General features: G+C 74.1%; 46 protein-coding genes. 31 read left to right on the top strand and 15 right to left on the bottom strand.

The genetic code is table 11. The features are described from left to right. Positions 1 to 23: 23 nt before the first annotated feature. Complete coding sequence (locus KOV94_RS17095) at positions 24 to 2207, top strand: alpha-galactosidase (protein WP_124341930.1); 2184 nt, start codon at positions 24 to 26, stop codon at positions 2205 to 2207. A gap of 29 nt (positions 2208 to 2236) precedes the next feature. Here KOV94_RS17095 and KOV94_RS17090 read toward each other — a convergent pair whose 3' ends face one another. From KOV94_RS17090 to KOV94_RS17075, 4 genes are all read right to left on the bottom strand, one after another. Then, positions 2237 to 2845 (bottom strand): hypothetical protein, encoded by a 609-nt coding sequence (locus KOV94_RS17090; protein ID WP_218052709.1) that lies wholly within the window; start codon positions 2843 to 2845, stop codon positions 2237 to 2239. An 89-nt stretch (positions 2846 to 2934) separates the two neighbouring features. Beyond that, positions 2935 to 3759: a carbohydrate ABC transporter permease gene (locus tag KOV94_RS17085; protein ID WP_162351286.1), complete on the bottom strand. Its 825-nt coding sequence runs from the start codon at positions 3757 to 3759 to the stop codon at positions 2935 to 2937. Then, a complete protein-coding gene (locus tag KOV94_RS17080; protein ID WP_218052708.1) occupies positions 3756 to 4730 on the bottom strand; it encodes a carbohydrate ABC transporter permease in 975 nt (324 codons plus the stop codon). The genes KOV94_RS17085 and KOV94_RS17080 overlap by 4 nt, the downstream gene beginning before the upstream one ends. Before the next feature lie 11 nt (positions 4731 to 4741). After that, complete coding sequence (locus KOV94_RS17075; protein ID WP_218052707.1) at positions 4742 to 6067, bottom strand: ABC transporter substrate-binding protein; 1326 nt, start codon at positions 6065 to 6067, stop codon at positions 4742 to 4744. A gap of 207 nt (positions 6068 to 6274) precedes the next feature. On the opposite strand from KOV94_RS17075, the gene KOV94_RS17070 reads away from it, so the two are divergent. Beyond that, positions 6275 to 7513 (top strand): ROK family transcriptional regulator, encoded by a 1239-nt coding sequence (locus KOV94_RS17070; protein ID WP_124341926.1) that lies wholly within the window; start codon positions 6275 to 6277, stop codon positions 7511 to 7513. Between the two features lie 40 nt (positions 7514 to 7553). Here KOV94_RS17070 and KOV94_RS17065 read toward each other — a convergent pair whose 3' ends face one another. The 5 genes from KOV94_RS17065 to glgX form a co-directional block, all read right to left on the bottom strand. Beyond that, positions 7554 to 8906 carry a maltokinase N-terminal cap-like domain-containing protein gene (locus KOV94_RS17065; protein ID WP_218052706.1) on the bottom strand — a complete coding sequence of 451 codons (1353 nt, stop codon included), beginning with the start codon at positions 8904 to 8906 and terminating at the stop codon, positions 7554 to 7556. Further along, positions 8903 to 10684 carry a maltose alpha-D-glucosyltransferase gene (treS, locus tag KOV94_RS17060; RefSeq protein WP_225916897.1) on the bottom strand — a complete coding sequence of 594 codons (1782 nt, stop codon included), beginning with the start codon at positions 10682 to 10684 and terminating at the stop codon, positions 8903 to 8905. The genes KOV94_RS17065 and treS overlap by 4 nt, the downstream gene beginning before the upstream one ends. A gap of 62 nt (positions 10685 to 10746) precedes the next feature. Then, positions 10747 to 12732, bottom strand: a complete 1986-nt coding sequence (locus KOV94_RS17055) for an alpha-1,4-glucan--maltose-1-phosphate maltosyltransferase (RefSeq protein ID WP_308160620.1) — start codon at positions 12730 to 12732, stop codon at positions 10747 to 10749. Positions 12733 to 13292: 560 nt separating this feature from the next. Then, entirely contained in the window at positions 13293 to 14951 is a 1659-nt protein-coding gene (locus KOV94_RS17050; protein ID WP_218052704.1) for an FAD-binding dehydrogenase, read from the bottom strand. Positions 14952 to 14991: 40 nt separating this feature from the next. Further along, a complete protein-coding gene (gene glgX, locus KOV94_RS17045; RefSeq protein WP_218052703.1) occupies positions 14992 to 17208 on the bottom strand; it encodes a glycogen debranching protein GlgX in 2217 nt (738 codons plus the stop codon). 131 nt (positions 17209 to 17339) lie between these two features. On the opposite strand from glgX, the gene KOV94_RS17040 reads away from it, so the two are divergent. Together KOV94_RS17040 and KOV94_RS17035 are read left to right on the top strand one after the other, a co-directional pair. After that, the gene (locus KOV94_RS17040; protein ID WP_124341007.1) at positions 17340 to 18137 is read left to right on the top strand and encodes an electron transfer flavoprotein subunit beta/FixA family protein; all 798 of its coding nucleotides are present in this window, start codon (positions 17340 to 17342) and stop codon (positions 18135 to 18137) included. Between the two features lie 62 nt (positions 18138 to 18199). After that, positions 18200 to 19195, top strand: a complete 996-nt coding sequence (locus KOV94_RS17035; RefSeq protein WP_218052702.1) for an electron transfer flavoprotein subunit alpha/FixB family protein — start codon at positions 18200 to 18202, stop codon at positions 19193 to 19195. Positions 19196 to 19264: 69 nt separating this feature from the next. On the opposite strand, the gene KOV94_RS17030 is transcribed toward KOV94_RS17035, so the two are convergent. Further along, positions 19265 to 20260, bottom strand: a complete 996-nt coding sequence (locus tag KOV94_RS17030; protein WP_225916888.1) for a phosphotransferase family protein — start codon at positions 20258 to 20260, stop codon at positions 19265 to 19267. Positions 20261 to 20370: 110 nt separating this feature from the next. On the opposite strand from KOV94_RS17030, the gene KOV94_RS17025 reads away from it, so the two are divergent. From KOV94_RS17025 to KOV94_RS17000, 6 genes are read left to right on the top strand one after another with little or no spacing between them, the layout of a single operon-like run. After that, complete coding sequence (locus KOV94_RS17025) at positions 20371 to 21573, top strand: cysteine desulfurase family protein (RefSeq protein WP_124344254.1); 1203 nt, start codon at positions 20371 to 20373, stop codon at positions 21571 to 21573. Further along, positions 21573 to 22796 (top strand): tRNA 2-thiouridine(34) synthase MnmA, encoded by a 1224-nt coding sequence (gene mnmA / locus KOV94_RS17020; protein WP_218052700.1) that lies wholly within the window; start codon positions 21573 to 21575, stop codon positions 22794 to 22796. Before KOV94_RS17025 ends, mnmA begins: the two co-directional genes overlap by 1 nt. Then, positions 22793 to 23821, top strand: a complete 1029-nt coding sequence (locus KOV94_RS17015; RefSeq protein WP_218052699.1) for a uroporphyrinogen decarboxylase/cobalamine-independent methonine synthase family protein — start codon at positions 22793 to 22795, stop codon at positions 23819 to 23821. Before mnmA ends, KOV94_RS17015 begins: the two co-directional genes overlap by 4 nt. Beyond that, positions 23818 to 24243, top strand: a complete 426-nt coding sequence (locus KOV94_RS17010; RefSeq protein ID WP_124344109.1) for a hypothetical protein — start codon at positions 23818 to 23820, stop codon at positions 24241 to 24243. Before KOV94_RS17015 ends, KOV94_RS17010 begins: the two co-directional genes overlap by 4 nt. Before the next feature lie 45 nt (positions 24244 to 24288). After that, positions 24289 to 26718 carry an NAD-dependent DNA ligase LigA gene (gene ligA / locus KOV94_RS17005; protein WP_218052698.1) on the top strand — a complete coding sequence of 810 codons (2430 nt, stop codon included), beginning with the start codon at positions 24289 to 24291 and terminating at the stop codon, positions 26716 to 26718. Continuing rightward, positions 26715 to 28025, top strand: coding sequence for a GNAT family N-acetyltransferase (locus KOV94_RS17000; protein ID WP_218052697.1), 1311 nt, complete (start codon positions 26715 to 26717; stop codon positions 28023 to 28025). The genes ligA and KOV94_RS17000 overlap by 4 nt, the downstream gene beginning before the upstream one ends. 34 nt (positions 28026 to 28059) lie before the next feature. Here KOV94_RS17000 and KOV94_RS16995 read toward each other — a convergent pair whose 3' ends face one another. Further along, positions 28060 to 29241: an ROK family protein gene (locus tag KOV94_RS16995; RefSeq protein WP_124344106.1), complete on the bottom strand. Its 1182-nt coding sequence runs from the start codon at positions 29239 to 29241 to the stop codon at positions 28060 to 28062. A gap of 106 nt (positions 29242 to 29347) precedes the next feature. On the opposite strand from KOV94_RS16995, the gene KOV94_RS16990 reads away from it, so the two are divergent. From KOV94_RS16990 to KOV94_RS16940, 11 genes are all read left to right on the top strand, one after another. Next, positions 29348 to 30898, top strand: a complete 1551-nt coding sequence (locus KOV94_RS16990) for a sugar ABC transporter ATP-binding protein (RefSeq protein ID WP_225916887.1) — start codon at positions 29348 to 29350, stop codon at positions 30896 to 30898. Further along, positions 30895 to 31962 (top strand): ABC transporter permease, encoded by a 1068-nt coding sequence (locus KOV94_RS16985; protein ID WP_218052696.1) that lies wholly within the window; start codon positions 30895 to 30897, stop codon positions 31960 to 31962. The genes KOV94_RS16990 and KOV94_RS16985 overlap by 4 nt, the downstream gene beginning before the upstream one ends. 66 nt (positions 31963 to 32028) lie before the next feature. Next, entirely contained in the window at positions 32029 to 33078 is a 1050-nt protein-coding gene (locus KOV94_RS16980; protein ID WP_124344104.1) for a substrate-binding domain-containing protein, read from the top strand. A 104-nt stretch (positions 33079 to 33182) separates the two neighbouring features. Beyond that, positions 33183 to 34364: a Gfo/Idh/MocA family protein gene (locus KOV94_RS16975; RefSeq protein WP_218052714.1), complete on the top strand. Its 1182-nt coding sequence runs from the start codon at positions 33183 to 33185 to the stop codon at positions 34362 to 34364. 2 nt (positions 34365 to 34366) lie between these two features. Beyond that, positions 34367 to 35368, top strand: coding sequence for a sugar phosphate isomerase/epimerase family protein (locus KOV94_RS16970; RefSeq protein WP_124344103.1), 1002 nt, complete (start codon positions 34367 to 34369; stop codon positions 35366 to 35368). A gap of 131 nt (positions 35369 to 35499) precedes the next feature. Continuing rightward, a complete protein-coding gene (locus KOV94_RS16965) occupies positions 35500 to 37032 on the top strand; it encodes a hypothetical protein (RefSeq protein WP_218052695.1) in 1533 nt (510 codons plus the stop codon). A 61-nt stretch (positions 37033 to 37093) separates the two neighbouring features. Then, positions 37094 to 37516, top strand: coding sequence for a pilus assembly protein CpaE (locus KOV94_RS16960; protein WP_218052694.1), 423 nt, complete (start codon positions 37094 to 37096; stop codon positions 37514 to 37516). A gap of 48 nt (positions 37517 to 37564) precedes the next feature. After that, positions 37565 to 37864 carry an Asp-tRNA(Asn)/Glu-tRNA(Gln) amidotransferase subunit GatC gene (gatC, locus tag KOV94_RS16955; protein WP_124343015.1) on the top strand — a complete coding sequence of 100 codons (300 nt, stop codon included), beginning with the start codon at positions 37565 to 37567 and terminating at the stop codon, positions 37862 to 37864. Beyond that, positions 37861 to 39369, top strand: coding sequence for an Asp-tRNA(Asn)/Glu-tRNA(Gln) amidotransferase subunit GatA (gatA, locus tag KOV94_RS16950; RefSeq protein WP_218052693.1), 1509 nt, complete (start codon positions 37861 to 37863; stop codon positions 39367 to 39369). The genes gatC and gatA overlap by 4 nt, the downstream gene beginning before the upstream one ends. Beyond that, complete coding sequence (gene gatB / locus KOV94_RS16945; RefSeq protein WP_218052692.1) at positions 39366 to 40862, top strand: Asp-tRNA(Asn)/Glu-tRNA(Gln) amidotransferase subunit GatB; 1497 nt, start codon at positions 39366 to 39368, stop codon at positions 40860 to 40862. The genes gatA and gatB overlap by 4 nt, the downstream gene beginning before the upstream one ends. A gap of 223 nt (positions 40863 to 41085) precedes the next feature. Further along, the gene (locus KOV94_RS16940; RefSeq protein ID WP_124343018.1) at positions 41086 to 41634 is read left to right on the top strand and encodes a GNAT family N-acetyltransferase; all 549 of its coding nucleotides are present in this window, start codon (positions 41086 to 41088) and stop codon (positions 41632 to 41634) included. 22 nt (positions 41635 to 41656) lie between these two features. Here the strand turns inward: KOV94_RS16940 and KOV94_RS16935 are convergent, their stop codons facing one another. Then, positions 41657 to 42250 carry a TetR/AcrR family transcriptional regulator gene (locus KOV94_RS16935; protein ID WP_218052691.1) on the bottom strand — a complete coding sequence of 198 codons (594 nt, stop codon included), beginning with the start codon at positions 42248 to 42250 and terminating at the stop codon, positions 41657 to 41659. A gap of 95 nt (positions 42251 to 42345) precedes the next feature. Here KOV94_RS16935 and KOV94_RS16930 point away from each other — a divergent pair, with 95 nt between their 5' ends. From KOV94_RS16930 to KOV94_RS16920, 3 genes are all read left to right on the top strand, one after another. Next, positions 42346 to 43416 carry a hypothetical protein gene (locus tag KOV94_RS16930; protein ID WP_218052690.1) on the top strand — a complete coding sequence of 357 codons (1071 nt, stop codon included), beginning with the start codon at positions 42346 to 42348 and terminating at the stop codon, positions 43414 to 43416. Positions 43417 to 43484: 68 nt separating this feature from the next. Beyond that, entirely contained in the window at positions 43485 to 44357 is an 873-nt protein-coding gene (locus tag KOV94_RS16925; protein ID WP_218052689.1) for an aminoglycoside phosphotransferase family protein, read from the top strand. Between the two features lie 74 nt (positions 44358 to 44431). After that, a complete protein-coding gene (locus tag KOV94_RS16920) occupies positions 44432 to 45274 on the top strand; it encodes an endonuclease/exonuclease/phosphatase family protein (protein ID WP_218052688.1) in 843 nt (280 codons plus the stop codon). 49 nt (positions 45275 to 45323) lie between these two features. Here KOV94_RS16920 and KOV94_RS16915 read toward each other — a convergent pair whose 3' ends face one another. Then, on the bottom strand, positions 45324 to 46673 hold the full coding sequence (locus KOV94_RS16915) for a cryptochrome/photolyase family protein (RefSeq protein WP_218052687.1): 1350 nt from the start codon (positions 46671 to 46673) through the stop codon (positions 45324 to 45326). A 74-nt stretch (positions 46674 to 46747) separates the two neighbouring features. On the opposite strand from KOV94_RS16915, the gene KOV94_RS16910 reads away from it, so the two are divergent. Both KOV94_RS16910 and KOV94_RS16905 read left to right on the top strand, forming a co-directional pair. Then, positions 46748 to 48301: a peptide MFS transporter gene (locus tag KOV94_RS16910; protein WP_124342905.1), complete on the top strand. Its 1554-nt coding sequence runs from the start codon at positions 46748 to 46750 to the stop codon at positions 48299 to 48301. Positions 48302 to 48401: 100 nt separating this feature from the next. Continuing rightward, positions 48402 to 49070 (top strand): 4a-hydroxytetrahydrobiopterin dehydratase, encoded by a 669-nt coding sequence (locus KOV94_RS16905; protein WP_124342904.1) that lies wholly within the window; start codon positions 48402 to 48404, stop codon positions 49068 to 49070. Positions 49071 to 49157: 87 nt separating this feature from the next. On the opposite strand, the gene KOV94_RS16900 is transcribed toward KOV94_RS16905, so the two are convergent. Continuing rightward, positions 49158 to 49682, bottom strand: coding sequence for an SEL1-like repeat protein (locus tag KOV94_RS16900; protein WP_124342903.1), 525 nt, complete (start codon positions 49680 to 49682; stop codon positions 49158 to 49160). A 285-nt stretch (positions 49683 to 49967) separates the two neighbouring features. Between KOV94_RS16900 and KOV94_RS16895 the strand changes: the two genes are divergently transcribed. Then, positions 49968 to 50693, top strand: a complete 726-nt coding sequence (locus KOV94_RS16895) for a copper homeostasis protein CutC (RefSeq protein ID WP_124342902.1) — start codon at positions 49968 to 49970, stop codon at positions 50691 to 50693. 166 nt (positions 50694 to 50859) lie between these two features. Here KOV94_RS16895 and KOV94_RS16890 read toward each other — a convergent pair whose 3' ends face one another. After that, complete coding sequence (locus KOV94_RS16890; RefSeq protein WP_371852376.1) at positions 50860 to 51867, bottom strand: LacI family DNA-binding transcriptional regulator; 1008 nt, start codon at positions 51865 to 51867, stop codon at positions 50860 to 50862. Between the two features lie 119 nt (positions 51868 to 51986). On the opposite strand from KOV94_RS16890, the gene KOV94_RS16885 reads away from it, so the two are divergent. The 4 genes from KOV94_RS16885 to KOV94_RS16870 all read left to right on the top strand — a co-directional run. Then, the gene (locus KOV94_RS16885) at positions 51987 to 53285 is read left to right on the top strand and encodes an extracellular solute-binding protein (protein ID WP_162351320.1); all 1299 of its coding nucleotides are present in this window, start codon (positions 51987 to 51989) and stop codon (positions 53283 to 53285) included. A gap of 5 nt (positions 53286 to 53290) precedes the next feature. Next, positions 53291 to 54328 (top strand): carbohydrate ABC transporter permease, encoded by a 1038-nt coding sequence (locus KOV94_RS16880; protein WP_372449495.1) that lies wholly within the window; start codon positions 53291 to 53293, stop codon positions 54326 to 54328. Next, a complete protein-coding gene (locus tag KOV94_RS16875) occupies positions 54325 to 55221 on the top strand; it encodes a carbohydrate ABC transporter permease (RefSeq protein ID WP_218052686.1) in 897 nt (298 codons plus the stop codon). Before KOV94_RS16880 ends, KOV94_RS16875 begins: the two co-directional genes overlap by 4 nt. A 72-nt stretch (positions 55222 to 55293) precedes the next feature. Continuing rightward, positions 55294 to 57531 (top strand): beta-xylosidase/alpha-l-arabinosidase (locus KOV94_RS16870; RefSeq protein WP_504739665.1); only part of this gene is annotated, 2238 nt, incomplete at its 3' end.

The raw sequence follows: 57531 nt of genomic DNA, 5'->3' as shown, positions 1-57531 counted from the left end.
CAATCACATGCCAGACTGGTCGGGTGAGCACCGAGCAGCGGGACGCCGACGTCCCGGTCACCCGCCCGACCACCGACCTCCTCCACCTGCGCGCGGACGGCGTGAGCGTCGTCGTCGACCTCGCCGACGGCACGCTCCCGCGCGTGCTGCACTGGGGCGCGGACCTCGGCGACCTCGACGCGTCCGTGCTCGCCGACCTGCGGTTCGCGTCGCGCCCCCTGCCCATCGGCTTCCCGGTCGACGGCGAGGTGGCTGCCGCGGTCCTGCCCGAGCAGTCGGCCGGGCACCTCGGCACACCCGGGCTCACGGGGTCGCGCGACGGGCGGGACTTCTCGACGGCGTTCACCGTCACCGGGCACCGCGTGGACCGCACGGGCGACGGGACGCAGCGCCTCGTCGTGCAGGCAGCGGACGACGCGGCCGGGCTCGCGCTCGAGCTCGTCCTCGAGCTCACCGCGCACGGGCTCGTGCGGCAGCGCGGCACGCTGACCAACACCGCCGACGACGCGTACGCGGTCGACGGGCTGCTGCTCACGCTGCCCGTGCCCGCCGCCGCGACCGAGCTGCTCGACTTCACCGGACGTTGGGCGCGTGAGCGCAGCCCCCAGCGAACCGCGTTCACGCACGGCACGCGTCTGCGCGACAACCGCCGCGGACGGACCGGGTACGACACCGCGCTCGTGCTCGTCGCCGGGACGCCGTCGTTCGGGCACCGCAGCGGGCAGGTCTGGGGCGTGCACACCGCGTGGTCCGGCAACCACCGCACGCTCGCCGAGCGCAGCCACTACCACCCGGGCCTGCTCGGCGGAGGGGAGCTGCTGAGCCCGGGGGAGGTGCGGCTCGCCCCCGGGGAGTCGTACACGAGCCCGTGGGTCTACGGGTCCTGGGGCGTCGGGCTCGACGCGCTCGCGGGCCGGTTCCACCGCTGGCTGCGGGCGCGCCCGCAGCACCCGCGCTCGCCCCGGCCCGTCACGCTCAACACGTGGGAGGCCGTCTACTTCCAGCACGACCTCGGCCGGCTCACCGAGCTCGCCGACGCGGCCGCCGCGATCGGCGCGGAGCGGTACGTCCTCGACGACGGGTGGTTCGGGTCGCGGCGCGACGACACGCGCGGGCTGGGGGACTGGTACGTCTCCGCCGACGTCTGGCCGGACGGGCTGCACCCGCTCGTCGACCACGTGACCGGGCTGGGCCTGCAGTTCGGGCTGTGGGTCGAGCCGGAGATGGTCAACCCCGACTCGGACCTGGCCCGGGCGCACCCGGACTGGATCCTGCGCGTCCCGTCGCGCCTCCCGCGCCCGGCCCGGCACCAGCAGGTGCTCGACCTGGCGCACCCCGAGGCGTACGCCCACATCCTCGAACGGCTCGACGCGCTGCTCACCGAGTACGCGATCGGGTACCTCAAGTGGGACCACAACCGCGACCTCGTCGACGCGGGCCACGCCGGCGTCGCGGGCGTGCACGGGCAGACGCTCGCCGTCTACCGCCTGCTCGACGAGCTGCGCGCGCGGCACCCCGGCGTGGAGATCGAGTCGTGCTCGTCGGGCGGCGGGCGCGTCGACCTGGAGATCCTGGAGCGCACCGACCGGATCTGGGGGAGCGACTGCATCGACGCGCTCGAGCGGCAGCAGATCCAGCGCTGGACGAACCTGCTGGTCCCGCTCGAGCTGATCGGCGCGCACGTCGGGTCCGGCACCGCGCACAGCACCGGGCGGCGGCACGCCCTGTCGTTCCGCGCGGGCACGGCGCTGTTCGGGCACCTCGGGATCGAGTGGGACCTGCGCGAGGCCGACGACGCACAGCGGGCCGAGCTCGCGGCGTGGGTCGCCGCCTACAAGGACCTGCGTGGGCTGCTGCACACCGGCACGAGCGTGCACGCGGACGTCGCCGACCCGTCGCACCACGTGCACGGCGTCGTGGCGCCCGACGGCTCCGACGCGCTGTTCGCCGTCGTCGCGACCGCGACCTCCGACGCGCTGCCCACGGGGCGGCTCACGTTCCCCGGGCTGGACCCCGACGCGACGTACCACGTGCGGCCGCAGCCGCCCGGGGACGTCGTCGAGGGCCTCGGGAGCCACTGGCTGTCGCTGCCGTGGTGGACACCCGACGGCGTGCGGCTCACGGGTCGCGTGCTGGCGGAGGTCGGGCTGCAGGCGCCCGTGCTGTTCCCGGAGCACCTCGTGCTCGTGCGCGCGACACGGGCCTGAGGCGCGCGGGGACGGGCGATCGCGCCGGGTCAGGGCACCGTCGAGCAGTCGCGCAGGTACTCCGGGCGCTGGTGCGGGTAGACCTCGGTGACGTACCGCTCGACGAGCGCGTTCGCCTGCGAAGGCGTGGCGCCCATCCGCTGCGCCACCGCGGCGTCGAGCCGGACCGCGCGGCACTCCGCGATCCCCTCGTCGAACTCGCCCGCCACGTGCTGCGCCTCGTGCGACACGACGTGGACCGCGACCACCTGCGCGAGCGACGGCGCGTGCTTGAAGCTCCACAGCCACCCGCCGAGCTGGGCGCACGTCTCCGCCCGGAGCAACGACGTGTGCGGGTCGTCGTAGCGGACCATGCCGAGCGTGCCGGAGAGGTCCAGCCAGTCGGCACCGACGCGGCGGCACACGACCTGGGCGTCCGCGACGCCGGACGCGGCACGGGTGGCGTCCGTCGCGACGGCCTGCGCGTGGTGGTGGCGGACCTCGTGGAAGCCCGCGACGCAGGTGATCGCGATCCACAGCACCAGCGCGGTCGCGCCGAGCGCGGGGAACGACGCGCGCCCGCGGGCGAGACGGACGACGGCGCGCACCGTCATGGCCACCGCGCCGACGGTCACGACGGTGAGGGTGCCGACGTCCATGCAGGTGGTGTCGGCACGTGCGGCACCGGACTGGAGCGCCGCGGGACCCGACCGTCGAGCCGGCCGGGTCCCGCGTCGTCGTCGGGGCGCTACTTCGTGGCGCCCGAGGTGAAGCCGTTGTAGATCCAGCGCTGCAGGAACAGGAACAGCACGAGGATCGGGATGATCGTGATGACGACGCCCGCGGAGATGACCTCCCACTGCGCGCCGAACGGTCCCTTGAAGTCGAACAGGGTCGTCGAGATCGGGCGCAGCGACTTGGTCGGCAGGTAGAGGAACGGCAGGAAGAACTCGTTGTAGATGCCGATGCCCTTGATGATGACGACGGTCGCGATCGCCGGCTTGAGGTTGGGCAGGATGATCTGGAAGAAGATCCGAAGATGCCCGGCGCCCTCGATCATCGCGGCCTCGTCGAGCGAGCGGGGGATGGCGCGGACGAACTGCAGGAAGATGTAGATCGAGATGATGTCCGTGCCCATGAACAGCAGGATCAGCGCGAACTGCGAGTCGTAGAGGCCCAGGCCGTTGATGATCTGGAACGTCGCGACCTGCGTCGTGACGCCCGGGACGAGCGTCGCGAGCAGGAACAGCTTCAGCACCGACGACCGGCCGGTGAACCGGAAACGGTCGAGCGCGTAGGCCGTCGCCGCGCCGATGAGGATCGTGCCGACGATCGCCACCGCGAAGATGAAGACCGTGTTCCCGAACGCGCCGAGCATGTTGCCGCGCGTGAACGCGGTGACGTAGTTGTCGACGTTGAACCAGTCGGCCGGCGGGGTCATCGGACCCGTCGAGAGGAACTCCTGGTCGGTCTTGAAGGACCCGAACACGATGAGCCCCAGCGGCAGGAGCATCGCGATCGACGCCACGACGAGCGAGACGTACTTGGCGGTGCCGGTGACGGCGCGGATCATGCGAGATCCACCTCCTCGTCGGGGACGACCTTGCGCTGGATCCACGTGATGACCAGGACGATCAGCAGCAGCACCACGGCCATGGCCGAGGCCAGGCCGACCATGCTGCGCTCGAAGCCGGTCCAGATGGTGCGGATGACGAACGTCTCCGTGCCGTTCGCGCCGCCGGTCATGACGTAGGGGATCTCGAAGACGGACAGCGCGCCCGAGATCGCGAGGATGAACGACAGCCCGACGATGGGCCGGATGGACGGCAGGATGATGTGCCAGAACTGCTGCCAGCGGCTCGCGCCGTCGATCTCCGCGGCCTCGTAGATCTCCGAGTTGATCGACTGGATCGCGCCGAGGAACATCACGAAGTTCAGGCCCATGTACCGCCAGACGGACACCGCGGCGAGCGAGTAGTTGGCGACGTCGGGGTCGCCCGTCCACTGCTGGATGAGGCTCTCCAGGCCGGCGGCCATCAGCACCGTGTCGAGGCCGCCGCCCGGCTTGAGGAAGTTGAGGAAGATCAGGCCGATCGCGACGCCGTTGATGAGGTACGGGAAGAACAGGATGCCCTTCCACAGGTTCTTGAAGCGCACCTTGAACGACAGGATCGTCGCGAAGTACAGCGCGAGCGCCATCTGCACGAACGACCCGACGAAGTAGTACAGCGAGACGATGAACACCCGCACGTTCGCGGGCTCCGTGAACACGTCCACGAAGTTCTCGACGCCCACGAAGTTCTTCGTCTTGTCGAGGCCGTCCCAGTCCGTCAGCGAGTACCAGAACATGTTGAGGACCGGGACGTACGTGAGCAGAAGCAGGAGCCCGACGGGGACCAGCAGGAAGTAGTACGGCGTGAGCCGGCGGTACCACGCGGTGCCGCGGCCCGCACCGCCCCGGGGCTTCCGGGGGGTGCGGACCGCGTCGGACTGCTGCGCGGCCGCCGTCGCCGGGCCCGTGAGGCCCGAGGGAGCGGTCGTCATGGCAGGACCTCTCAGGCGACCGACGCCCGACCCTCGGCCCACTTGGCGTTGAGGTCGTCGAAGATCTGCTCGATGGTGCGCGCGCCCGAGCGGGCGTCGTCGATGGTCTGCTGACGGAACTTCGGGTCCGTGGTGACGATGCCCGACGCCTTGTCGATGTCGCCGAACAGCGCCTCCTTGCCCTCGGGGGCGGGGTTCAGCGTGATGAGCTCGACCTCGGACACGAAGCCCTCGAGGGCGGCCGGCACGGGGCCGTCGATGATCGGCGAGAGCCCGGCCTGCGACTCCGAGAAGCCCGACTCGTGGTTGAACCAGTCGATCCACGCGCGCGCGGTCGCCTTGTTCTTCGAGTGCACGTTGATGCCGAGGTTGTAGTCACCGCCGGCGACCGAGTGGAACTTGCCGTCGACCTTGACGGGCGTCGGGGCGTAGGCGATGTCCGCCGGGTCCTCGCCCGCCGCCTCGGCGGCCGCCTGCATCTGCGGGATCGCCCACGAGCCGAGCACCATCGTCGCGACCTGGCCGGTGCCGAGCAGACGCTTCGACTCCTCCCAGTTCGTCGTGGTCGGGTCGGCCTCGGTCAGGCCGTCCGCGACCGCCTGGTAGACGAGGCCGTCGACGACGCCGTAGTCGCTCTCCGGGGTCCACGGGGTGTCGGACTCGACGATCTTGTTCTTCCAGTCGGGGTCCGCCGTGACGGCGCCCAGCCAGCCGTCCCACTGCGACAGCGGCCAGCCGTCCTTGTAGTTGGTGTACAGCGGCGCGATCTCGACGCCGTTGTCCTTGATCTTCTGCAGCGCGTCGAGGAAGGCCTCAGGCGTGTCGGGGAACTCCGTGACGCCGGCCTCCTCCCACACGCGCTTGTTGTAGACGTAGCCCTGCACGTTGCCGACGACCGGGATGCCGTACGACTTGCCCTCGAAGGACTTGTCGTTGATCCACTGGTACTCCTTCGCCATCTCCTCCTGGTCGCCCAGGGGCTCGAAGAAGTCGGCGTACTGGTCGGGGGTCACCGAGCCGGGGATGGCGAGCACGTCACCGTAGTTGTCGGTGCTCATGCGCGTCTTCACCTCGCCCTCGTAGTCGGTGATGCCCTCGACCTTGACGTCGGTGACCTCGGGGTACGCGGCCTTGAACTTCTCGACGTAGTCGTCGAAGGTGCCGTCCTCGACGAGGTCCGTGCGCCAGGTCAGGACCGTGATCGCGCCCGAGGGGGTGCCGTCGTCGTTGGCCTCCTCGTCGCCGCCCCCGCCGCCCGAGCACGCAGCCGTGAGGGCGAGGACCGTGGTGGCGGCCGCGACCGCCAGGACGCGGGTGCGTCGCTTCTGAGGGAACATCCTTGATCCTCTCGTCGGGCCGGCACCTCCGCGTGCCGGCCGGTGTGGAGGGGCTTCGTCACCGTCGGGGTCATTCGCGAACCCTGCTCCGCGTGGCATTCTTAGGCAAGTGAACAAAGTTAGTCAACGTGCGTGTCGCCGCTGGGGCCCCTCGTGCCCGGATCGTTATGGTGAGCGCGCAGGGGACACGCGAGAGAGGGCGGTGCCGTGAGCAGCCTCCAGTCAGGCCTGGGCGCGGCGCACGCGAGCAGTCGCGCCGCGATCCTGGACCTCATCCGCGCGGCGGGGACCATCAGCCGCGTCGAGCTCACGCGCGCCACCGGGTTCACCGCCGCCACGATCTCGACCGTCGTGCGCCGGCTCATCGACGACGGGCTCGTCGTCGAGGTCGGGCGCGCCGAGTCCACGGGCGGCAAGCCGCGCATGCTGCTCGAGCTCGACCCGTACGCGCGCTTCGCCGTCGGCGTGCACCTCGACCACGCGGGCATCACCTACGTCATCGCCAACCTCGGCGGTGCGATCGTCGCGCGGTGGCGGCGGCCCGGAGCCGGGTCCGACGACCCGCGCGAGGTCGTCGCCCGCATCGCCGCCGAGATCCGCGCGACCGTCGCGCGCGTCGGCGTCGACCCCGAGCGCGTGCTCGGCCTCGGCGTCGTCTCGCCCGGGCCCATCACCGCGTCGACCGGCATGACCCTCACGCCGCCCGTCATGCAGGCCTGGACCGAGTTCCCGCTCGCGGCCGCGCTCGAGGACGCCGTCGGGCTGCCCGTGCTGCTCGACAACGACGCGACCGCCGCCGCGATCGGGGAGTACTGGTCCGGCGGCATCGCCGGGTCCGCCTTCGCCGCGCTCTACATGGGCACGGGCATCGGTGCCGGGATCATCGTCGACGGCACGGTCTTCCGCGGGGCCAGCTCCAACGCGGGGGAGGTCGGGCACATCTGCGTCGACCTCGACGGACCCGAGTGCTGGTGCGGGAGCCGCGGCTGCGTCGAGGCCCTCGCGGGCCCGGCCGCCGTCGTCGCCGCCGCGCGCGCCGCAGGCATCGAGCTCGCCGGGCGCACCGTCGCCGAGGACTTCGCGACGCTCGCCCGCGCCGCCAGCCGCGGGGAGGAGGAGCCGCTGCGGGTCATCGAGCGGTCCGCGCGCTACCTCGGCGTCGCCGCGCAGACCCTCGCGAACGTGCTCGACCTCGAGCTCGTCGTCCTCACCGGCCCCGCGTTCGCCATGGCCGGGTCGCTCTACGTGCCCGAGGTCGAGACCCGGCTCGCGCAGTCGTTCTTCGCGCGCGGGAACCACACCGTGCGCGTCGCCATCTCGTCGAACGCCCCCGAGGCCGCCGCCGTCGGGGCCGCCGCGCTCGTGCTGCAGAGCGAGCTCACGCCACGGCAGGCGGGCATGCGCATGACCGTCGACCGGTCGCTCGAGGTGCCCACGGGCGCCTGACGGCATGCGCCGGACCGCCCGGACGAGCGGTGCGCCTCGCTCAGCCGGCCAGGCGCTCCAGGCCCGCGAGCGGGATCGGCAGCCACGTCGGACGGTTGCGCGACTCGTAGACGGCCTCGTAGAGCGTCTTGTCGAGCTCGAGCGCGCGCAGGAGCACCGCGCGACCGTCCGCGTCGACGTCGACCGGCTGCGCGACCGCCGCACCCGCGTACCCGTCGAGCAGCGCCGCACGCGCGGCGTCCGTCCACGACTGCGCCGCGTCACCGGTCAGCCCGGCGACCGCGGCCGCGTAGTCGAGCGACCGCAGCATGCCCGCGACGTCGCGCAGCGCGAGGTCCGGCCGCGTGCGTGCGGCGAGCGGGGCCAGCGGCTCACCCTCGAAGTCGGTGACGAACCAGCGGGACCCCGACCTCAGGACCTGGCCCAGGTGGAGGTCGCCGTGCACGCGCTGCCGTGGCGGGGCGACGTCCAGCGCACGGACCTGCGCGACCACGGCCTCGACCCCCGGCGCGAAGCGCGTGAGCTGCGGGACCGCGGACACGGCCCACGCGAAGCGGTTGGCGACCGCGGCCGCGACCTGCTCCGGGCCGTCCTGCGGGGCGGTCGCGGCGTCCGTGCCGAACGCGCGGACCAGGTCCGCGTGCACGCCCGCCACGACCGCCCCGAGCTCGCGCGCCAGGTCGTCGAACGGCTCGCCGCGCCGCGCGACGTCGCACGCGAGCTCGAACCCGTCCTGGGCCTGCGGCACGAACGCGCTCATCGCGCCGAGGTAGCCCTCGACCTGCTCGCCCGACGGACCCGGCCAGCGCGCCTGCAGCCAGGCGAGCGGGGGCGGCACGTCGGCCGATCCGACGTCGACCAGGTGACGCGGCACGTCGACGTCCGGGTTCTCGCCCGCGGCGACCGCGCGCAGCACCTTGAGGATCGCCGCCGGGGCAGGCGCGTCGGGGGCCGCGCGCAGGATGACGGAGGTGTTCGACTGCTCGCCCGAGACCGCGCGGGCGGTCGACGGGTCGACCGGGGCCCCCGGGCCGTCGGCGGCGGCCAGCCACGCGGCGACGAACGCGGGGTGGGCGGCTCCGTCGACGACCGCGCGGCCGCCGACGTGGCCGACGACGTCCGTCGGTGAGGTCGTCGCCCCCGCGTGTCCGCCGTCGTGCTCGCCGGTCGCGGGCGCGAGGACGAGCGGGACCTGGAGGACCGCGTCGATCGACCCCGCCTTGGCACGGACGAGGAGGACGCGTACGTCGTCCGCGAGCGCCAGACCGCCGACCAGCGCGAGCTCCGCCTGCGTGCCCTTCGCCGGGAACCACCGACGCCCGGGCAGCCAGTCGCGGACCGCGTCGAGCAGCGCGACGTCGAGGTCGTCGGGCGGGGTGACGACGAGCGTCATCGTGCCCCCGCACGGCCGTGCCGGCCGCCCGCTCCCACGCCCGCGTCGCCGGGAGCGCCGGGGACGTCGGACGGCGGGTCGAGCTCGAGCCAGTAGAAGTCGCGCGACCCGAGCGTGAACAGCGCGGTCCCGTCGTCGCGCACGGCCGGGAACGCCGCACCGCCGAAGACGTCGCGCATCGTCCAGCCGACGCGGTCCGGCAGCGTCACCGTCGCCGACCGCGCGGTCGACGCCATGTTCGCGACGACGAGGATCGTCTGGTCCTCGGTCTCGCGCAGGAACGTCAGGACCGACTCGTTGTCCGACGGCACGACCGTGAAGTCGCCCTTGCCGAGCGCCGGGTAGCGGCGGCGGACCGTGAGCATGCCGCGCACCCAGTGCAGCAGCGACGTCGGCTGCGCGAGCTGCGCCTCGACGTTCGTGTGGCTGTAGTGGTGCACGAGCGACTGCACCAGCGGCAGGTAGAGCTTGCCGGGGTCGGCCGTCGAGAAGCCCGCGTTGCGGTCGGGCGTCCACTGCATCGGTGTGCGCACCGCGTCGCGGTCCGGCAGCCAGATGTTGTCGCCCATGCCGATCTCGTCGCCGTAGTACAGGCACGGGCTGCCGGGCAGCGACAGCAGGAGCGCGTGCGCGAGCTCGATCTCCTTGCGGGAGTTGTCCAGCAGGGGAGCGAGCCGGCGGCGGATGCCGACGTTGGCGCGCATGCGCGAGTCGGGCGCGTACCAGCCGTACATCGACGCGCGCTCCTCGGTCGACACCATCTCGAGCGTGAGCTCGTCGTGGTTGCGCAGGAACGTCGACCACTGCGCGCCCTTCGGGATGGGCGGGGTGTCCGCGAGGATGTCGACGATCGGCGTCGCCCGCTGGTCGCGCAGCGAGTAGTAGATGCGCGGCATCACGGGGAAGTGGAAGCACATGTGGCACTCCGGCTCGTCCTCGGTGCCGAAGTAGTGCACGACGTCCTCGGGCCACTGGTTCGCCTCGGCCAGCATGATCCGGCCGGGGAACTCCTCGTCGATCATGCGCCGCACGTCGCGCAGGAACGCGTGCGTCTCGGGGAGGTTCTCGCAGTTCGTGCCCTCGGCCTCGAACAGGTACGGCACCGCGTCCAGGCGGAACCCGTCGACGCCGATCCGCAGCCAGAACCGGGCGACGTCCATCATCGCCTCGACGACGCGCGGGTTCTCGAAGTTGAGGTCCGGCTGGTGGCTGAAGAACCGGTGCCAGAAGTACTGCCGGCGCACCGGGTCGAAGGTCCAGTTCGACGTCTCGGTGTCGACGAAGATGATGCGCGCGTCCTGGTAGCGCGTGTTGTCGTCGCTCCACACGTAGAAGTCGCCGTACGGGCCCTCGGGGTCCGAGCGCGACGCCTGGAACCACGGGTGCTGGTCGCTCGTGTGGTTCATCACCAGGTCGATGACCAGGCGCATCCCGCGCGCGTGCGCCTCGGAGATCAGCTCCTGGAAGTCCGCGACCGTGCCGTACTGCGCGGCGATCGCCGTGTAGTCCGCCACGTCGTACCCGCCGTCACGCAGCGGCGACGGGTAGAACGGCGGCAGCCACAGGCAGTCGATACCGAGCCACTGCAGGTAGTCCAGGCGGTCGATGAGGCCGCGCAGGTCGCCGCTGCCCTGGCCCGTCGCGTCCGAGAAGCAGCGCAGCATGACCTCGTAGAAGACCGCCGTCCGGTACCAGTCCGGGTCGTCCGACAGGCCCGGGCGCGCCTCGGACGCCGCCGGGACGGTCGGCTGCCGCTTCGGCGGCAGCGCGGTGAGCATGATCTGCCCCGTGTTGGGCGCGGGCTCGCGCAGGCGCACGTCGGGGACCGGCGGCAGCGTCGTCACGCCTCCTCCAGGTGGATCACGTGCGCGGGCCGCACGGCGGGGTCGAGGCGCACCCAGGGTGCGGCGCCCCACTCCCACGTCTCGCCGGTCAGGAGGTCGCGCGCGCGCAGCGGGCTGTCCACCGGCAGGCCGAGGGCCGCGAGGTCCAGCTGCACGACGCCCTCGCGCGCGTTCCACGTGTCGAGGTTGACGATCGTCACGACGGTGTCCGCGCGGCCCGTCGGGGAGTGCGCGGCGTCGAGGTGGCGCGAGTACGCGACGAGCGCGTCGTCCGTCGACGGGTGCACGACGAGGTTGCGCAGCTGCTGCAGCGCCGGGTGCGCGCGGCGGACCGCGTTGAGGTTGCCGAGCAGCAGCGCGATGCCGAGCTCGTCCGCCGCGGCCCAGTCGCGCGGCTTGAGCTCGTACTTCTCGTTGTCGATCTGCTCGTCCACGCCCGGACGCGGCACGTCCTCGACGAGCTCGTAGCCCGAGTAGATCCCCCACGTCGGCGAGCCCGTCGCCGCGAGCACCGCGCGCACCGCGAAGCCGCGGCCGCCCGTCGCCTGCAGGTACGGCGGGAGGATGTCGTGCGTCGTCGGCCAGAAGCTCGGCCGCATCCACGCGCCCTGCTCGCCCGAGACCTCCGCGAGGTACGTCTCGAGCTCCTCCTTGGTGTTCCGCCACGTGAAGTACGTGTACGACTGGTGGAACCCGATCTTCGCGAGCGTCTGCATCATCGCCGGACGCGTGAACGCCTCCGACAGGAAGATCACCTCGGGGTGGTCCTTGCGCACGTCGGCGAGGAGCCACGCCCAGAAGTCGAGCGGCTTGGTGTGCGGGTTGTCGACGCGGAACAGCGTCACGCCGTGGTCGATCCACACCTGCAGCACCCGGCGGACCTCGCGGTAGATGCCCGCGGGGTCGTTGTCGAAGTTCAGCGGGTAGATGTCCTGGTACTTCTTCGGCGGGTTCTCCGCGTACGCGATCGACCCGTCGGCGCGCGTCGTGAACCACTCCGGGTGGTCCGTGACCCACGGGTGGTCCGGCGAGCACTGCAGCGCGACGTCGAGCGCGACCTCCAGGCCCAGCTCGCGCGCGCTCGCGACGAACGCGTCGAAGTCGTCGAAGGTGCCGAGGCTCGGCTCGATCGCGTCGTGGCCGCCGTCCGGCGAGCCGATCGCGTACGGCGAGCCCGGGTCGCCCGGCTGCGCGTCGAGCGAGTTGTTGCGGCCCTTGCGGTACGTCGTGCCGATGGGGTGGATCGGGGTCAGGTACACGACGTCGAAGCCCATGCCCGCGATGCGCGGCAGGTCCTGCGCCGCCGTCCGCAGCGTGCCCGAGCGCCACTCGCCGGTCTGGGGGTCCTGCGTCGCGCCGTGCGAGCGCGGGAAGATCTCGTACCACGCCCCCGCGAGCGCGAGCGGGCGCTCGACGCGCAGCGGGTAGGCGCGCGACGACGTGACGAGCTCACGGAACGGGTGCGCCGCGAGCGTGCCGCGCACGGCGTGCGACAGGCCCGCCGCGAGCCGGTCGGCCGGCGTCCGGGTCGTGTCGTGCAGCCCCGCGACCGCGTCGCGCAGCACCCGCGCCGCCTCCTCGGGCAGCTCCGTCGACGGGCGTGCCGCGGCACGCTCCAGCAGGCGCGCGCCCTCGGTCAGCATGAGCTCGACGTCGATGCCCGCCGCGACCTTGATGGTCGCGTCGTGCGCCCACGTCGCGAACGGGTCGGACCAGCCCTCGACGCGGAACGACCACTCACCCGTGCGGTCCGGGACGAGGCGCGCCTCGAAGCGGTCGAGCCCGGGCGCGATGTCGACCATCGGCGCGCGTGCGTGCTCGGCGCCGTCGGGGTCGATGAGGATCGCCGTCGCGGCGACCGCGTCGTGGCCCTCGCGGAACACCGTCGCGCGGATCGGCACGGCCTCGCCCACGGTCGCCTTCGCCGGGAAGCGGCCCTCCTCGGCGACCGGGGAGACGTCGACGACCGGGATGCGGCCGATCGGGCCCTCGGGGGCGACCCACGGCGCCGTCGTGGGCGTGCCGCCGGCGGCGGCCGCGCCGGGCGTGCCGGTGGGCGTCGCGGCGGCGGGTGTCGTCGTCGTGCTCGGTGCCGCGGGGGTCGGGGTGCCGGCGGTGGTGCCGGCGACCGGCACCGCGGGTCCGACCTGCGCGGTGGTGGCCGGGTGCGTGGGCTCGGTCGCGGCGGCCGTGCGGGTGCGCGTGCGGGTCGGCTTCGCGGCCGCGGGGGTGCCGATCTGCTCGACCGCGGACGCGGCACGCCGGCCGCGCTTCGGCGGCTCGGCGGGGGTGCCGGACGCGGCCGGACCGGGTTCGGTGGCGGGCGTGAGGCGGGGCGCGGTGGTGCGCGAACGGCTGCCGGACTTCGGGGGAGTCGTCACGCTCCCGAACCTATCCGCAGGCGGTGGGGGTGGGCATCCGGTGCGGGAGCCGTGTCCGCCACACCGGGGTGACGCGCGCCCGACCTGGGCGGATGTGCCCGGTGTGCGACGTGCCGTCGCGGCCGCCTGCGACCTGGACCGTCAGTCCAGCGGCGGCACCGTCAGTCGAGCGTCGACGCCAGCGCGCGGCCCGTCGTCCGTCCGGTGAACAGGCAGCCGCCCAGGAACGTGCCCTCGAGCGCGCGGTGCCCGTGCACACCGCCGCCGCCGAACCCCGACGCCTCGCCGACGGCCCACAGCCCGGGCAGCACCTCGCCGTCGGGTCGCAGCACGCGTCCCTCGAGGTCGGTGTGCAGCCCGCCGAGGGTCTTGCGCGTGAGCACCGACAGGCGGACCGCGAGGAGCGGGCCGTGCGCGGGGTCGAGCAGCCGGTGCGGCTTGGCGACGCGGATGACCTTGTCGACGACGTACCGGCGGGCCATCGCGGTCGCGACCACCTGGAGGTCCTTGCCGAGGCCGGACTCCACCTGGCGGTCGCGGTCGACGATGGTGCGCTCGAGCTGCTCGGCGTCGATCCGGTCGGTGCCGGTGAGCGCGTTCATGCGGCGCGCGAGCTCGGCGGGCGTGTCCGCCCAGAGGAACTCCTCCGACTCGTGCGCGAACGTCTCGACCGGGCCGACCGCACCCGGCAGCACGCGCTGGAGGAGCTGCGGGACGCTCTTGCCGGTCAGGTCGGGGTTCTGCTCCGAGCCGGACAGCGCGAACTCCGAGCCGAGGATCGTCTTGTCGAGCACGAACCACGAGTGGTCGTCGCCGCGCGACGTGAGGTGCTGCAGCGCGCCGAGCGAGTCGAAGCCGGGGAACAGCGGGACGGGCAGGCGGTTCCCGTCGGCGTCGAGCCACAGCGACGACGGGCCGGGCAGGATGCGGATGCCGTGCCGGCTCCACACGGGCGAGTGGTTGGTGATGCCCTCGGGGTAGTGCCATGCGCGGTCGGGGTGGACGACCGCGCCCCCTGCGTCCCGTGCGGCGGCGACGCCCGAGCCGTCGACGTGGTCGGGGACACCCGACAGCATCCGCTCGGGGAGCCGGCCCGCGTGCTCGGGCCAGGTCGCGCGGACGAGGCCGTGGTTCGCGCCGATGCCGCCCGTCGCGACGACGACCGCGGCCGCCTCGAGCTCGAAGGGGCGTGCGACCTCGCGCGAGCTCGGCACCGCGCGGGCGACGCCGTCGTCCACGAGCACGTCGCCGCGCACGCCCGTGACGCGGCCGTCGGTCGTGACGAACGACGTCACGCGGTGCCGGAAGCGCACGTCGACGCGCCCGTCCTTGCGCGCGTCGAGGAGCGTCCGCACGAACGGCTCGAGGATGCCCGGACCCGTGCCCCACGTGACGTGGAAGCGCGGGACGGTGTTGCCGTGGCCGCCCGCGGTGTAGCCGCCGCGCTCGGCCCACTGCACGAGCGGGAACCAGCGCACGCCCTGCGCGTGCAGCCACGGCCGCAGGTCTCCCGCCGCGAAGTCGACGAACCCCTCCGCCCACGCGCGTCCCCACCGGTCCGAGCCGTCGTCGGCGAAGTCCGCCGAGCCGAGCCAGTCGGCGAGCGCGAGCTCGGCCGAGTCCTTGATGCCCAGCCGGCGCTGCTCGGGGGAGTCGACGAGGAAGAGCCCGCCGAACGACCAGAACGCCTGCCCGCCGAGGCTCGCGGCGTTCTCGGCGTCGAGCAGGACGACGCGGCAGCCCGCCGCGAGGAGCTCGGCGGTGGCGACCAGGCCCGCGAGGCCCGCGCCGACGACCACGACGTCGTGGGAGTGCGTCATGTCGCGACGGTACACGTCTGGACGGTCGTCCAGAAGGACGTCACTCCGCGCGGTCGAGGACGTACACGCGCATGCTCAGGGGCTCCATGACCGTCGACTCGCCGGGCTCCGCGTGCAGGCTGCCGGCGATCGCCTCGGCCCGCTCGTCGCCCGGACGCTCCCACACCGAGTCCCACGCGAGCCGCCACCGACCCCCGTGCTCGTCCGCGAGCACCACGGTCACCGAGTCCAGCGCGCCGTTCACGACCAGCATCACCGTGTCGTCGTCGGGCGGGGGAGCCGTGCGCACCATCTGCAGCGTGCGCACTGACGGGTCGTGCCAGCGCGCGTGGTCGAACGGCGTCCCGAGCGCGTCGTACCAGGCGAGGTCCGGGCGACGGTCCGGCAGCAGCGGCCGGCCCGAGTAGAACCGGTCCGCGCGCAGCGCCGGGTGCTCGCGGCGCAGGAGCAGCAGCCAGCGAGCCGTCGTCAGCAGGTCCTTGCGCCACGGCGCGAGGTCCCAGCTCACCCACGAGGTCTCGTTGTCCTGGCAGTACGCGTTGTTGTTGCCGTGCTGCGTGCGGCCCAGCTCGTCGCCCGCGGTGATCATCGGCGTGCCCGCTGACAGCACGAGCGTCGCGAGCAGGTTGCGGATCGAGCGACGGCGCAGCGGCACGATGTCCGCGCCCGGCCCCTCGAGGTGCACCGGGCCCTCGAGCCCGTGGTTCCACGACCGGTTGTCGTCCGTGCCGTCGCGGTTCTGCTCGCCGTTCGCCGCGTTGTGCTTGTGGTCGTACGCGACGAGGTCGGCGAGCGTGAACCCGTCGTGCGCCGTCACGTAGTTCACCGACGCGGCCGGGCCGCGCATGAGCGGCGGGTCCGTGTGGCCGAACAGGTCCACGGAACCCGCCAGGCGCGTCGCGAGGTCCCGCACGCGGTGACCCGGCAGCCCGTGCGCCGCACGCGCCGGGTCCGCGAGCCAGAACGACCGCGTCGCGTTGCGGAACCGGTCGTTCCACTCCGCGAACGGCGGCGGGAACTGCCCCGTGCGCCAGCCGCCCGGGCCCACGTCCCACGGCTCGGCGACGAGCTTGAGACCGTGCAGGCTCGGGTCGACCTGCGCCGCGACCAGGAGCGGGTGGTCGGGCGTGAAGCCGTCCGCGTCGCGGCCCAGCGTCACCGCGAGGTCGAAGCGGAACCCGTCGACGCCCACGACGTCGGCCCAGTAGCGCAGCGAGTCGAGCGTCATGCCGACGACCGCCGGGCGGCGGAAGTCGAGCGTGTTGCCGGTGCCCGTCACGTCGGCCAGACGGGCCGGGACGCCGCCGTCGTGCGCGTAGTACAGCGTCGAGTCGAGCCCGCGCCACGACAGGTGCTGCCCCGGCAGGCCGCCCTCGCACGTGTGGTTGTAGACGACGTCGAGCAGGACCTCGAGACCGGCCTCGTGCAGGCCGTGGACGGCGCGGCGGACCTCCTCCAGCACCGCGTCGGGCCCGAGCGCGCGCGCCTCCTTGGTCGCGTACGCGGCGTGCGGTGCGAAGTAGCCGAGCGTCGAGTAGCCCCAGTAGTTGGTGAGGTCCTTCTCGACCAGGTGCGGCTCCGAGGAGAACGCGTGGATCGGGAGCAGCTCGACCGCGGTCACGCCGAGCCCCAGCAGGTGGTCGACGACCGCCGGGTGCGCGAGGCCCGCGTACGTGCCGCGCAGCTCCGGGGGCAGGGCGTCGTGCAGCGCCGTGAGGCCCTTGACGTGGGCCTCGTACACGACCGTGCGCGACCACGTCGTCCACGGGCGGTTCGCCGCCGGGTCGGGCCCCGGCAGGTCGCGCGTGTCGACGACCACCGAGAACGGCACGTGCCCCGCGGAGTCGCGATGGTCCGCCGGTCCGTACGGGTCGCCGTGCAGGTCCTCGTCCACCACGTGGCCGTACGTCTGCGGGACGTGCTCGACGTCGCCGACGAGGCCGCGCGCGTACGGGTCGACCAGCAGCTTGCGCGGGTTGTAGCGCAGCCCCGCCGACGGGTTCCACGGACCGTGCGCCCGGAACCCGTAGCGCTGCCCCGGGCGGATGCCCGGCACCGACGCCGAGAACACGCCGTGCACCGGGCCCGACAGCGTGATGCGGCGCTCCGTCAGCGTCCCCTCGACGCCGTCGAACAGGCACAGCTCGACCGCGGTCGCGTGCGACGCGAGCACCGCGACGTCCACCCCCTCGTCGGTCACGTGGACACCGAGCCGGGGCGGCCGTCGGGACGGGGCGGTCGCACTCACGCCCGCCATTCTGCTGGACGGACGTGACACCCGTGCGTCGTGCGTGCTTCCGGGCGGCGTCACGCCGCCCCCTTCCGCCACCCTTCCGCCCCTCGACACGGCGGACCGGGGCGGCCGCCGCGGGCGGTAACGTCTCCGCCGTGAGGATCGTCGTCTGCGTCAAGCACGTCCCGGACATCCAGTCGGACCGGGCCCTCGGCCCCGACGGTCGCGCGGTGCGCGACGGCGGGGACGGCACGCTCAACGAGCTGGACGAGAACGCCCTCGAGGCGGCGCTCGCGCTCGTCGAGTCCCTCGGCGAGGGGTCCGTCGTGGCCCTGACCGTCGGCCCGGACGACGCCGCCGACGCGGTCCGCAAGGGCCTGCAGATGGGCGCCGACGAGGCCGTGCACGTCGTCGACGACGCGATCGCCGGCTCCGACGCGATCGGCACCGCGCGCGTGCTCGCCGCCGCCGTGCAGCACCTCGCCGCGCAGGAGCCCGTCGACCTCGTCGTCACCGGCATGGCCGGGCTCGACGGCCTCACCTCGCTGCTGCCGACGGCCCTCGCCACGCTGCTCGACCTGCCCGCGCTGCCGCTCGGTGCCGAGCTCACGGTCGACCCGGCCGCCCGCACCGTCCGCGTGCGCCGCAACCTCGACCACGCGACCGAGGTCCTCGAGGCCCCGCTGCCCGCCGTCGTGTCCGTGACCGACCAGGCCAACGAGCCGCGGTACCCGAACTTCAAGGGCATCATGGCCGCCCGCAAGAAGCCCGTCACGACGCTCGCGCTCGCCGACCTGGGCCTCGACGCGTCGGCCGTCGGTGCCGCGGGTGCGCGCACCGAGGTCGTCTCCGCGGCGGCTCGCCCGGCCCGCGACAACCGCGTGCTCGTCACCGACGACGGCGAGGCCGGCGTGAAGCTCGCGCGCTACCTCGTCGAGAACAAGCTCGTCTGAGCCTGAAGTCCGTACCGCCCGGACGCCCGGGCTCCTCGCACCACCCGAGAATCGAGAACGCCGTGACCGGAACGACAGCGCCCGTCCTCGTCCTGCTCGACCACACGCCCGAGGGCGCGCTGCGCAGCCCCGTCCGCGAGATCGCGACGCTCGCCGCGTCCCTCGCCGGCGGCGCCGGCGTGCACGGCGTGTGGCCCGCCGACACCGAGCCGTCGGCCGACGTCCTCGTCGAGCTCGGCGCGCTCGGCGTCACGCAGGTGCACCGCGTCGTCGCCGACGCCGACCTGCACCTGACGGCCGTCCTGGCGGAGGCGCTGGGCTCGCTCGTGGCGGCGACCGGGGCAGGCCTCGTGCTGCTCGTGTCGTCGTTCGAGAACAAGGAGGCCGCGGCGCGCCTGGCCGTCGCCACCGGCGCCGGGGTCGTCACCGACGCCGACGGGCTCGTCGTCGAGGACGGGCGCTACGTCGCCGCCAAGACCGTCTTCGCCGGCACCTGGACCACGCGGTGCGCGATCACCGCGCCGCTCGCCGTCGTCACCGTCAAGGCCAACTCCGTCGTCGTGGACGCGTCCGCGACCGGGGGTGCGCCCGCCGTCGTGCCCCACGCCGTCGCGGTCTCCGAGGGCGCTCGGCGCGTCACGCTCGTCGAGCGGACCGAGCGTCCCGACAGCGGTCGCCCCGACCTCGGCAGCGCGCACGTCGTCGTCGTCGGCGGGCGCGGCACCGAGGGCGACTTCAGCCCTGTCGAGGAGCTCGCCGACGTCCTCGGCGGTGCCGTCGGCGCCACGCGCGTCGCGACCGACGAGGGCTGGATCGGCCACGACGCGCAGATCGGCCAGACCGGCGTCACCGTGTCCCCGCGGCTGTACATCGGCGCCGGCGTGTCCGGGGCCGTGCACCACCGCGGCGGCATGCAGGCGTCCGGCACGATCGTCGCGGTCAACGCCGACGCCGACGCGCCCATCTTCGAGATCGCCGACTTCGGCGTCGTGGGCGACCTGTTCACGGTCCTCCCGCAGGCGGCGGCGGAGCTCCGCCGCCTCAAGTCCCAGGACTGACGTCCGTCGATACCGACATGGGTGCCGTTCCGCGTGCGCGGACGGCGCCCACGTCGGTATGAACGAGGGTCAGGAGAGGTCGCGGAGCCAGCGGAGGGCGGCGACGCCCTGGGCCGCCTGGAAACGGCGCAGGTTGGGGATGCCCGGGGGCGGGGGCTGCAGCGACGAGGAGATGAAGTAGCCGGACAGGCCCGCGAGGACGGCGCGCAGGTCGTCGTCGGAGACGCCCTCGCTCACGGCGGACCCGCGGAAGACGGTGTGCGGGTCGCCGCCGCCCTGCAGCGACACGCTCGGCAGCATGAACGCCCAGTCGAGCCAGGGGGCGCCGATCGCGGCGTGCGGCCAGTCGATGAGCCAGACGCGGTGCTGGTCGTCGATCATCACGTTGTCCGCGCGCAGGTCGCCGTGCACGAGCGCGTCGCCCGCGCAGACCCGCAGGGCCTCCTGCTCCCGCAGGACGAGCTTCTCGTGGTGGTCCCGCGCCCACTGGCCCAGGTCGCCCGCGCGGGCGACGACGCCCTCGCGGGTGGCCTCGTCGAGGTCGACGAGGCGGCGCCAGCCGGTGAAGTCCTCGGCGAGCACGTCGTCGATGCGCGGCAGACCGTGACCGGGGAGCGGCTCGACGTCCGCAAGCGCTCCCACGGCGTCGGCGACGGCGGCCAGGTCGGTGGGACGCCACGGCAGCTCGGGGGAGCGGCCGTGCACGACCTCGAAGCCGAGGATCACCCAGTCGCCGTCGTCGTCGGACCACAGCATGCGCGGCGCGGGCACCTGCGGGGGAAGGGCGGCGGCGACGCGGGTCTCGGCGCGTGCGAGGTGCGGGGAGACGGGGTTCTGCTCGCCGGACACGGCCTTCACGAACACGCCCCGGCCGTCGGCGAACTCGAGGACCGCGGCGAAACCGGGGCTGAACCCGCTGGTCGCGCTGATCTCGGCGGTCACCTGCGACCCGGCGAGCGTGCTGATGCGCTCGCGGACGTGCCGGGGCAGGTCACGCCAGTCCAGCCGCTGGCCGCTGAACGCGGGCGGCAGGGCGATGACCTCGTCGGCACTCACGGCGCACATCCTGCCAGGCCGCGTCGACGTCTTTCGAGGGTGAGACCACGCTGCGGCCGGGTGGGCGCACGCGCGGCCGCCGTCCGGAGTCCCGCGCGCACGTTCGTAGACTGGTGCGGATGACTGCGTACCTCGACCATGCGGCGACCACGCCCATGCTCCCGGGGGCGGCGCGCGTGCTCACCGAGCACCTGGCGCACCCGGGCAACCCGTCGTCGCTGCACGGCTCGGGCCGGGCGGCGCGACGCGTCGTCGAGGAAGCGCGCGAGACGGCCGCGGCGGCGCTCGGTGCGCGGCCGAGCGAGGTCGTGTGGACGTCGGGCGGGACCGAGGCCGACAACCTCGCGGTCAAGGGGCTGTTCTGGGCGCGCCGCACGCAGGACCCGTCGCGGCGGCGCATCCTCGTGTCGGCGGTCGAGCACCACGCGGTCCTCGACCCGGCGTTCTGGATGGCGGAGCACGCGGGCGCGGAGCTGGTGCTGCTGCCCGTCGACGCCGACGGCGTGGTGGACGTCGCGGCGCTGCGCGACGAGCTCGAGCAGAACGGTGCGCAGGCGGCGCTGCTGTCGGTGATGTGGGCGAACAACGAGGTCGGTGCGCTGCAGCCGCTCGACGAGGTCGTCGCTCTCGCGCGGCGGCACGGGGTCCCGGTGCACGCGGACGCGGTGCAGGCCGTGGGGCAGGTGCCGGTGGACTTCGCGGCGTCCGGGCTGGACGCCATGACCGTGTCCGGGCACAAGATCGGCGGGCCCGGCGGGGTCGGTGCGCTGCTCGCGCGGCGCGGGCTCGACCTCACGCCCGTGCTGCACGGCGGCGGGCAGGAGCGCGGGGTCCGGTCGGGCACGCTCGCGGCGCCGCTCATCGCGTCGTTCGCGGCCGCGCTCGACGAGGCCGTGCGCGAGCGGCCCGTGTACGCGGCGCGGGTCGGTGCGCTGCGCGACCGGCTCGTCGCGGGCGTCCGGGCCGCGGTCCCGGACGCCGTGCTGCGCGGTCCCGCCGACACCGACCGGCGGCTGCCCGCCAACGCGCACTTCACGTTCCCCGGCTGCGAGGGCGACTCGCTGCTGTACCTGCTCGACTCCGCGGGCGTCGAGGCGTCGACGGGGTCGGCGTGCCAGGCGGGTGTGCCGCGACCGAGCCACGTGCTGCTCGCGATGGGGGTCGACGAGGACGACGCGCGCGGCGCGCTGCGGTTCACGCTCGGGCACACGTCGACCGAGGCGGACGTCGCGGCGCTGCACGCGGCCCTGCCGGCGGTCGTCGAGCGCGCGCGGGCCGCCGGGCTCGCCGGTCGCGGGAGCACGCCGGCGGTGATGGCCTGATGCGCGTCCTGGCCGCCCTCTCCGGCGGCGTCGACTCGGCGGTCGCGGCCGCGCGCGCGGTCGACGCCGGGCACGACGTCGTCGGCGTGCACATGGCGCTGTCCCGCACGCGCGACCAGTTCCGCACCGGGTCGCGCGGCTGCTGCTCGATCGAGGACGCGGGCGACGCGCGCCGGGCCGCGGACGTCCTCGGCATCCCGTACTACGTGTGGGACCTGTCCGAGCGGTTCGAGGACACCGTGGTCGCCGACTTCCTCAGCGAGTACGAGGCAGGTCGCACGCCCAACCCCTGCGTGCGCTGCAACGAGCACATCAAGTTCGCCGCGCTGCTCGACAAGGCCGTCGCGCTCGGGTTCGACGCCGTGTGCACCGGCCACTACGCGCGCGTCGAGGTCGGCGACGACGGCACGCGCGAGCTGCACCGCGCGCGGGACGCCGCGAAGGACCAGTCGTACGTGCTCGCCGTGATGGGCCCCGAGCGGCTCGCGCGGTCGCTGTTCCCGCTCGGCGACGTCGCGTCGAAGGACGAGACCCGCGCCGAGGCCGCCGCACGCGGCCTGTCGGTGTCGGCCAAGCCCGACTCGTACGACATCTGCTTCGTCGCCGACGGCGACACCCAGGGCTTCCTGCGCGACCGGCTCGGGTCGCGCGAGGGCGAGGTCGTCGACACGTCCGGGGAGGTCGTCGGGCGGCACGACGGCGCGTACGCGTACACCGTCGGGCAGCGCAAGGGGCTCGCGCTCGGGCGGCCCGCTCCCGACGGGAGGCCGCGGTACGTCCTGTCGGTCGAGCCCGTGCGTAACCGGGTCGTCGTCGGGTCGGTCGAGGAGCTCGCCGTGGGGACGGTGGAGGCCGACCGCGCGGTGTGGTTCGACGTGCCCGGGCCTGCGCCGTTCGCGTGCGAGGTCCAGGTGCGCGCGCACGGCGCGCCGGTGCCTGCGGTCGCGACCGCGACGCCGGAGGGGACGGTGCGCGTCGACGTCGACGCGAGCGCGGGGTTGCGCGGCGTGGCGCCGGGGCAGTCGCTCGTCGTGTACGACGGCACGCGCGTGCTGGGGCAGGCGACCGTCACGGAGACGCGGCGCCCCGGGTCGGCGCCGGGAGGCGTCGTGGCCTCGTCGTCCGCACCGGTGCCGGAGGCCGAGACGGCGGCGTCGTCGCGCGTCGCGGCGACGGCCCCGGACGCATCGCTCGGCACGGCCGCCGCGGGCGTGCACCGGTGAGCGGCCGTCCCGGGGTCAGCGGCACGGGACCATGGCCGGGCACGGACGCGCTCGAGGCGCAGTCGTCGGTCGTCGGCGACCTCGTCGACACCCCGTCGGAGCTGCAGGGCCTGCCGTTCACGGTGCTCCTGCCCGCGCGCGGGCCGTGGGGCGACCGCGCCGGTCACGCCGCCGCGGTGCTCGAGGAGCTGCCCACCGAGCTCGGGCCGCACGGGTGGAAGCTCGCCGACCGTCCCGGCGGCGATCTCGCCCGCGCGCGGGCGTTCGTGCGGGAGGACCTCGACGCCCTCGCGGTCGCGGCGCACGGGTACACCGGGCCGCTCGTCGTGCCCGTGGCCGGCCCGCTGACGCTCGCCGCGAGCCTGTACCTCGCGCGCGGGGACCGCGTGCTGTCCGACGCGGGCGCGGTGCGCGAGCTGGCCGAGTCGCTCGCGCTCGGTGCGGGCGAGCACGTCGCCGCCGTCCGGCGCGTCGTCCCCGGCGCCGAGGTCACCGTGCTGCTGCACGAGCCGCTGCTCGCGCAGGTCGTCGCGGGCGTCCTGCCGACGTTCTCCGGGTACGCGGCGCTGCGCGCGGTGCGCGGGCCGGTCGCGGCCGAGCGGATCGGCACGGTGGCCGCGGGGGCGCGCTCGGGCGGTGCGTCGGCCGTCGCGGTGCACGGCGGCACGGCCTGGGCGGCGGTGCCCGCGATCCGCGCGGCCGGCGTCGACGGGCTCGCGCTCGCGGTCGGCGGGATCGGCGAGCAGGGGTGGGAGCGCGTCGCGGAGGCCGTCGAGGGCGGGCTGCGGCTGTGGGCGGAGCTGCCCCCGCAGGCGTCGTCGCAGTGCGCGGGACCCGACGTCGTCGGGCAGGCGGACGTGCTCACGCGGCCCTGGCGGTCCGTCGGGCTGCCGCAGGCGGGGCTGAAGGACGTGGTGCTGCTGGCCGGCGAGGCGCCCGGGCGGTCGTCGCCCGACGACGCGCGCGCGGCTCTGGCCGGGCTCGTGCGGGCCGGTCGGATCGTGGCGGAACGAGCGGAGGCATGAGCGAGGCGATGACCGGACCGACGAACGAGCCGCTGAGCACGGGACCCACCCCGCGGCGGCCGCTGCTGCACTCACGCCGCCAGGCCCTCGGGGTGCTGGTCGCGACCGGCGCCGCGATCGTGGGCATCGTCGTGCTCGTGGTGCTCTGGTCGTCCGTCGGGGCGCGGACCCTGGAGGCGTCGGCCGCGGGCGGCGAGCCGTGCCTCGAGGCCTACGCCGCCGACCAGGCCGGCGCCGAGGTGTCGTACGGCGCGCTGCCCCCGCAGGCGGTGTGCTCGTGGGAGGTCGACGGCGAGCGGCAGGAGGTCGTCGTGACCTCGGCGCCCGCCGCGCTCGCGGCGACCGCGACGGTGCTGGCCGTCGGCGGCGTGATCGGCGCGGTCGCCCTGCTCGTCGTGCCGCGGCTGCGCGACGCGCGCTGACGGCGCCTGGCGGCGCGTGTCGGCGGTGGGCGCGATGATGTGCGGGTGAACGACGCCGCCGACGACGCCCTCGCGACCGCGCCCGACCAGGAGGTCCCCGCCGACGCCCGGCACCGGTGGACCGAGCTGGCGGAGCGCATCGCCGCCGACCAGTTCGCCTACTACGTGCTCGACGCGCCGCCCGCGTCGGACGCGGACTACGACGCCCGCATGCGAGAGCTCCAGGCGCTCGAGGAGCAGTACCCCGGCCTCCTGACGCCGGACTCCCCGACGCAGCGCGTGGGCGGCACGTTCTCGACGGACTTCGCGACGGTCGACCACGTCGAGCGCATGCTGTCGCTCGACAACGCGTTCTCCGACGAGGACGTCGCGACGTGGGCGGACCGCGCCCTGCGGGACCTCAACGGCGCGCAGCCGCACTACCTGTGCGAGCTCAAGATCGACGGGCTCGCGATCGCGCTGCTGTACGAGAAGGGCCGGCTGGCGCGGGCGGCCACGCGCGGCGACGGGCGCACGGGTGAGGTCGTGACGCTCAACGTCCGGACGATCTCCTCGATCCCCGACACGCTCGCGGGCGACCCGTCGACCCACCCGGAGCTCATCGAGATCCGCGGCGAGGTGTTCCTGCCGGTCGAGGCGTTCGAGCGGCTCAACGAGGCGCAGGTCGCCGCCGGCAAGCCGCCGTTCGCCAACCCGCGCAACGCGGCGGCGGGCTCGCTGCGGCAGAAGGACCCGCGCGTCACGGCGACGCGGCCGCTCGGCATGTACGCGCACGGGATCGGCGCGCTGCGCTGGGGGGCCGGTGGCGGCCCCGGCATCACACGGCAGTCGCAGGTGTACGACCTGCTGGCGTCGTGGGGCGTCCCGACGTCGGGCCACACACGGGTGGTCGACGACCTCGACGGCGTGCGGGAGATGATCGCGTACTACGGCGAGCACCGGCACGACGTCGAGCACGAGATCGACGGCATCGTCGTCAAGGTCGACGAGATCGACCTCCAGCGCCGCCTGGGCTCGACGAGCCGCGCGCCGCGCTGGGCGATCGCCTACAAGTACCCGCCCGAGGAGGTCGTGACGCGCCTGCTCGCGATCGAGGTCGGCATCGGCCGCACCGGGCGCGCGACGCCGTTCGCTGTCATGGAGCCGGTGTTCGTGTCCGGCAGCACCGTGCGGCAGGCGACGCTGCACAACCAGGACGTCGTGAAGGTCAAGGGCGTCAAGGTCGGCGACATGGTCGTGCTGCGCAAGGCGGGTGACGTCATCCCCGAGATCGTCGGCCCCGCGCCCGCGGCTCCCGACGACACCGTCGAGCGCGTCGAGTGGCAGATGCCCACCGACTGCCCGGTGTGCAGCACGCCGCTGCGCCCGATGCGCGAGGGCGACGTCGACCTGCGCTGCCCGAACGCCGAGTCGTGCCCCGCCCAGGTGCTGGGCCGTGTCGAGCACATCGGCTCGCGCGGCGCGTTCGACATCGAGGCGCTCGGCGAGGTCACGGCCGCGGCGCTCACGCAGCCCGTCGTGCCCGAGGTGCCGCCGCTGCGCACGGAGGCCGACCTGTTCGCGCTGGTCGGATACGCGCCGGACGCTCCGGAGGACGAGCGTGAACGCGTCCGCGAGGCGAGCCTGCGGACCCTCGGCGCGATCGAGGTCGTCGTCCGCGACCCGGAGACGGGCCTGCCGCGCGAGGACGAGGACGGCAACGTGCGTCGACGTGCGCCGTTCCGCCGCCAGCTCACCTGGTCGAAGACCGAGCGGGCGCGCGCCGAGGCCGAGGGCCGGGCGCTGCCGGACTGGGAGCCGTCGGCCGCCGCCCGCACGCTGCTCGACCAGCTCGACCTCGCGAAGGAGAAGGAGCTCTGGCGCGTGCTCGTCGCGCTGAGCATCCGCAACGTCGGGCCGACGGCCGCGCGGGCGCTCGCCCAGGAGTTCCGGTCGATGGCGCGGCTGCGGGAGGTCGTCGAGGGCGACCCGGCCGTCGCGGCCGAGCGGCTGTCCGGCGTCGAGGGCGTCGGGCCGACCATCGTGCAGTCGCTCGTCGACTGGTTCGCCGAGCCGTGGCACGCCGCGATCGTCGACGCGTGGCGCGACGCGGGTGTGCGCATGGAGGACGCGGCAGCCGAGGGCGTGACGCGCACGCTCGAGGTCACCGACGAGAGCGGGACCGTGCGGGGCCTGACGGTCGTCGTCACCGGCGGGCTCGAGCGGTTCAGCCGCGACGAGGCGAAGGAGGCGATCCTGTCCCGCGGCGGGAAGGCGTCCGGCAGCGTCTCGAAGAAGACCGACTTCGTCGTCGTCGGGGAGAACGCGGGCAGCAAGGAGACCAAGGCGCGCGAGCTCGGGCTGCGGATCCTCGACGAGGCCGGCTTCGCGGCGCTGCTGGCCGGGGGCCCTGACGCGGTCCCCGCGCCCGCGGAGGCCGACGGGGTCGACGGGGACGCCACGGCGGACGGCGGCGCCGACGGGGGCGACGCGTGAAGGTCGCCGTCGACACCGGGCCGGTCGTCCGGCGGGCGACACCCGAGGACGTCGACGACGCGGGCGCGCTGACCGCCGAGGCGTACGTGGCCGACGGGCTGCTGCGCGACGAGGACGACTACACGGCCGAGCTGCGGGACGCGCGGCGGCGCGCGCGCGAGGCGATCCTGCTGGTCGCGACGGTGCCGCGCGAGCCCGACGGCGGCCGCGCTGCGGCCGGCGCACCGCGGACCGAGGGCGACGCGCGGCCGGACGACGTCGTCGTGGGCACCGTGACGCTCGCGCCGTACGGCACGTCGTACGCGGAGGTCGCCGAGCCCGGCGAGCTCGAGATCCGGATGCTCGCGGTCGCGCCCGAGGCACGCGGGCGGGGGATCGCCGAGGCGCTCATGACGCACGCGCTGCGGCACGCCGTCGCGGAGGGCGCGCGGCGCGTCGTGCTGTCGACGAGCGACGCGATGCGCGCCGCGCAGCGGCTGTACGACCGGCTCGGGTTCGTGCACGACGAGCCGCGGGACTGGAGCCACCACGGCCTGTGCATCCGCGTGCGCACGTGGACACCGCCGGACGCGCCGGGCGCGGTCGTCGAGGCCGCCACGTGGCCGGCGCTGCGCACGACCGTCACGTCGGACGGCTGGCGCGTGGGCGAGTCGGGCGGCCTGACCCGCCGCGCGAACAGCGCGCTGCCGCTGACCCGGGCCGCCGACCTCGGCGCGGCGGTCGACGAGGTCGAGGCGGTGTACCGCGCGGCCGGGCTGCCGTCGACGTTCCGGGTCGGCCCGACCACGGGCGGCCCGGCGCTGCACGACGCGCTGCTCGCGCGCGGGTACGCGCCGGTCTCGGGCGCCGACGTGCTGGTCCGTGACGTCGGCGGCCCGTCCGAGCACACGAGCGGCGGTGTCGACGTGCGGGTCTCGGCGCACCCGGACGACGCGTGGCTCGCGGCGTGGATCGGCGTGAAGAGCGCCGGCGCCGACGTGGGGACGGCGCGCGCGATCCTCGACGGCTCGCCCGGGAACTACCTGACCGCGCTCGACGGGAGCCGTCCGCTGGGGGTGGTCCGGGCGGCGTTCGCGGAGGACTGGGTCGGCCTGTCGTGCCTGGTCGTGGTGCCCGAGGCGCGGCGGCGCGGGCTCGCGCGGACGCTCACGCTGCGCGCGCTCGACGCGGCCCGGACGCGAGGTGCACGCCGCGCGTTCCTGCAGGTCGAGCCGCACAACACCGCGGCGGCGCGGCTCTACACGGGCCTCGGGTTCGCGCCCGCGGACCGCTACCTCTACCTCGAGCGGGCGCTTCCGACTTCCTGAGGCTCACGGACACGGCGGGCCCTGGGGTCGCGCCTCAGCCGACGAGCGCGTCGATCGCCGCCGGGGACAGCACGTGCTCGGCGGCCATCGCGGCCGCGCCGAGCACGCCGGCCCGCACGCCGGTCCGGGTGGTGACGATGCGCAGGTGCTGGGTGGCCAGCGGCAGCGACCGGCGGTAGACGACCTCGCGGATCCCCGCGAGCAGGTGCTCGCCGGCCTCAGCCACGATGCCGCCGACGACGATCATCGACGGGTTGAGCAGGCTGACGCACGCGGCGAGCACCTCGCCGATGTGCCGGCCGGCCTCGCGCACCTCGCGCCCGGCGGCGAGGTCCCCCGCGCGGACGAGCGCGACGACGTCGGCGCTGCTGCCCGCGGCGAGCCCTTGCTCGCGCAGCGCGGTGGCGATCGCGGGTCCGGCGGCGACGGCCTCGAGGCAGCCGGTGTTGCCGCACCGGCAGGGCAGGTCGAGGCCGCCGGGGACGGCGATGTGGCCGAGGTCGCCCGCAGCGCCCTGGGCGCCGCGCCGGATCGCACCGTCGGAGATGATCCCCGCGCCGATGCCGGTCGCGACCTTGACGAACAGCAGGTGGTCGACCGTCCGCCACGCGGTGGCGTGCTCGCCGAGCGCCATGATGTTGACGTCGTTGTCGACGAGGACGGGGACGCCGAGCCGGCGCGTGAGGTGGCCGGGGACGTCGGCGTCGTCCCAGCCCGGCATGATCGGCGGGTTGATGGGCCGGCCGGTCGAGTGCTCGACGGGTCCGGGGAGCCCGACGCCGACGCTCACGAGGTCGTCCGGGTCGCGCCGGGCGGTCGCGAGCAGCCGAAGGCCGAGCTCGGCGACGCGGTCGAGCACGAGTGCGGGTCCGTCGGCGATCGCGATGGCCTCGCCGTGCTCCGCGAGCACGGTCCCGGCGAGGTCGGTGACGGCGAGCCGGGCGTGCGTGGCGCCGAGGTCCACGGCGAGGACGACGCGTGCGGCGGGGTTGAACGCGAAGGTCGCGGGCGGGCGGCCGCCGGTGGACGTGGCCTCGCCGGCGGGGGAGACGAGCCCGGATCCGAGGAGCGCGTCGACGCGCGCGGCGATCGTCGAGCGGGCCTGTCCGGTGAGAGTGGCCAGGTCGGAGCGGGTGCGGGGCTGGCCGTCGCGCAGGAGCTGGAACATGTCGCCGATCCCCGTCGGCCGTGGCGCAGGGCGGGTCAGCTCGTCCATGCGCACAGTGAACCACCCGTCTTTCGTCGATCACGTTCGCATAACTCTGCCACGCTCACGGCAACTTTTGCTTGACCGTCGTCAAAAGTGCCCCTAGGTTCGCCGCATGGTCACCGACGACCGACAGACCGACCGACCGGGCGCCACCTCGCCCGACCGCCCCATCCTCCAGATGCGCGGCATCGTCAAGCAGTTCCCCGGTGCGCGCGCCCTCGACGGCGTCGACCTCGACGTCCGTGCGGGCGAGGTCCACTGCCTCCTCGGCCAGAACGGCGCCGGGAAGTCGACGCTCATCAAGGTCCTCGCGGGTGCGCACCAGCCCGACGAGGGGGAGATCCTCGTCGACGGCACGCCCGTCACCATCGCGAACCCCGTCGCGGGCCTGCGCCTCGGCGTCGCGACCATGTACCAGGAGCTCGACGTCGTCGACGGCCTCTCCGTCGCCGAGAACGTCTACCTGGGCCACGAGCTCGCGAGCGGCGGCTTCACCCAGCGCCGCGCGGCCACGCAGCGGACCCGCGAGGTCCTGCGTCGCCTCGGCCACGGCGACGTGTCCCCGCACCGCGAGGTCGGGTCGCTGCCCGCCGCGGGCAAGCAGATCGTCAGCATGGCGCGCGCGCTCTCCCACGACGCACGCGTCATCGTCATGGACGAGCCCTCCGCGGTGCTGGACAGCGAGGAGGTCGCCAACCTCTTCCGCGTCGTGCGCGAGCTCACCGCGCAGGGCGTGGCCATCGTCTACATCTCCCACCGCCTCGAGGAGATCCGCCAGATCGGCGACCGGATCACGGTCCTCAAGGACGGCCGCACGGTCGCCACCGGCCTCCCCGTCGCGAGCACCCCCACCGACGAGCTCATCCGGCTCATGACCGGGCGCACCGTCGAGTACGCGATCCCGCGCCGCCCCGCCGTCCCCGCGGACGCCCCCGTCGTGCTGTCCGTCGACGGCCTCACCGTGCGCGGCGAGTTCCACGACGTGTCCTTCGACGTCCGTGCGGGCGAGGTCGTGGGTCTGGCCGGGCTGGTCGGGTCGGGACGTTCCGAGGTGCTCGAGACCGTGTTCGGCGCGCGCCGGCCCACGACCGGCACCGTGAGCGTCGACGGCACGCGCCTGCGCCCCGGCTCGGTCGGTGCGGCCGTGCGCGCCGGTATCGGCCTGTGCCCCGAGGAGCGCAAGAGCCAGGGGCTCCTGCTCGACGAGCCCGTGTACCGCAACATCACGCTCTCCACGTTCGCCCGCACAGCCCGTGGGAGCTTCCTCGACGAGCCCACCGAGAAGCGCGCGGCGCGCGAGCAGATCGAGGCGCTCGACCTGCGGCCCGCCGACCCCGACCGCACGGCGCGCACGCTGTCCGGCGGCAACCAGCAGAAGGTCCTGCTCGCCCGCTGGCTCGTGCACGGCTGCCGCGTCCTGCTGCTCGACGAGCCCACGCGCGGTGTCGACGTCGGCGCGCGCGCCGAGATCTACGGCATCGTCGCCGACCTCACCGCCCAGGGCGTCGCCGTCGTCGTCGTGTCCAGCGAGATCGAGGAGGTGCTCGGCCTGTCCGACCGCGTCCTCGTCCTGTCCGAAGGTCGGGTCGTGCACACCGGCCCCGCGTCCGAGATCGACGAGCACCGCGTGCTCGACCTCGTCATGGAAGGAAGTGCCGCGTGAGCGAGCAGGGAACCTCCGCCTCCGCGCGGGTGCCTGCGGCGGACGAGTCCGCCCGCATCGAGAAGACCGGGGGCGCGACCGCGGTCGACCGGCGCTTCCGCAACCCGCTCCGAGGAGCCGCCGGCCGCAACCTCGGCCTCGTCATCGCGCTCGTGCTGGTGTGCCTCGTCGGCGTCCTCACCGCGGGCGAGCGCTTCGCCAGCATCGACAACCTCCTGACGATCCTGCGGCTCGCCGCGGTGCTCGGGGTCATCTCGATCGGCATGACCTTCGTCATCACGGGCGGCGGCATCGACCTGTCGGTCGGCTCCGTCATCGGCCTGTCGTCCGTCTGGGCGTCGACGCTCGCGACGCAGGCGATGGCGAACAGCTTCCACTGGTCCGTCATGGTGTTCACCGCGCTCGCGGTGGGCCTCGGCGCGGGGCTCGTCAACGGCGTCCTCATCGCGTACGGCAGGGTCGTCGCGTTCATCGCGACGCTCGCCATGATGGTGGCCGCCCGCGGTCTCGCGGAGATGATCGCCAACCGGCAGACCTGGGTCGTGCGCGTGCCGGCGTTCTCCGACGTGTTCCGGCTGCAGCCGCTCGGCATCCCGATGCTCGTGTGGATCTTCGCGGTCGTCGCCGTCGTCGGCTGGGTCCTGCTCAACCGGACGACGTTCGGCCGGCGCACCGTCGCCGTCGGCGGGAACCCCGAGGCCGCCCGTCTGGCCGGCATCAACGTCAAGCGCCACACGATGTACCTGTACGCGCTCGCGGGTCTGACCGCCGGCATCGGCGGCGTCATGATGCTCGGCCGCACCACGGCCGGCTCGTCGACCAACGGCCTGTACTACGAGCTCGACGCGATCGCCGCGGTCGTCGTCGGCGGCACGCTCCTCGCGGGCGGTCGCGGCACGATCGTCGGCACCGTCCTGGGCGTCCTCATCTTCACGACGCTCACCAACGTGTTCACGCAGAACAACCTGTCCATCTCCGCCCAGGCGGTCGCCAAGGGCGTGATCATCGTCGCCGCGGTCATGCTGCAGCAGCGCATCGCCGAGCAGTCCCGCTCCGTCACCTAGACCCCGCTGTCCTCGTCCCCCTGCACCTTCGACAGCCCCGCAGCATCCCGATCAAGGAGGATCGTCATGTCCGCACCCCTGCGCCGCCGCGCCCTCGCCCTCGCCGGCACGGCCGCCGCCCTCGCCCTCGTGGTGGGCTGCACGTCCAACACCCCGCAGGACACGTCCGGCGACAGCACGGGCGCCGCCGTCGTGCCCGGCACCGAGAACGACGAGCCCGGCGACAAGGTCACCATCGGCTTCTCGGCGCCTGCGGCCGACCACGGCTGGATGGGTGCCATCACCAAGTCCGCCGTCGCGGAGGCCGGCAAGTACTCCGACGTCGAGCTCGTCCAGGCCGAGGCCACGAACGACGTCAACCTGCAGATCAGCCAGATCGAGCAGTTCATCAACGACGGCGTCGACGCGATCGTGCTCCTGCCGTTCGACGGTGCCGCGCTCACCGAGGTCGCGACGCAGGCCATGGAGGCCGGCATCGTCGTCATCAACGTCGACCGCGAGTTCGACGACCCCAACGCCGCCCGCACGACCGTGCTCGGCGACAACTACGGCATGGGCGTCTCGGCCGGGCACTACATCTGCGAGCAGCTCGGCGGCACGGCCGGTGCGAAGGTCGCGGAGATCGCCGGCATCGACTCGCTGCCGCTCACGCAGGACCGCAGCCGCGGGTTCTCCGACGCGCTGGCCGACTGCGGGCTCGAGGTGAGCAACCGGGTCGCCGCCGACTTCACCGTCCAGGGCGGCGAGGCCGCAGCGGCGAACCTCCTGCAGGCGGCGCCCGAGCTCGACGCGATCTGGAACCACGACGACGACCAGGGCGTCGGCGTCATGGCGGCGATCGAGAACGCGGGCCGCGACGAGTTCTTCATGGTCGGCGGCGCCGGCTCGAAGAACGTCATGGACGCGATCAAGGCCGACAACTCGGTGCTGAAGGCGACGGTCATCTACCCCTCGACGCAGGCCGCCGACGGCATCAAGCTCGCGCGTCTGCTCGTGCAGCAGAAGGCGATGAGCGACCTCGTCGAGGTCGAGGTGCCCCGCACCGTGCAGCTGTTCGCGCCGGTCGTCACGAAGGACAACGTCGACCAGTACCTGCCGACGGCCTTCGAGTCCTGACCGACCCCGCGCCGGGCGGGCGATCCGCAGGCCCGCCCGGCGCACCCTCGACCCAAGGAGGACACGTGTCCGCACCCGGCACGCTCCCGCGGCTCGGCATCGGCATGGTGGGCTACGCCTTCATGGGCGTCGCGCACTCGCAGGCCTGGCGCAACGCCCCGCGCTTCTTCGAGCTCCCCCTGCACCCCGACCTCGCCGTCGTGGCGGGCCGGAACGCGGACGCCGTGCGCGCCGCGGCCGACCGGCTCGGCTGGCGCGACACCGAGACCGACTGGAAGGCGCTCGTCGCGCGCGACGACGTCGACCTGGTCGACGTGTGCACGCCCGGCGACACGCACGCCGAGATCGCGGTGACCGCGCTCGAGGCCGGCAAGCACGTGCTGTGCGAGAAGCCGCTGGCGAACACCGTCGCGGAGGCCGAGGCGATGGTCCGGGCCGCCGATGCCGCGCGCTCGTCCGGGGCGCTCGCGATGGTCGGCTTCACCTACCGCCGCGTGCCCGCGATCCAGCTCGCGCAGCGGCTCGTCGCCGAGGGGCGCATCGGGACCGTCCGGCACGTCCGCGCGCAGTACCTGCAGGACTGGATCGCCGACCCGCAGGCGCCGCTGTCGTGGCGCCTCGACAAGCAGAAGGCCGGGTCCGGGGCGCTCGGGGACATCGGCGCGCACGTCGTCGACCTCGCGCAGTTCATCACGGGCGAGCACCTCACCGGGGTGTCCGCGCTGCTCGAGACGTTCGTCAAGGAGCGCCCGCTCGCGGGCGAGTTCAGCGGGCTGTCGGGCAGCGGTGACGCGAGCGGCGCGACCGGCCCGGTCACCGTCGACGACGCCGCCGTCTTCCTCGCGCGGCTGTCCGGCGGCGGCCTCGCGACGTTCGAGGCGACCCGGTTCGCGTACGGCCGCAAGAACGCGATCCGTGTCGAGGTCAACGGCTCCGCCGGGTCGCTCGCGTTCGACTTCGAGGACATGAACGTCCTGCACTACTTCGACGCGCGCCAGGACGCCTGGGAGGCCGGTTTCCGGCGCATCGTCGTGACCGAGCCCGAGCACGCGTACGTCGACGCGTGGTGGCCCGCGGGCCACGGGCTCGGGTACGAGCACGCGTTCACGCACCAGGCCGTCGACCTCGTGAACGACGTCGCCGCGCACCGCCAGCCCCGGCCGTCGTTCGCCGACGGCCTGCAGGTGCAGCGCGTGCTCGACGCCGTCGAGCGCTCCGCCGCCGACCGCAGCACCTGGACCGACATCCCCGCACCGACGCCCGCGCCGGCCGAGACGGAGGCCTGACGATGACCCGACCCATCACGCTGTTCACCGGCCAGTGGGCCGACCTGCCGTTCGAGGAGGTCGCGCGCCTCGCCGCCGGCTGGGGCTACGACGGCCTCGAGATCGCCTGCTGGGGCGACCACCTGGACCCGTGGCGGTGGGACGACGACGCGTACGTCGACTCGCGCCGCGAGATCCTCGACCGGCACGGCCTCAAGGTCTGGGCGATCTCGAACCACCTCAAGGGCCAGGCCGTCTGCGACGACCCGATCGACCAGCGGCACCGCGACATGCTGTCCGACCGCGTGTGGGGCGACGGCGACCCCGAGGGCGTGCGGCAGCGTGCCGCGGAGGAGATGCAGCACACCGCGCGGTTCGCCGCGAAGCTCGGCGTCGAGACCGTCGTCGGCTTCACGGGCTCGTCGATCTGGAAGTACGTCGCGATGTTCCCGCCGGTCTCGCAGGAGGCCGTCGACGCGGGCTACCAGGACTTCGCCGACCGCTGGAACCCGATCCTCGACGTGTTCGACGAGGTCGGCGTGCGGTTCGCGCACGAGGTGCACCCCAGCGAGATCGCGTACGACTACTGGACGACCGTGCGCACCCTCGAGGCCATCGGCCACCGCGAGGCGTTCGGCCTCAACTGGGACCCCAGCCACTTCGTCTGGCAGCAGCTCGACCCGGTCGACTTCATCCTCGAGTTCCGGGACCGGATCTACCACGTCGACTGCAAGGACGTGAAGCTCCGGCTCGGCAACGGCCGCAACGGCCGCCTGTCGTCGCACCTCGCGTGGGCCGACCCGCGGCGCGGCTGGGACTTCGTGTCGACCGGGCGCGGGGACGTGCCGTGGGAGGCGTCGTTCCGGGCGCTCAACCACATCGGGTACGACGGGCCGATCTCGGTCGAGTGGGAGGACGCGGGCATGGACCGGCTGCTCGGTGCGCCCGAGGCGCTCGAGTTCGTCCGCCGCAACGCGTTCGACCCGCCCGCCGCCGCGTTCGACGCGGCGTTCAGCACCCGCTGACGCCGCCGCGCGCGGTCGCCGCGTCGCCGGTCGGGTCCTCCAGGGAGGGGGACGACCCGACCGGCGACGGGTGCGTCGCGGGGCCGGTCGAACCGCCCTCGCGGATTGACGCCGTCCTCTAGCGTGCGCGTATGGCCGGCGGCATGCAGGAGGTCACGTTCGACGAGGGTGAGCCGCGCACCGACGCCGTGCCGCCCGAGCCGGTGCGGTCAGCGTCGGCCCGGCGACGGGTCGTGGTCGCCGTGGGGGTCGTCGTGGTCGCGGCCCTTGTCGCCGTCGGAACCCAGCGTGTGCTCGACGAGCGCCGCGCGGAGGCCGACGCGACGCTCGCCGTGCGTCACGCGGACGCCGCCGGCGTCGTCGCACCCTTCGACGCCGGTGTGCGCGCCCACCCCGGACCGGCGCCCGACGTCCGGACGGAGTCGCTCGCCACCGTCGACGGCACGATGGTCGGGCTGCGCCAGCGTGACGGCTGGAGCCTCGTCGGTCTGCACCCGGACGACTGGTCGTCGCGGTGGGAGACCCCCGTCCCCCGCGTGCTGCCCCGGGAACGGCCGTACTGGATCGAGGACGAGGACCTCGACGCGCTCGCGGGCCCACGCGACATCGACCCCCTGGCCGTGGCGGGGGCGCTCGGCGGCGACCCGTGGTGCGTCCGCGCAGGCGGTGACCGGCCGCTCGCCGTCTGCGGGCTCCAGTACGGCGCTCTCGTCCTGGGTGCCCCGCTGTCCTCGACGTGGTGGGTCGTCGACGCCACGAGCGGCGAGGTCGTCCGCACGGGAACGGCCGGGCCGGCCGAGTGGGTCGGCATGACCGGCGACGCCCTCGTCCGCGTGCACGGGATCGACACCGCGGGCCACGACGCCGGCTCCGAGAGGCCGGCGGGCTGGGCGGTCGAGGCGACCGACCCGACCACCGGCGACACGCGGTGGACGTGGGACGCGCCCCCGACCGACGCCCCGTCGGACTCCCCGTCCGCTGCCGGCACACCGGGTGACCCGGAGGCGATGCCCTCGGTCGTGCTCGGCACGACCCGCCTGGGCCGTGTGCTGGTCTGGCTCGGGGAGACGGCGTGGGTGCTCGACCACCACGGTCGGGTCGTCGAGGAGGTGAGCGTCCCCCAGGGTGAGGGCGTCGCGCTCGGGCGGAACGGCCGCGCCGGGCTGGTCGGCGGCCGCGTCACGGGTGACGACGGATTCGTCCGGCAGGAGACCCTCGCGCAGGTCGCGATCGACGACGGCACGCTCCCCGACGACGTGCTCGTCATGCGCAGCGGGCTCGCCGGTGCGGACATGATCGTCCGGTCGTCGGACGGGCGCGACCGGTGGATCAGCCCGCTCCCGCGCCTCCCGCTCGCCGTGCTCGACAGCGACGTCCTCGTCCGCACCCACACCGGCCTCGCGCGGCTCGGCGGCCCCGACGGCACGGTGGTGTGGTCGGTCGAGAGCGGTGTCGACGCCGACGTCGTCGTCACCGACGGCCGGACGCTCCTCGTCCGCGTGGGCGACACGCTGCGCGCGCTGGCATGGTCCACCGGCGAGGTCGAGTGGGAGCGGACGCTCGCCGACGTGGGCCTCGCCGGGGAGATCCGGTCCGTGCGCCTCGACCCCGCCCTGCGCCGGCTCGTCGCGTCGTTCGACGACGAGCTGCGTGTCCTGCCCTGACCCGTCCCCTCCGTCGTGCCGGCCGGGTGCCGTCGCAGGCAGCCCGGACGATACTGGACTCATGATCTCCGTCGACCTCGCGCTCCTCCTGCGGGGGGCCGGCCTGCGCTGGCACCCCGCGTCCGGCGACCGCTTCGCCGTGATCCAACCCGAGATGGCGGGGGAGGTGTTCACGATCTCCGAGATGACGATCGAGGCGCACCACTACCCGACGGGCACGATCCTGGGCTTCAACGGGACGACGGAGTGGGCGCTCGACTCGGTCGCGCAGGAGGACGCCGTGTGGCTCCCGCGCGAGGACCAGATGCGCGAGCTCCTCGGCGGCACGTTCCGCAGCCTCGCCCGGTCGACCGACGGCACCTACCAGGTGCTCGTGGAGCGCCCGGGCCACCCCGAGCTGGTGTTCACCGCCGACTCGGCCGAGGAGGCCTACGCGGACGCCCTGCTGTCCCTCGTGACGGCGGCGGTCGAGCGAGTGGGGTAGTGCTGCGCGCGGGTCTGCCGGGATGCCCCAACGTCTAGACTCTCGGGCATGTCCACCCTCTCTCGCGACGAGGTCGCGCGCGTGGCGGGGCTGGCCCGGATCGACCTGACGCCGGCGGAGATCGACCGCCTCGCCGGCGAGCTCGACGTCATCGTCGAGTCGGTCGCTCGCGTGAGCGAGATCGCCACGCCCGACGTGCCGGCCACCAGCCACCCCCTGCCGCTGACCAACGTGTTCCGCCCCGACGTGCCGGTCGCCCCGGTGGACCGCGACGCGGTGCTCGCCGCCGCGCCCGCGTCGGAGGACGGCAAGTTCCTGGTCCCGCAGATCCTGGGGGAGGACGCGTGACCGCCGACCTGACGCGGCTGTCCGCCGCGGACCTCGCGGACCGGCTGGCCGCCGGCGAGGTGTCCAGCGTCGAGGCGACGCAGGCGCACCTCGACCGCATCGCGGCCGTCGACGGCGCGGTGCACGCGTTCCTGCACGTCAGCGCGCACGAGGCGCTCGCGACCGCGGCCGACGTGGACGCGCGCCGTGCCGCAGGCGAGGACCTGCACGCGCTCGCGGGCGTGCCGATCGCGGTCAAGGACGTCGTGGTGACGAAGGGCCTGCCGACGACGGCCGGCTCGAAGATCCTCGAGGGGTGGGTGCCGCCGTACGACGCGACGCTCGTCGAGCGGATCAAGGCGGCAGGGCTGCCGATCCTCGGCAAGACCAACATGGACGAGTTCGCGATGGGCTCGTCGACCGAGCACTCGGCCTACGGCAACACGCACAACCCGTGGGACCTGGACCGCATCCCGGGCGGCTCGGGCGGCGGGTCGGCCGCGGCCGTCGCCGCGTTCGAGGCACCGCTCGCGATCGGGACGGACACGGGCGGCTCGATCCGTCAGCCGGGCGCCGTGACGGGCACGGTCGGCGTGAAGCCGACCTACGGGTCGGTGTCGCGGTACGGGCTCATCGCGATGGCGTCGTCGCTCGACCAGGCCGGCCCGGTGACGCGCACGGTCCTCGACTCGGCGCTGCTGCACGAGCTCATCGGCGGCCACGACCCGCTCGACTCGACGTCGATCGCCGAGCCGCTGCCGTCGCTCGTCGACGCCGCCCGTCAGGGCGCGACCGGCGACCTCACGGGGGTGCGCGTCGGCGTGATCCGCGAGCTGCAGGGCGAGGGCTACCAGCCGGGCGTCCTCGCGCGGTTCCACGAGTCGCTCGACCTGCTCCGCGCGGCGGGGGCGGAGATCGTCGAGGTCTCCTGCCCGCACTTCGAGTACGCCCTGGGCGCGTACTACCTGATCATGCCGAGCGAGGCGTCGAGCAACCTGGCGAAGTTCGACGGCATGCGCTTCGGCCTGCGCGTCGTGCCGGAGGACAACCCCACGGCGGAGCGCGTCATGGCCGCGACGCGTGGCCAGGGCTTCGGCGACGAGGTCAAGCGCCGCGTCATCCTCGGCACGTACGCGCTGTCGGCGGGCTACTACGACGCGTACTACGGCTCGGCGCAGAAGGTCCGCACGCTCATCCAGCGGGACTTCGACGCGGCGTTCGCGCAGGCGGACGTGCTCGTGTCGCCGACGGCCCCGACGACGGCCTTCAAGCTGGGCGAGAAGCTCGACGACCCGCTCGCGATGTACCTCAACGACGTCGCGACGATCCCCGCGAACCTCGCGGGCGTGCCCGGTCTGTCGCTGCCGAACGGCCTCGACGAGGGCCTGCCCGTCGGCTTCCAGGTGCTCGCACCCGCGAAGGCCGACGACCGGCTGTACCGCGTCGGCGCCGCGCTGGAGACGCTGCTCGAGAAGGAGTGGGGCGGCCCGCTGCTGGCCCAGGCCCCGGAACTGGAGACCCGATGACCACGCTCGTGGACTACGACGAGGCCGTCACGCAGTTCGATCCCGTCATCGGCATCGAGGTGCACGTCGAGCTCGGCACGCGCACGAAGATGTTCGACGGTGCGCCTGCCGGCTTCGGCGAGGAGCCGAACACGTCCGTCACGCCCGTGTCGCTGGGCCTGCCGGGCTCGCTGCCGGTCGTGAACGGCACCGCGGTCGAGTACGCGATCCGCATCGGCCTGGCACTGAACTGCCAGATCGCCGAGACCTGCCGGTTCGCGCGGAAGAACTACTTCTACCCGGACGTCCCGAAGAACTTCCAGACGTCGCAGTACGACGAGCCCATCGCGTACGAGGGGTACGTCGACGTCGAGCTCGAGGACGGGTCGACGTTCCGCGTCGAGATCGAGCGCGCGCACATGGAGGAGGACGCGGGCAAGAACACCCACGTCGGCGGCGCGACGGGCCGCATCCACGGCGCGGAGTACTCGCTGGTCGACTACAACCGCGCGGGCATCCCGCTCGTGGAGATCGTCACGAAGCCGATCACGGGTGCGGGGGAGCGGGCGCCCGAGGTCGCGCGCGCCTACGTGCAGACGCTGCGGGACCTGTTCCGCGCGCTGGGCGTGTCCGAGGCCCGCATGGAGCGCGGCAACGTGCGCGCCGACGTCAACGTGTCGCTGCGGTCGACGCCCGAGTCGGCGCTCGGCACCCGCACCGAGACCAAGAACGTCAACTCGTTCCGCTCGATCGAGCGCGCGGTGCGCTACGAGATCTCGCGGCAGGCGGGCGTGCTCAACGACGGCGGCGCGATCGTGCAGGAGACGCGGCACTGGCACGAGGACACGGGCACGACGACGTCGGGTCGCGTGAAGTCGGACGCCGAGGACTACCGCTACTTCCCGGAGCCGGACCTCGTCCCGATCGCGCCCGACCGCGCGTGGGTCGAGGAGATCCGCGCGACGCTGCCCGAGCTGCCCGCGGCCCGTCGCCGTCGGCTGCAGACCGAGTGGGGCTACGCCGACGCGGAGATGCGCGACGTCGTCAACGCCGGCGCCGTCGAGCTCATCGAGGCGACCGTCGCGGCCGGTGCGTCGCCCGCTGCCGCCCGCAAGTGGTGGATGGGCGAGCTCGCCCGCACCGCGAAGCAGCAGGAGGTCGAGCTCGAGGCGCTGCCGATCACGCCCGCGCAGATCGGCGCGCTGCAGAGGCTCGTCGACGACGGGCGGATCAACGACAAGCTCGCACGCCAGGTGCTCGAGGGCGTGCTGGCCGGCGAGGGCGAGCCCGAGGCCGTCGTCGTCGCGCGCGGGCTCGAGGTCGTCTCCGACGACGGTCCGCTGCTCGCCGCGATCGACGAGGCGCTGGCCGCGCAGCCCGACATCGCCGAGAAGATCCGGTCCGGCAACCTGGGCCCGGTCGGCGCGATCATCGGCGCCGTCATGAAGGCGACGCGCGGCCAGGCCGACGCGGGCCGCGTGCGCGAGCTCGTGCTGGAGCGCGTGCAGGCCTGACCAGGACGACGACCGCGGGGCCGGTCCGGTGCGCACCGGGTCCGGCCCCGCGGCGCGTGCGGGCCGCGTCCTCGTCGGCGGTGCGGTCACCGTGCGACGACGCCGCGCGCTGACGTCGTGCGGTGCGGCGCGGTCGGCGCGCTGCAACACGGGGGTCACACGGCCTCCCTACGATGCGAGAGACGCGCCGCCGAACCGGGCGCAGACGGGAGACGACCGGGCGATGGAGAAGCCGACGCTGCAGGGCGAGATGATCGTGCTCCGGCCGATCCGCGCCGACGACGCGGACGCGATGTGGGACATGCTCGCGGACCCGGAGGGCAACCGGCTGACGGGCACCACCGCGACGTTCACGCGCGAGCAGGTCGACGCGTGGGCCGCGAGCCGCGCGACCGCGGAGGGGCGCTACGACTTCGCCGTCACGGCCAACGGCAGCGACGAGTTCCTCGGCGAGATCGTGCTCAACGACATCGACGAGGTCGTGCGCAGCGCGAACCTGCGGCTGTCGATGCGGCCGGCCTACCGCGGTCGCGGGTACGGGACCGAGGGCATTCAGCTCGTGCTGGGCTTCGCGTTCGACGGGCTCGGCCTGCACCGTGTCGAGCTCGACGTGCTGAGCATCAACGCCCGCGCCAAGTCGCTGTACGAGAACATCGGCTTCCGCGTCGAGGGGCGCCGGCGCGACGCGTACCGCGACGGGGACGGGTGGTGCGACGCGATCGTCATGTCGATCCTCGAGGACGAGTACCGCGCGACGCAGATCGCGCCCTGACCGCCGGGCCTGCCGGCCGCGGTCAGCGCGGCAGGTAGCGCTCGACGGCCGCGAGGTACGCCTCGCCGTCGAAGTCGCGCGCGACGGTCGACTGGATGACGTACCCCTGGACGGCGGCGAGCAGCAGCGGGACCTGCTCGGTGCCGAGCGCGTCGGCCTCGTCGGGCGGGGCGCCGTGCGTCCGCTGGTGCCACAGCGACACGTACCCGCGCAGCGCCGCGGCGAGGCGGTCGACGGTGCCCACCGCGAGGTCCGCGATGTCGGGGTCGGTGACGGCCTCGCCCCACAGCTGCAGGAGGACCGCGGGGTCGCCGACCTCGCGCCGGATGGCATCGACGAGGACGCGGACGACGCCGGGCGGCGGAGTCATGGGTGTGGTGCTCGCGAGCGCCTCGATGTCGCCGAGGCGGGCACCGACGATGCGCGACGCGACGCCGACGACGAGCGCGCTCTTGCTGGGGTAGTGGCCGTAGATGGCCCCGGCGGACAGGCCGGACTCGGCGATGATGTCGGCCATCGACGTCGCCTGGAAACCGGTGCGGCGGAACGCGCGGAGGGCGGCGTCCGCGATCTCGTCGCGGCGGGCGGCGCGGTACTCCTCGGTCACCTTGGGCACGCCCGAGCATAAAAACGAATGAACGTTCTTGACAAGCGTGGTCGACGAGGTCCAGGCTCGACAGCGAACGAACATTCGTTTTTGAGGAGTCCATCATGTCCCGCACCGGCACCATCCCGCACACCCCGTGGGGGCACGTCGCCGCCGTCGGCGCCGCGCTCGCCGCCGTCCTCACCGTCGTCGCGCTCGCGTTCCTCTGGCCGTCGGCCACCGCGGCACCGCACGACCTCCCCGTCGCGGTCGCCGGCCCACCGGCCGCGGCCGAGCCGTTCGTGCAGGGGATCGAGGCCCAGGCGCCCGGCGTCTTCGACGTCGTCCCGGCCGCCGACCGGGCCGCCGCCGCCCGGCTGGTCGACACCCGCGAGGCCTACGGTGCGGTCGTCCTCGGGCCCGAGCCGGAGGTGCTCACGGCGTCGGCGGCCAGCCCGATGGTCGCGCAGCAGCTCGCGACCCTCGCGACGACGCTCCAGGCGCAGCTCGCCGCCGCGACCGGGGAGCCCGTCACGGTGACGGTCACCGACGTCGTCCCGCTCGGCGCGGGCGACCCGCGCGGCATCGTCCTCGGCGCCGCCACGTTCCCGCTGGTCCTCGGCGGCATGCTCGGCGGGATCGGCATCGCGCTCACGGTCGTCGGCGTCCGCCGCCGCGTCGCGGCCGTGCTCGGGTACGCCGCGCTCGGCGGCCTCGCGATCACCGCGGTCCTCCAGTCCTGGTGGGGCGTGCTCGGCGGCTCGTTCTGGGTGACCAGCGGCGTCGTCGCGCTCACGATCCTCGCGGTCGCGTCGGTGATCGTCGGGTTCACCTCGCTCGTCGGCCGTCGCGGGCTCGCGATCGGACCGGTGCTGTTCCTGCTCGTCGCGAACCCGATCGCCGCCGCGGCGATGCCGTGGCAGATGCTCCCCGCGCCGTGGGGTGCGATCGGCCAGTGGCTGCCGCCCGGTGCGGGCGCGACGCTCCTGCGCGACACGTCGTACTTCCCGGCGGCGGACACGACCGCCCTGTGGCTCACGCTGACCGCGTGGGCGGTGCTCGGCCTGACCCTGGCGCTGCTCGGTCACCTCCGTGACACGGGTGCCGCGACCCGTGCGGCCCTGGCCGAGGCCGACGCCGAGGTGGAGGTCGCCGCCGTGGACGCTGACCGCACGCCGCAGGTCGTGACCGCCTAGCGGGCTCACGCGGCCCCGGCGGCGAAAAGTCGCTGCTCCGTCGCCGTGCACCGTCCTACCGTCGGGCGGTGCACGACGACGAGCTGACCATCACCGCCGACCAGGTCCGCGCGCTGATCGCGGACCAGCACCCGCACTGGCGCGACCGCCCCGTCCGGCCCCTCCCGCACCGCGGCACCGACCACGCCCTGTTCCGGCTCGGCGACGACCTCGCGGTCCGGATGCCCCGCATCCCGTGGGCGCGTGAGGCCGTCGACCGCGAGCACGCGTCGACCGAGCGGCTCGCGGGCCTCGTCGAGGTCGAGGCACCGGTGCCCGTCGCGGCCGGCGAGCCCGGGCACGGCTACCCGTGGCGGTGGTCGGTGGTCCGGTGGGTCGCCGGGGAGACGCCGGTGCGGCCCACCCCTGACCTCGCGCTCGACCTGGCCGGCGTCGTCCGGCGCCTGCGCGCGCTCGACCTGCCGGGTCGACGCAACCAGCGTCGCGGGCACCCGCTCGGCGACCTCACCGACCAGGTCGCCTCCGACGCCGAGGCCGTCCGCGACGAGGTCCCCGTCGACCTCGTCCTGCACGCGTGGCACGAGTCGTGCGCCGCCGAGCCGTGGGACGGGCGTGGCGTCTGGCTGCACGGCGACCTCGCGCCCGGCAACCTCGTCGTGCGGGACGGGCGGCTGGTCGGGCTGCTCGACTGGGGCGGCGCCGGGCTCGGCGACCCGGCCGGCGACCTCGGCCCCGCGTGGAACTTCTTCGACGCCCCGTCCCGCGCGGCGTTCCGCACCGCACTCGGCGACGACGACGCGACCTGGCTGCGCGGACGCGGGTGGGCGCTGCGCCAGGCGCTGCTGCAGCTCCCGTACTACCGGACCCGGTACGTGCCGCTCGCCGACCACGCCCGCGCGACGATCCGCGGCGTCCTGGAGGACGCCGGCCTCGCGACGTGACGACGGCACCGCCCCGGCGCTCGGCGCGACGGCTGCGCAGGACCGCGCCGGGTGTCGTCGGGCAGCATGAGGGGATGCCGCCCGTGCCTGACGTACCGCCGGACTTCTACGGTGCGCTCGTCGAGTCGACCGTCCGCGTCGTGACGTGGAACGTCTGGGGCCGGTACGACGACTGGGAGGCGCGCGAGGCGGCCGTCGTCGCGACGCTCGCCGAGGTGCGACCCGACGTGGTGGTCCTCGCGGAGTCGTGGGCCACCGCGACCGACAGCCAGTGCGCCCGGCTGGCCGGCCCGCTCGGACTGCCGCACCACACGTTCAGCGGGGTGCCAGCGCAGGAGGACGAGAGCGCGCTCTCCGGCGTCGCCGTGCTGTCCCGGTGGCCGACGACGCGGACCGCGAGCCACACGTTCGGCGCCGCACGCGTCGAGGAGGTCGAGATCGCGGGCCCGCGTGGCGCGCTGCAGGTCTACGGCGTCGTCCTGGACGCCTGGTGGTTCGACGAGAGCGAGGCGCGGCAGGGCGCTGTCCGCGACCTGCTCGAGCACGTGCGGCACGCAGCCGACGAGCGGGTGCCGCTGATCGTGTGCGGCGACTTCAACTCCGACCCCGAGAGCGACGAGATCCGCATGCTCACCGGCAGGACGGCCGTGCCCGTCCCCGGGCTGTCCTTCTACGACGCCTGGGAGGTCGCGGGTGCGCGCGACGCGCCGGACCCCTCGGGCGCCACGTGGTCCCGCACCAACCCGCACGCGGCGATGCTCCTGTGGCCGGACCGTCGGATCGACTACGTGTTCTCGGCGACCCGTCGGCGCGGCGGCGTGGGGCACCCGGTCGCCACGCGCCTGCTCGGGAGCGAGCCCGTCGACGGGACGTGGGCGTCCGACCATCGGGCCGTGCTCGCGGACCTCCGCTACTGAGGTCGCCGACGAGGCGGGGCCGCGTGTCACCGCCCTGCCCGGCGCGGTGTCAGCGCAGCCGGCCGAACGCCTCGAGGGCGACCTCGCGCTCGGTGGCGTGGTCGACGACCCGCTGCGGGTAGTCCGGCGCGGCGCCGGAGGGGAGGCGCCACGGCTCGTGCACCGCGGCGCCCGGCACGTCGCGGAGCTCGGGCACCCACTGCCGCACGTACCGGCCGTCGGGGTCGAACTTCTTGCCCTGCAGCACCGGGTTGAACACGCGGAAGTACGGCGCCGCGTCCCGGCCGGTGCCGGCGACCCACTGCCAGTTGAGCTGGTTCTGGGGGACGTCGCCGTCGACGAGCCACGCGAGGAAGTGCGCCGCGCCGCGCTGCCACGGCAGGTGCAGGTCCTTGACCAGGAACGACGCGGTCACCATGCGCACGCGGTTGTGCATCCAGCCGATCGCGCGCAGCTGCCGCATCCCGGCGTCGACCAGCGGGTAGCCGGTGCGCCCCTCGCGCCACGCGTCGAAGAGCGCGTCGGCCGACGGGCCGCTCGCCCACGCGTCGTCCGGGACGACGTCGCGCAGCGAGGTGCGCGACGCGTCGGGGCGGTGCCACAGCACGTCGGCGTGGAACTCGCGCCACGCGAGCTCCGAGCGGTACGACGCGACCGCCGCCGACCCGCCCGTCAGGTCGGCCAGCAGGGTGCGCGGGTGCACCTCGCCGTACTTGAGCGGGACCGACATCGTCGACGTGCCGTCGAGGTCCGGGCGGTCGCGGTCCGTCGGGTAGCGCGCGAGGTCGTCCGCGACGAACGCGGCCCACCGGTGCCGGGCCGCCGCCTCGCCCGCCCGGGGCAGGTCGACGTCCGTGCCGGGCGCGGCGGGCGGCCCGTCCGACGGCAGCGACGCCCACGGCACGGACCGCGGCCGCGGGGCCGGCGCGGACCAGCCGTGGTCGAGCCATGCCCGGCGGAACGGCGTGAACACCTCGAAGGGCGTGCCCTTGCCCGTGCGCAGGCGGCCGGGCGCGACCGCGTACGGCGACCCCGTCGGGACGAGCGGCACGTCGCCGAGCGCGCGCTCGACCGCGTCGTCGCGCCGACGGCCGAACGGCTCGGTCGCGGCGGTCACGTGGACCGCAGACGCCTCGACCTCACGGGCCACCGCCGGGACGACGTCGGCGGGCCGGCCGCGCCGGACGACCAGCCGCCCGTCGGTCGCCTCGTCGAGCGCGCGCAGCGACCGGGCCAGGTACGCGAGCCGCGGGGCGCCGGCCGCCGACCACAGGGTGGGGTCCACCACGAAGAGGGCCACGACCTCGTCGTCCGCGCGCCGCGCGGCCTCGACCGCGGCGACCAGCGAGGGGTTGTCCGCGAGCCGCAGGTCGCGGCGGAACCAGTGGATCGTGGGCACCCGGCGACGGTAACGGGGGCCGACGCAGGCGGCGACCGCTGGTGCCCGCGGTCCGACGGCGGTTCCATGAACCCATGAGCGAGCAGACGGAGCCGTCCGGCGCGAGCGCGCTGCGCGAGCCGTCCGAGGCCCCGCAGCGCCGCGAGGTGCCACGGGACCGCGCGTTCTTCGGCCATCCGATGGGCCTGTTCACGCTCTTCAACACCGAGCTGTGGGAGCGGTTCAGCTACTACGGCATGCGCGCGATCCTGCTGTTCTACCTGACGGACTCCGTCGCGAACGGCGGGCTCGGGCTCGACGACACGCTCGGCGCCGCGATGGTCGCGGCGTACGGGACGGGCGTCTACCTGCTGTCGGTCGTCGGCGGCTGGCTCGCCGACCGCGTGATCGGTGCGCGCCGGTCCGTCCTGTACGGCGGCATCGTCATCGCGGCGGGGCACGTCGCGCTCACGATCCCGTCGGCCGGGTTCTCCTACCTGGGCATCGGGCTCGTCGCACTCGGCACCGGCCTGCTCAAGCCGAACGTGTCGAGCATGGTCGGCGAGCTGTACGGCCGCGAGGACCCGCGGCGCGACTCGGCGTTCTCGATCTTCTACATGGGCATCAACATCGGGTCGCTCGCGGCGCCGCTGGTCGTCGGGCTGGCCCGGTCGATCGGCGGCTACCACGCCGGCTTCGCCGTCGCGGCCGTCGGCATGGGCATCGCGCTCGTGTTCTTCGTGCTCGGGCGCCGGCTGCTGGGCGGCGCCGGCGACGTGGCCCCCAACCCGCTGACTGCCGCGGACCGTCCCGCCGTCACGCGCATGATCCTCGTGGTCGTCCTCGGCGTGCTCGTCGCCGTCGCGGTCGCGTGGGTCGTCAGCGGTGGGTTCGGCCCGGCGACGTTCGTCGACGCGCTGTCCTACCTGGCCCTCGTCGCGCCCGTCGCGACGCTCTGGGTGATGTTCCGGTCGCCCAAGGTCACCGACCACGAGCGGTCCCGGCTGCGCGCGTACGTCCCGTTGTTCGTCGCCGCGACGCTGTTCTGGATGATCTTCGAGCAGGCCGCGAGCACGCTCGCGCAGTACGCCGAGAGCCGCACCGACCTCGAGGTGCTGGGCACGACGCTCTCGCCCGAGCTGTTCCAGTCGATCAACCCCGCGCTCATCATCCTGCTGGCGCCCGTCTTCGCGTGGCTCTGGGTCAGGCTCGACGACCGACCGCCGACCGCCGTGAAGTTCGCGATCGGCCTGACGTTCGCCGCGCTCAGCTTCGTGTTCCTCGCGGGGATGTCCGCGGTGTTCGCGGACACGAAGTCGCCGCCCTGGGTGCTCGGCGGCGTGTACCTGCTGCAGACGATCGGCGAGCTGTGCCTGTCGCCCGTCGGCCTCGCCGCGACGACCCTGCTCGCCCCGAAGGCGTTCCGCGGGCAGGCCATGGCCCTGTGGTTCCTCGCGCCCGCGGCGGGCAACGCGATCACCGCGCAGCTCGTGCAGGCGACCGAGGGTGCGAGCGACACCGCGTACTTCGGGGGCATCGGCCTGGTCGCGCTGGTCTTCGCCGGCGCGATGTTCGCGATCGCCCCGTGGGTGACGCGCCACATCCGTGCGGGCGCCGAGTCGGACGCCGAGGCGGCCCTCCAGCGCTGACGTCCCGGCCGCGACCCCGTCCGCGCGCGCCCGTGGGCGAGCTCGGACGGGTGCGCCGACGGGGTCGTGCGTGGCGCCCCCCGGTGGGAGGGTGGGCCGCATGGGTGGATCCGAGAAGCTCCCGCACTCCGTCGTCACCGACGCCGTCGACGCCCGGCACTGGCGCGTCCTGCTCGGGCGGCTGCGCGCGACGTTCCGTACCGCCGACTTCGCGCAGGGCGCGGCGTTCGTCGCCCGGGTCGCCGAGGCCGCCGATGCGGCGAACCACCACCCCGACGTGCTGCTGCGGTGGGGGCAGGTCACGGTCACGACGTCGAGCCACGACGTCAACGGTCTGACGCGGCGCGACGTCGACCTCGCCGGCACGGTGACCGCGCTCGCCGACGAGCTCGGCCTGACCGCCGACGTGCCGCGCAGCGAGCTGCTCGAGGTCGCGGTCGACGCGCTCGACATCCCCGCGGTCCGGCCGTTCTGGAAGGCCGTCCTGGCGTACGAGGACCAGCCCGGCGACGACAACGGCCTCGTCGACCCCGCGGGGGAAGGACCCGCGTTCTGGTTCCAGCAGATGGACGAGCCCCGGCCGCAGCGCAACCGCATCCACCTCGACGTCACGGTGCCGCACGACGAGGCGCAGGCGCGGGTCGACGCCGCGGTCGCCGCCGGCGGGCGGCTGCTCTCGGACACGCGCGCGCCCGCGTTCTGGGTGCTCGCCGACCCCGAGGGCAACGAGGCGTGCGTCTGCACGTGGCAGTCGCGCTCGTCCTCCTGACGACGACCATGCCCGGGCGGACGGATGTGCCCGGGCCGGCGCCTCGCCCGTCGAGCCGGCGGACCGGTGCCGCCCGCGCGTGCCGGGCTACAGCGGGTTCGACCCGTCGAGGTTGAGCGCGTGCCCGCGGCGGAAGAACTGGCGAGCGGCCAGGTGCCCGTGCTCGGCCGCCATCCGGAACCACGGCTCGGACGCCGCGAGCCCGTCGCGGTCCTCGACGAGCCGGCCGAGCTCCCACATCGCCTCGCGGTCGCCCTTCTCGGCCGCCGCGCGGATGAGCCCCTCGGCGCCGTCGAGGTCGCCCTCGATCTTGAGCATGAGCCCGCGCACGCGCATCGCCCGCGGCACGCCCGCGTCGGACGCGGCGACGAGGTCGTCCAGCGAGCGGTACTGACCGGCCCGGTGCAGGGCGCGGAGCCCGAGCCCTACGAGGCCCAGGCCCCAGAGCCACCACACGAGCGGCCCGGGCCCGCTGCGGTCGCCGACGAACGCGAGGACGCTGAGGACGGCGGACAGGACGAGCAGCAACGGTGCCGCCCATCGCCACAGCGTGACGACGGCCGACACGACGAGCACGAGGTACAGCACGGGCACGTCCCCCCTGGTCAGCACGCACGGACTGCGCGCGAGACGCATCCTGGCACTCTGCGGCGCTGTCCGGAAAGTCCGGTCGGCGACGGCGTCGCAGGACGGCGCCCGGGGTGCGAGGGGACGGTGAGCCGCTCGTCGGGGACGTCGTACGGGCGGGCGTGTGGTGGTGCCCGCGGGGACCCTAGGATCGCCGTGCGGCCGCGAGTGCGGCCGCGCACGCCGGTCGACGGCGACCGCGTCCCGGTGCGGCCGAGGGCGACGCGTCGTCGGCGCGACCGACACCGACGACGACGTGGGAGCGGGCCGATGCGGTTGGAGATCGCGGTGCAGGACGTGGCCGGTGCGACGACCGCCGCCCGGCTCGGGGCCGACCGGCTCGAGCTGTGCGCGGCGCTCGCCGCGACCGGCGGGCTCACGCCGAGCCGCGGGCTCCTCGACGCGACCGTCGCCGCCGTGCCGACGGAGGTCGGCGTCCACGTCCTCGTGCGCCCGCGCGCGGGCGGGTTCGTCTACGACGCCGACGAGCTCGACGTGCAGGTGCGGGACGTCCGGGCGGCCGTGGCGGCGGGTGCCGCGGGCGTGGTCGTCGGCGCGCTGACGCCGGACGGTGCGATCGACCTCGACGCGCTCCGCGCCCTCGTCGACGCCGCCGAGGGGCGCGAGACGACCTTCCACCGCGCTCTCGACACGGTCCCGGACCTCGCGCGCGCGATCGACGACCTCGCGCGGGCCGGGGTCACGCGCGTCCTCACGTCGGGCGGCGCGGCGCGGTCGGTCGACGGCACGGTGCGGCTGTCGGAGACGGTCGCCTGGTCGGCGGGCCGGGTCGAGGTCATGGCCGGCGGGGGAGTGCGGCCGGAGGACGTCGCGGCGCTCGTCGCGACCGGGGTGGACGCCGTGCACCTGTCGGCGAGCCGGGTGGTCGCGAGCGCGGGTGGTCCCGGCGGCGGCGCGGGTGGGTACACGACGACGGACCCCGAGGTCGTCGCCGCGGCGGCGGCCGCGCTCGGTCGCGGCGCGCGCGTGCGCTGAGGGCGCGTCGCGCGGGCACGGCCACGCCGAGGGCGGCATGGCCGCGCCGACGGCGGCACGGGCACGCCGACGGCAGCACGACAGGGCCGTCGGCGACGCGACCGGGACGACCGCCACGCCACGACGCCCACCCGCTCGGGTGCGGCCGGACGGGGGAACGCGAGGATCAGCGGTCGCGCGGGGGAGCGGTCGACGCGCGCTCGACGAGCTCGGTGGGCAGCCGGACGTGCACGCCGCGCTCGCGGCCGTCGATGAGGTCGACGAGCAGCCGGAGCGCCTCGGCGCCCATCTGCTGCAGCGGCTGGCTGATGGTCGTGAGCGGGGGCGTCGCGAGCGCGGACTCGGGCACGTTGTCGAACCCGATGACCGACAGGTCCTCGGGGACGCGCAGGCCGAGCGAGCGCGCGACCTCGACGACGCGGATCGCGGAGAGGTCGTTCGCGGCGAACACGGCGCTCGGCGGCTCGGGCCGCGCGAGCAGCTCGTTCGCGGGCTGGTCCGCGGTCTCGGGACGGTAGCCGCCGACCCGGACGAGGTCCTCGTCGACGGGGACGCCCGCGGCGGCCATGGCGTGCCGGAAGCCGTCCTCGCGCAGGCGGGCGGACTCGAGGTCGGGGCGGCCGCCGAGGAAGGCGACACGTGTGTGCCCGAGCCCGAGCAGGTGCTCGGTCGCGAGGACCGCGCCGGCGAACGAGTCGGCGTCGACGGTCGGCAGGCCGGACGGTCCGGTGTGGGGGTCGACCGCGACGACGGGCACGCCCGGGTGCGCCTCGACGACCGTCGGGGTGACGATCACGGCACCGTCGATGAGCGTGCCGGCCAGCCGCGACAGGTAGCGCCGCTCCCACCCGACGCTGCCGCCGGCGCCGCCGCCGGAGTAGGCGAGCAGCTCGTAGCCGGTGGCCCCGACCGCGGCCGACGCGCCCTTGAGCAGCTCGGTCGAGTACGGCTCGAACTCCGCGACGAGGATGCCCAGGACGTTGGTGCGGTGGCTGCGCAGCGAGCGCGCGCCGAGCGATGCCTCGTACCCGAGCTCCTCGATGACCTCCTGCACGCGCGAGAGCGTCGCGGCGGCGACGCCGTAGCGGCCGTTGACGACCTTGGAGACGGTGGCGACGGAGACGCCGGCGGTACGGGCGACGTCGGCCATCTTCACGCGAGGTGCGGGGTCCACGTGGGTGATCGTAGAGCATCGATTCGATAACGTTATCGACATCGATTGACATCACCCGTGGCGGGCTGCATATGCTCCTCGCCGTCCCTCCCCTTCAGTGACGACGAGGAGCTTCAACGATGAACCGGACCCGCGTCCTCCGCGGCGTGGCCGTCGCCGCAGGTCTCGCCCTGCTCGGTGCCTGTGGCACCGGTGGCGGCGGCGACGACGACAGCACCAACGCCGACGGCTCGACCGAGATCACCTGGTGGCACAACTCCAACACCGGTGACGGCAAGGACTACTACGACCAGGTCGCCAAGGACTTCGAGGCGGCCAACCCCGGCGTGACCGTCAAGGTCAGCGCCATGCAGCACGAGGACATGCTCACCAAGCTCGACGCGGCCTTCCAGGCCGGCGACGCCCCCGACATCTACATGGAGCGTGGTGGCGGCGAGCTCGCCGACCACGTCGAGGCGGGCCTCACCAAGGACATCTCCGAGGCCGCGTCCGCGGAGATCGACAAGATCGGCGGCTCCGTCGCCGGCTGGCAGGTCGACGGCAAGACCTACGCCCTGCCGTTCTCGGTCGGCGTCGTCGGCTTCTGGTACAACAAGGCGCTCTTCGAGCAGGCCGGCATCACCGAGGCCCCTGTCACGCAGGAGGACTTCAACGCGGCCGTCGACAAGCTCAAGGCCGCGGGCATCGAGCCCGTCTCCGTCGGTGCCGGCGACAAGTGGCCCGCCGCGCACTACTGGTACTACTACGCCCTGCGCGAGTGCTCGCAGGACGTCCTGTCCGACGCGGTGACCAGCCTCGACTTCTCCGACGCGTGCTTCCTCAACGCGGGCGCGGACCTCGAGGACCTCATCAAGACCGAGCCGTTCAACGCGGGCTTCCTCTCCACGCCGGCGCAGTCCGGCCCGACCTCTGCCTCCGGCCTGCTGGCGACGGGCAAGGTCGCGATGGAGCTGGCCGGCCACTGGGAGCCCGGTGTCATGCAGGGCCTCACCGAGGACGGCAACGGCCTCGGCGAGAACACCGGCTGGTTCGCGTTCCCCGAGGTCCAGGGTGGCCAGGGCGAGCCGACCGCCGCGCTCGGTGGCGGTGACGCGTGGGCCGTGTCGCAGGACGCGCCCGACGCCGCCGTCGACTTCGTGAAGTACCTGCTGTCCGACGAGGTCCAGAAGGGCTTCGCCGAGCTCGACATGGGTCTGCCGACCAACCCGACCGCCTCGCAGTACGTGTCGGACCCGGCGCTCGCCGGCCTCCTGCAGGTCCGTGACGCGGCCCCGTACGTGCAGCTCTACTTCGACACCGCGTTCGGCGCCTCCGTCGGCGGTGCGATGAACGACGCCATCGCCCTCATGTTCGCCGGGCAGGCGACCCCGCAGGACATCGTCGACGCCACGCAGGCGGCGGCTGACGCGGAGAAGTGATCCACGTGGCAGACGGAGCGACCGCCCGCATGGGCGCCCCCGCCTCGCCTGCGACGTCTCCCGCGGTGACCCCGGTCGCCGGTCGTGCTTCGGCACGGCCGGCGGCCGGCGGCCCCGGGGACGGTCGCGGCGGTGGCAAGACCCTTCGCCGGAACCTGGAGATCGCGTTCTTCGTGACGCCGGCCCTGCTGCTCTTCCTGGGCTTCGTGGTGTGGCCGATCATCAAGGCCGCCCAGATGTCGGTGTACCGCTGGAAGGGCTTCGGCCCCATGGTCGACTTCGTCGGCCTCAAGAACTACGTCAGCGTGCTCCAGAACGAGGTGTTCACCGACGCGCTGGTGCACAACCTGATCATCGTCGTGGCGTCGATCGCCATCCAGCTCCCGCTGGGCCTCGGCATCGCGCTGCTGCTCAACCGCAAGATGCGCGGCCAGGGCACCCTGCGCACCATCATCTTCGTCCCGTACGTGCTGGCGGAGGTCATCGCCGCCGTCGTGTGGTTCCAGCTCCTGCAGCCGAAGTACGGCGTCATCGACACGATGCTCGCGGCGGTCGGCCTGTCCGGTCCCGCACAGGGCTTCCTGGGTGACCCGGACGTCGCGCTCTTCACCGTGATCGTCGTGCTGACCTGGAAGTACCTGGGCCTCGCGATCATCCTCTTCCTCGCCGGCCTGCAGGGCGTGCCGGACGAGCTCTACGAGGCGGCGCAGCTCGACGGCGCCGGCTGGTGGGACATCCAGCGCCGCATCACGATCCCGCTGCTCGGCCCGACGCTGCGCACGTGGGCGTTCCTGTCGATGATCGGCTCGCTGCAGCTGTTCGACATGGTGTGGATCCTCACCGGCGGTGGTCCGGCCAACTCCACGACCACCATGGCGACGTTCCTCGTCACCGAGGGCACCAAGCGCCAGAACTACGGCATCGCCGCCGCGGCGTCCGTGATCCTCTTCGTGGTCGCCCTCGTCGCCGCCCTCCTCTACCAGTACTTCATCCTCCGGCGTGACACGCTCGGGGACGCCCCGCGGAAGAAGGCGAAGGCATGAGCGTCGCACCGATGGTCCGGCCGCAGGCCGCCCTCTACCAGCCCGAGGGCAAGCAGCGGGCCAAGACCGGCAACGCGCTGCAGGGTGGCAACCCGCTCGTCTGGGCGATCGCGCTCGTCGTGATCGGCCTCACGCTCGGCCCGGTGCTCTACGGCATCCTCGGCGGCTTCCGCACCAACGCGCAGCTCGCCGAGTCGCCGGCCGCGCTGCCCGACCCGTGGGTGTTCAGCAACTACGCCAAGGTGCTGACCAACTCGAGCTTCTGGACGTACGCGTTCAACTCGACGGTCATCGCCGTGCTCACCACCGCGATCGTCGTGGTGTTCGGGATCATGGCGGCGTACCCGCTGGCCCGGTACCAGTTCAAGGGCCGCGAGGCGCTGTTCATGGTGTTCGTGCTGGGGCTGCTGTTCCCCACGACCGTCGCGATCATCCCGCTGTTCATCATGATCACGCGTGACCTGAACCTCGGGAACACGTGGTGGGGCATCGCGCTCCCGCAGGCCGCGTTCGCGCTGCCGGTGACGATCGTCATCCTGCGGCCGTTCCTCATGGCGCTGCCCAAGGAGCTCGAGGAGGCCGCGCTCATCGACGGCGCGTCCCGGCTGGGCGTGTTCTGGCGGATCCTGCTGCCGCTGTCGGCACCCGGGATGGTCACGGTCGGCGTGCTCGCGTTCGTCGGCTCGTGGAACGCCTACCTGCTGCCGCTGCTCCTGCTGCAGGGCGACATGCGGACCCTGCCGCTGGGCGTCGCCGACTACTCCTCGGAGTACTCGTCCGACACCGCCGGCGTGTTCGCGTTCACCTCGCTGGCCATGATCCCCGCGCTCGTGTTCTTCCTCGCGATGCAGAAGCGGATCGTCAACGGGCTGCAGGGCGCGGTCAAGGGCTGAGGCCCGCGCGCGACGCGCCGGCGGGTCGTGCCCGCCTCCCGAACACACAGCACGTCCAGAAGGAGTGGATCCGTGACGGATCTCCAGGTGTCGCGCCCCGCGGGCGTCGACGAGCGCGTGCAGGACCTGCTCGCGCGCATGACCCTCGAGGAGAAGCTCGCCCAGATCGTCGGCTTCTGGGAGAAGTCCGACGGCGAGGCCGTGGCTCCTCTGCAGGGCGAGTTCACGCGCGAGCAGACCCTCGACGACGCGTCCCGGCACGGGCTCGGGCACCTCACCCGCGTCTACGGCACGCGGCCGGTCGACCCGGCTGCGCGGGCGCGGTGGCTCTGGTCGTTCCAGCGCCGCCTCGTCCGCGAGACCCGGCTCGGGATCCCCGCGCTCGTGCACGAGGAGTGCCTCACGGGGCTCTCCGCGTGGCGGGCCGCGACGTTCCCGACGCCGCTCGCGTGGGGTGCGTCGTTCGACCCGGAGCTCGTGACCCGCATGGGCGAGGTCATCGGCGCGTCGATGCGGCAGCTCGGCGTGCACCAGGGCCTCGCGCCGGTGCTCGACGTCATCCGCGACCCGCGCTGGGGCCGCGTCGACGAGTGCATCTCGGAGGACCCGTACCTCGTCGGCACGCTCGGCACGTCGTACGTGCGCGGCCTGCAGTCGACGGGCGTGCACGCGACGCTCAAGCACTTCGTCGGCTACTCGGCGTCGCAGTCGGGACGCAACTTCGGGCCCGTCCACGCAGGCCCGCGGGAGATCGCGGACGTGCTGCTGCCGCCGTTCGAGATGGCGATCCGTGACGGCGGGGTGCGCTCGGTCATGAGCGCGTACGTCGAGATCGACGGCGTCCCGGTCGCGGCCGACCCGACGATCCTCACCGACCTGCTGCGCGGGACCTACGGCTTCGACGGCACGGTCGTCGCGGACTACTTCGGCGTCGCGTTCCTGCACCTGCTGCACGACGTCGCGCCGGACCTGGGCGACGCGGCGGGCCAGGCGCTCGCCGCAGGCGTCGACATCGAGCTCCCGACGGGCGACGCGTACCTCGAGCCGCTCGCGGCCGCGATCCGCGCCGGCACGGTCGACGAGGCGCTCGTCGACCGCGCGGTGGCACGGGCGCTGCGGCAGAAGGCCGAGCTCGGCCTCCTCGACGCGACGTTCGACGACGAGCCCCCGACGGACGTCGAGCTCGACAGCAGCGAGCACCGGCAGGTCGCGGCGCGACTCGCGGAGGAGTCGGTCGTCCTGCTGACGAACGACGGCACCCTGCCCCTGCGGCCGGGCCTGCGCGTCGCGGTGATCGGCCCGAACGCGGACCGTCCCGAGGCGATGTTCGGCTGCTACTCGTTCGTCAACCACGTCCTGCCGCACCACCCCGAGGTCGGTGTCGGCATCGACGTGCCGACGCTGCGTCAGGCGCTCGCCGCCGAGCTCACCGGGTCGACCGTCGTGTCGGCGCGCGGGTGCGCGGTCGACGACGACGACCGCAGCGGGTTCGCGGACGCCGTGCGCGTCGCGTCCGAGGCGGACGTCGCGGTGCTCGTCGTGGGCGACCACGCGGGGCTGTTCGGCCGCGGCACGGTCGGCGAGGGCTGCGACCGCGACGACCTCGAGCTGCCGGGCGTGCAGCGCGCGCTCGTCGAGGCCGTCCTGGAGACGGGCACGCCCGTCGTCCTGGTCATGCTCACGGGCCGTCCCTACGCGGTCGGCTGGGCCGTCGAGCGCTGCGCCGCGGTGGTGCAGTCGTTCTTCCCGGGCGAGGAGGGCGGTCCCGCGCTGGCCGGCATCCTGTCCGGTCGCGTCAACCCGTCGGGCCGGCTGCCGGTCAGCCTGCCGCGGTCCGCGGGCGCGCAGCCGTTCACCTACCTGCACCCGACGCTGGGCGGCGACGGCGACGTCACCAACCTCTCGACGAAGCCGGTCCTGCCGTTCGGGCACGGCCTGTCGTACACGACGTTCACGCACTCCGACCTCACGGTCGAGCCGACGGCGACCACGGGCGGCCCGCTCGTCGTGACCGTGCGCGTGACCAACACGGGCGAGCGGGGCGGCGACGACGTCGTGCAGCTCTACGGGCGGGACGTCGTCGCGAGCGTGACGCGTCCGGTCGCGCAGCTGCTCGGCTACCAGCGCGTCCACCTCGAGCGCGGCCAGACGGCCGTCGTCGAGCTGGTCGTGCCGGCCGCGCGGCTCGCGTTCACCGACCGGTCGGGCGAGCGCGTCGTCGAGCCGGGCGACCTCGACCTGTGGGTCGGGCCGTCGTGCGCCGAGCGTGAGACGCAGGCGCGCGTGACGCTCACGGGCGACGTGCACCGG

Source organism: Cellulomonas algicola (assembly GCF_019024305.1).
Lineage (GTDB): Bacteria > Actinomycetota > Actinomycetes > Actinomycetales > Cellulomonadaceae > Cellulomonas > Cellulomonas algicola.
The sequence above is the reverse complement of the archived record's forward strand: the minus strand, read 5'-3'. Positions and strand labels throughout refer to the sequence as shown.

Bases quoted from the DNA above. Each gene is read 5' to 3' on its own strand.
- KOV94_RS17025 (WP_124344254.1), top strand. From the start codon at position 20,371: ATGACTGCGTACCTCGACCATGCGGCGACCACGCCCATGCTCCCGGGG.
- KOV94_RS16895 (WP_124342902.1), top strand. From the start codon at position 49,968: ATGCGGTTGGAGATCGCGGTGCAGGACGTGGCCGGTGCGACGACCGCC.
- KOV94_RS16980 (WP_124344104.1), top strand. From the start codon at position 32,029: ATGTCCGCACCCCTGCGCCGCCGCGCCCTCGCCCTCGCCGGCACGGCC.
- KOV94_RS16990 (WP_225916887.1), top strand. From the start codon at position 29,348: ATGGTCACCGACGACCGACAGACCGACCGACCGGGCGCCACCTCGCCC.
- gatC (WP_124343015.1), top strand. From the start codon at position 37,565: ATGTCCACCCTCTCTCGCGACGAGGTCGCGCGCGTGGCGGGGCTGGCC.
- gatB (WP_218052692.1), top strand. From the start codon at position 39,366: ATGACCACGCTCGTGGACTACGACGAGGCCGTCACGCAGTTCGATCCC.
- KOV94_RS16875 (WP_218052686.1), top strand. From the start codon at position 54,325: ATGAGCGTCGCACCGATGGTCCGGCCGCAGGCCGCCCTCTACCAGCCC.
- KOV94_RS16940 (WP_124343018.1), top strand. From the start codon at position 41,086: ATGGAGAAGCCGACGCTGCAGGGCGAGATGATCGTGCTCCGGCCGATC.
- KOV94_RS16960 (WP_218052694.1), top strand. From the start codon at position 37,094: ATGATCTCCGTCGACCTCGCGCTCCTCCTGCGGGGGGCCGGCCTGCGC.
- KOV94_RS16965 (WP_218052695.1), top strand. From the start codon at position 35,500: ATGGCCGGCGGCATGCAGGAGGTCACGTTCGACGAGGGTGAGCCGCGC.
- glgX (WP_218052703.1), bottom strand. From the start codon at position 17,208: ATGGCGGGCGTGAGTGCGACCGCCCCGTCCCGACGGCCGCCCCGGCTC.
- KOV94_RS16930 (WP_218052690.1), top strand. From the start codon at position 42,346: ATGTCCCGCACCGGCACCATCCCGCACACCCCGTGGGGGCACGTCGCC.
- KOV94_RS17090 (WP_218052709.1), bottom strand. From the start codon at position 2,845: ATGGACGTCGGCACCCTCACCGTCGTGACCGTCGGCGCGGTGGCCATG.
- KOV94_RS17080 (WP_218052708.1), bottom strand. From the start codon at position 4,730: ATGACGACCGCTCCCTCGGGCCTCACGGGCCCGGCGACGGCGGCCGCG.
- KOV94_RS16975 (WP_218052714.1), top strand. From the start codon at position 33,183: ATGGTGGGCTACGCCTTCATGGGCGTCGCGCACTCGCAGGCCTGGCGC.
- KOV94_RS16920 (WP_218052688.1), top strand. From the start codon at position 44,432: ATGCCGCCCGTGCCTGACGTACCGCCGGACTTCTACGGTGCGCTCGTC.
- KOV94_RS16885 (WP_162351320.1), top strand. From the start codon at position 51,987: ATGAACCGGACCCGCGTCCTCCGCGGCGTGGCCGTCGCCGCAGGTCTC.
- KOV94_RS17085 (WP_162351286.1), bottom strand. From the start codon at position 3,759: ATGATCCGCGCCGTCACCGGCACCGCCAAGTACGTCTCGCTCGTCGTG.
- KOV94_RS17065 (WP_218052706.1), bottom strand. From the start codon at position 8,906: ATGACGCTCGTCGTCACCCCGCCCGACGACCTCGACGTCGCGCTGCTC.
- KOV94_RS17010 (WP_124344109.1), top strand. From the start codon at position 23,818: ATGAGCGAGGCGATGACCGGACCGACGAACGAGCCGCTGAGCACGGGA.
- mnmA (WP_218052700.1), top strand. From the start codon at position 21,573: ATGCGCGTCCTGGCCGCCCTCTCCGGCGGCGTCGACTCGGCGGTCGCG.
- KOV94_RS16905 (WP_124342904.1), top strand. From the start codon at position 48,402: ATGGGTGGATCCGAGAAGCTCCCGCACTCCGTCGTCACCGACGCCGTC.
- KOV94_RS17050 (WP_218052704.1), bottom strand. From the start codon at position 14,951: ATGACGCACTCCCACGACGTCGTGGTCGTCGGCGCGGGCCTCGCGGGC.
- treS (WP_225916897.1), bottom strand. From the start codon at position 10,684: ATGCTCACCGCGCTGCCGCCGAAGCGGCAGCCGACCGTCCCGGCGGCG.
- KOV94_RS17030 (WP_225916888.1), bottom strand. From the start codon at position 20,260: ATGTGCGCCGTGAGTGCCGACGAGGTCATCGCCCTGCCGCCCGCGTTC.
- KOV94_RS16970 (WP_124344103.1), top strand. From the start codon at position 34,367: ATGACCCGACCCATCACGCTGTTCACCGGCCAGTGGGCCGACCTGCCG.
- KOV94_RS16910 (WP_124342905.1), top strand. From the start codon at position 46,748: ATGAGCGAGCAGACGGAGCCGTCCGGCGCGAGCGCGCTGCGCGAGCCG.
- KOV94_RS17075 (WP_218052707.1), bottom strand. From the start codon at position 6,067: ATGTTCCCTCAGAAGCGACGCACCCGCGTCCTGGCGGTCGCGGCCGCC.
- KOV94_RS16995 (WP_124344106.1), bottom strand. From the start codon at position 29,241: ATGGACGAGCTGACCCGCCCTGCGCCACGGCCGACGGGGATCGGCGAC.